The organism is Curtobacterium sp. MCLR17_040, from assembly GCF_003234735.1.
Lineage (GTDB): Bacteria > Actinomycetota > Actinomycetes > Actinomycetales > Microbacteriaceae > Curtobacterium > Curtobacterium flaccumfaciens.
The window spans coordinates 1-44,008 of record NZ_QKTE01000027.1; the positions used below are offsets into that span (position 1 = coordinate 1).

Below are 44,008 nucleotides of genomic sequence, written 5' to 3' on the forward strand. Positions count from 1 at the left end.
GAGACAGACCCGGGCGCTCCCCGAACGGCCGGTCGCGTCGCCGCACCCCTGATCCGCGCGACGGCGCGGCCGGTCCCCCCCGCAACAAGCACCACCCCACGACCCAGCACCACCGCACCCGCACCCGCACCACCGAAGGGAACCCCCATGCGCATCGGCATCGACGTCGGCGGCACCAACACGGACGCCGTCCTGATGGACGGCAGCACCGTCCGTGCGGCGGTCAAGCGGTCCACCACCCCCGACGTCACCTCGGGCATCGTCGCCGCGCTCGACGGCCTGCGCGAGCAGCACGCCTTCGGCCCCACGGACATCGACGGCGTGATGATCGGCACCACCCACTTCATCAACGCCCTGGTCGAGGCACGCGGCCTCGCCCCCACCGCCGCGGTCCGCCTGGGCCTGCCGGCGACGGCGTCGCTGCCCCCGTTCACGGACTGGCCCGGGCACCTGGTGTCGGCCGTGCACGCGCAGCCGTTCCTGGCCCACGGCGGCCACGAGTTCGACGGCCGCGTCATCTCGGAGCTCGACCCCGAGGAACTCAAGCGGCACGCCGGTGCCATCGCCGCCGCGGGCATCCGCTCCGTCGCGATCTCGTCGGTGTTCTCGCCGATCAACGACGAGTTCGAGCAGCGCGCGCAGGAGATCATGGCCGCCGAGCTCGGGCCGGACGTGGCGTTCTCGCTGTCGTCCGAGATCGGTCGGATCGGCCTGCTCGAGCGCGAGAACGCGACGATCATCAACGCGGCGCTCCGCGAGCTCGCCGACCGCATCGTCGACGGCCTGTCCGGGTCGGTCACGGGCAGCGGCATCGACGCACCGCTCTTCCTGAGCCAGAACGACGGCACGCTGATGGACGTCGAGTACGCCCGCCGCTACCCGGTCGCGACGTTCGCCTCCGGCCCGACCAACTCGATGCGTGGCGCAGCGGTGCTGTCCGGCTTCGACACCTGCGCGGTCGTCGACGTCGGCGGCACGACGAGCGACGTCGGCGTCCTGACCGCGGGCTTCCCGCGTGAGGCCACCGGCGAGGTCGCCGTCGCCGGCATCCGCACGAACTTCCGGATGCCCGACGTCCTGTCCGTCGGCATCGGCGGCGGCTCCCGCATCCGCGAGGACGGCAGCGTCGTCGGGCCAGACTCCGTCGGGTACCGCCTGACCGAGGAGGGCCTGGTCTTCGGCGGCACCACCCTGACCGCCACCGACGTGGCCGTCCGCGGTGGCCGTGGCGCGATCGGGGACCCGTCGCTCGTCGCCGGGGTGCCGGCCGAGGTCGCCGCCCGCGCGCTCGACGTCATCGCGGAGCGCGTCGCCGACATCGTGGAGCGGATGCGCACCTCGTCCGACCCGCTGCCCGTCGTGGCGGTCGGTGGCGGCTCGGTGCTGCTGCCGGACACCCTGCCCGGACTCGGCACCGTGCACCGCCCGGAGCACTACTCGGTCGCGAACGCCATCGGTGCGGCGATCGCGCAGGTCAGCGGCGAGGTCGACAAGGTCTACGCGATCAGCGACGGCCGCCGGTCCGCCGTGGTCGACGAGGCCCGGCAAGAGGCCGTCGACCGTGCCATCGCGGCCGGCGCCGACCCCGGCTCGGTGGACATCGTCGACTTCGACGAGGTCCCGATCCCGTACCTGCCGGGCAACGCGACGCGGATCCGCGCCAAGGCCGTCGGCGACCTGGCACTCGGGGCGCTGGTCCGATGAGCGCCACGCAAGCCGCGCCCCGCGCCGCAGCCGCGCAAGCCGCAGCCGCGCACGCCGCCCCCGCAGCACCCCTCCTCACCGCCATCGGCGCCGACTGCTCCGCCCTCGCCCGTGGCGCCGCGATCCTCGGCACCGGCGGCGGCGGTGACCCCTACATCGGCCGCCTGCTCGCCGAGGCCGCCGTCCGCGCCCACGGCCCGGTCGAGATCGTCCAGGTCGAGGACCTTCCCGACGACGCCGTGGTGCTCTCGGTCGCGATGATCGGCGCTCCCACGGTGATGGTCGAGAAGCTGCCGTCCGCCGGCCAGTTCGCCGAGGCCATCCGCAGCCTGTCGGCGTTCCTCAACGTGACCCCGACCCACCTGGCCTGCATCGAGGTCGGCGGCGTGAACTCGACGACCCCGATCGTCGCCGCGGCCGAGCTCGGCCTGCCCCTGGTCGACGGCGACGGCATGGGCCGCGCCTTCCCCGAGGTGCAGATGGTGCTGCCGACCCTGTCCGGGGTCAGCGCGACACCGATGGCTCTGGCCGACGAGAAGGGCAACACCGTGGTCTTCGACACGGTGGACAACCGGTGGGCGGAACGGCTCGCCCGCACGGCGACGGTCGAGATGGGCTGCTCCGCGATCACGGCGCAGTACGCCATGTCCGGCGCACAGGTGAAGGAGTCGTTCGTCCGCGGCAGCCTGTCGCTGAGCGTCCGGCTCGGCGAGACGCTGGTCCGCGCACGCAGCGAGAACGCGGACCCCGTCGCGGCGGTCACCGAGGTGCTCGGCGGCACGGTCGTGTTCGAGGGCAAGGTCGCCGACATCGAGCGCAAGACCGTCACCGGGTTCGCCCGTGGCACGGCCCGCATCGCCGGTTCCGGCAGCGACGCCGGCCTGGAGGCGGTGCTCCGGTTCCAGAACGAGCACCTGCTGGTCGAGGTGGCCGGCCAGGTCCGCACCACGGCTCCCGACCTCATCATCACGTTGGACGCCGAGACCGGCGAGCCGATCACCACCGAGGCCCTGCGCTTCGGCGCCCGCATCCGGATCGTCACGGCACCGGCCGACGAGCGCTGGCACTCCCCGGACGGCCTGCGCCTGGCCGGCCCGCGGTACTTCGGCTACGACACCCCCGCGGTCCGCCACGACGGCACCACGAGCGCGGGCGAGACGAACACGGGAGCGCACCGATGAGCTGGATCCTCGACGTCGACGACCTGCCCGACCTGGCCCGCGGCGCCGCGCTGCTCGGCACCGGCGGCGGGGGCGACCCCACCATCGGGATGCTCCTGGTCCGTGCTGCGATCGAACAGCACGGCCCCGTCACGATCCTCGACCCGTCCGAGGTGCCCGACGACGCCCTCGTCATCCCCACCGCGCAGATGGGCGCCCCGACCGTGGTGCTCGAACGCATCCCGGCCGGACCGGAACCCCTCGGCGCCCTCCGTCGGCTCGAAGCCCACCTGGGCCGGACGGCGACCGCGACGATGCCCATCGAGTGCGGCGGCATCAACTCGATGATCCCGCTGCTCGTCGGTGCCACCGGTGGCCTGCCCGTGGTCGACGCGGACGGCATGGGCCGCGCGTTCCCCGAGCTGCAGATGGAGACGTTCTCGGTCTACGGCGTCCCCGGCAGTCCGCTGGCGATCAGCGACGAGAACGGCCACGGCGTCATCATCGAGACCGGCACGGACAACAAGAAGATGGAATGGCTCGCCCGCGGGGTCACCATCCGGCTCGGCGGCGTCGCCTACATCGCCGAGTACGCGATGTCCGGCCGCCAGGTGCGGGAGACCGCCGTCCCACGCACGCTCTCCCTGGCACTCGCCGTCGGTCGGGCCATCCGAGTCGCCCGCGAAGCCCACCGCGACCCCATCGACGCGCTCGCCGAAGCCCTCGGCACGACGATCTACACGCACCTGCGCGAGCTGTTCGACGGCAAGGTCGTCGACGTCGAGCGCCGCACGGTCGACGGGTTCGCCCGCGGTCGTGCCACCGTGCAGGGGACCGACGGCTCCGAGCTCGAGCTCCGGTTCCAGAACGAGAACCTGGTCGCCCGGCGTGACGGGCAGCTCGTCGCCGTCGTGCCCGACCTGATCTGCGTCCTCGACGCCGAGACCGCCGAGCCGATCACCACCGAACGCCTGCGGTTCGGGCAGCGCGTCCGGGTGATCGGCATCTCGACCCCCGACCTGATGCGGACCCCGGAGGCGCTCGCCGTGTTCGGGCCGTCGTGCTTCGGGCTCGACGAGCCGTTCGTCCCGGTCGAGGACCTGCACGAGCACGTCCGCCCGACCGCCCCGGCGGTCGGCTGACGAACGTCCGCGCGCCGACCCCGGCGCCCGGCCCAGGCACCCGACCCCGGGCCCGGCCCCGGGCTCCGGCCCCGGGACGCGACCACGGCAGCAGAATGGACCCATGGACCAGGGTGAGCGGCGGGGCGGCGGTGTGGCGGGCCTCCAGGCCGACGACGCGACCGTCTTCGGACGCGGCACCGCCCTGCTCGGCTGCGGCGGTGGCGGCCGCGTCGACCACATGGTCAGCGCGCTCCGCTTCGCGCTCGGCGACCGCAGCGTGCCGGTCGTCGACCTCGACGACCCCGCGCTCGGCTCGGTGGTGGCCGTCGGGCTGATCGGGTCGACGACCGTGCTCGAGGAGAAGATGCCGAGCGGCGAGGAGCTGCCGGCCGCGCTCGCGGCGGTCGAACGCTGGACGGGCACCCGTGCCGACGCCGTCGTCGCCGCGCAGATCGGCGGCGTGACCGGACCGGCCGCGGCCCTCACCGCGCACGCCGCCGGACTGCCGCTCGTCGACGCGGACCTGGTCGGCCGCGCGGTCCCGCGCATCGACCAGCTGTCGGTCTTCGTCGGCCCGACCACGACGGTCACGGCCGCCGCGGCCACCACGAGCGGGCTGCGGATCGTCGTCGACGCCCGGCACCCCCACGACGTCGAGACGGTCTGGCGCGAGGCCGTCTCGCACAGCGGCGGCTGGGCGGCCTTCGCGATCGGCCCGGTCCCGGTCGCGCTGCTGCGCGAGCGGGCCGTCGTCGGCAGCGTGCAGCGCGCCCTCCGGATCGGACGTGCCGCGGGCGGTGCACGCGACGCGGCGGAACTCGCCGCGCTCATCGGCGGCCGCGTCGTCGCGCAGGGCCGGGTCATCGACGTCCAACGCGAGGGGGACGCGCTCGCGTTCGTGCGCAGCAGCCTGGCCATCCGCGACGCCGGCACCGGTGCTGTCGCCCGTGTCGAGGCGGGCAGCGAGTACGTGCACTGCCTGGTCGACGGCCTGCCGGTCGCCAGCACCCCGAGCGTCATCACCGTCGTCGACGCGCGCTCGCTCGCGCCGGTGGCGACCGACCGCACGCGGGTCGGCAACGAGCTCGCGGTGCTCGTGCTGCCGTCGGCGCCGTGGTGGTGGACGGACCCCGACCGCACCGCGCGCATGGGACCGCGGGCGTTCGGGATCGACGCGGACGTCGTGCCCGAGGCCGTGGGCCAGGTGCTCGCGTGAACGCCGTCGGCGACCTGCTCCCGCTCCTGCCGCCCGGCACCCGCCTGCTCGTCGGCCCCGGCAGCACCGCGGTCCGGAGCGTCCGCGGGGTCGTGGGGACCCCCGACCAGGTCGGCCGGTCCCTGTCACAGGGCGACGACGTCGTCGTGCTGCTCACCCCCGTCGACCGCGCGGACTCACGCTTCGACGTCCTGCTGCGCCGGGCGTCCGCGGCCGGCACCACCCTGCTCGTCGTCGACGGGGCACTGGAACTCGGCCCCGGCACCACGACGCTCGCCGACCGGCTCGGCGTCGCCGTGCTCGCCACCCCGGACCCGTGGGCGACCTCGGTCCGCCTGCACGAACTCATCGGCACCGGGATGGGCCCGGCGGCCCGGGCCGCCCTCGACGCCTCCCGCGTCGCCCTCGACGCCGGCCCCGAACTCGACGACCTGTTCGCCCGGCTCGACCGGTCGCTCGGCCACCCGGTGCGGTTCCTCGACGCCTCGGGCCTGGCACTCCGCGGAGCCGCCGTCGACGACGCGGCCCGCGCCGTGCTCGTCCGCCGCGCCGGCACCAGCGACGTGCTGACCGCCGAGGGCGTTGACGAGACGCTCGTGGCGATCCCGGTCGGCACCGGCATCGGACCGCGCGCCTGGCTGGCCGTCGGCCTGCCCGTCCCGATCGCCGCCGAACAGCAGGTGGTCGCGAGTGCGCTGCAGGTGGCAGCCGTCGCCGTCGGGCACCGGCTGCTGCTCACCCGGCTCGACGACGAGCGCGACGCCCGCTACCGGATGGCGATGCTCGACGAACTCCGCGCGGCCGACGGGGCACCGGCCCCGCAGCTCGTGCAGCGGACCATCGCCGCCGGGTGGCGGCTGGACGCCTGGCACGTCGGAGCGCGCGTGGTCGCGCGGCAGGGCGTCGACCTGGTCGCGCTCCGCCAGCAGGTCGACGCCGCGGTGCGCGCCGAGGGACTCGACGCGGTCGTCGTCGAACAGGCGGACGGCTGGGTGCTGTGGCTGTCGGAACCCGACGAACCCGGACGGGAGGCAGTGGCCGACATCGCGGGTCGGCTGCGGCGCGCGCAGAACACGCTCCGCACCACCGTGGAGACCAACGTGGGCGTCGGCAGTCTGCAGGCGGGCCCTGCCGGGCTGGTCCGGACGCTCGGCGAGGCCGGCGACGCCGCCCGCCTGGCCGCCAGCCGTCCGGAGTCCGGGCACTTCGTGCACGTCGACCGGCTCGGGCTCGCGCAGCTGCTGCTCGCGTGGACGCAGACGGACACGTTCCTGCCGGCCTCACGGCAGTTGCTCGCACCGCTCGAACGCGGTGGCGGGGCGCTCCTGACGACGCTCGCCGCCTACCTGGACGCGGAGTCGTCGATCGCCGAGACCGCCGCGGTGCTCGGGGTGCACCGAAACACCGTGTCCGACCGCATCGCGCGGGTGGAGCGGCTGCTCGGGGTCGACCTGTCCGACCCGGAGACCCGGCTCGCCCTGCACCTGGCGACGCGGGCGCGGGCCGGCGACGGCGGCTGAGGGCTCGTTGCGTCAGCTGCGGTCGCTGGCTCGCTCGGTCTCGCTGGTCGCGGTGTCGTGCTCGTGCTCGGTCTCCCGCTTCGTGGTCCCGCTCGTCTTGTCGGTCCCGCGGGCGGGCCGGGCGGCGGCACCGGTCTCGCGCGCTGCACCCGAGGCCAGGCCGGCCGCGATGATGAACACGAAGACGATCAGCAGCGCGCCGAGCAGGCCGATCTCCTCACCGAGGAACCCGATGAGCGGCGGCCCGGCCAGGAACGCCACGTAGCCGATCGTCGCGACGGCGCTGACCTTGGCAGCGGCGGTGCGGGGGTCGTCGGCCGCGGCGGACATGCCCATCGGGAAGCCGAGGCTGGCACCGAGGCCCCAGAGCACGACGCCCACGATCGCGAGCGGCACGTTGTCGATGAAGATGAGCATGCCGAGGCCGACCACCGCGACGGCGGCGCTGATGCGCAGGATCGGCACGCGGCCGAACCTGTCGATCAGCGGGCTGCCGGCGACGCGGCCGGCGGTCATCGCGGCGAGGAACACCGTCAGCACGGCGGCACCGCCGGCGTTGTCGAGCCCGTGGCCGTCGATCATCGCGAGGGGCAGCCAGTCGTTCGCGGACCCCTCGGCCAGCGCCATGCCGAGCACGATCACGCCGATGAGCAGCGTGGAGGGCTGTGCCCAGACCTGCCAGCGGGTGAGCGGGGTCGCGACCGGGCTGGTGTCAGTCGACACCGGCTGCTCGACGAGGTGCTCGTCCTGGAACTTCGTGACGGCGACGAGCATGGCGGCGCTCGTGATGAGGACGAGCACGATGAAGTGCCACGACACCGGGATCTCGAGCTTCTCGGCCAGGGCGCCGAGGCCTGCGCCCGCGAGTGTGCCGAGGCTGAACGCGGCGTGGAACAGCGGCATGATCGTGCGCCCGCCGGCCTTCTCGGCGGCGGCGCCGGAGACGTTCATCGACACGTCGCACAGGCCGTTGCCGAAGCCGAACGCGATGAGCGCGATCCAGATGGCGGCGAAGCCCCACCCGAGCGTGACCGCCACGCCGGCGAAGATCATGCCGACCGCCAGGCACGCCGCAGCCACCTGCACGCCCCGTCTCGCACCGAGCTTCGCGACGATGTGTCCGGCGAAGGTCAGACCGCCGATGGAGCCGACGGCCATGCCGAGCACGAGCAGGCCCATCTCGAACGTGCTCGCCCCGAGGGAGTCGCGGACGCTCGGGATCCGTCCCAGCCACGTCGCGATGTCGAGCCCGGACAGGGTGAACACCACGAACACCGCGATGATCCAGGCCTTGGTGGTCGGGACGGTGCGGGTGGACGGCGTCGTCATGGTGGTTCCCATCGTGCTGCGGCGCGCGTGGTGCTGCGCGTTCTGGTGCGTGTCGGTGCTGGTCTTGCGGCTGTCGAATCGATTCGACTGCTCGTTCCGGCTACGCTAACGGGCGATGGACGAACCGGCAACAGGACCCGGCGCGTCGCCTTCCCGCGGCGGCGTCACCCGTTCGTCGCGCCCGACGCTGGCAGCGGTCGCCCGTGCTGCCGGTGTCGCGCCGTCGACGGCCTCGCTCGCCTTCAGTGGTCTCGGCCCGGTGTCCGAGGACGCCAAGGCCCGCGTCCTCGCCGCCGCCGCCGACCTCGGTTACGGCGGCCCCGATCCCCGTGCCCGTTCCCTGCGCCGCGGTCGTTCCGGCGTCATCGGTGTCGTGATGGACGAGCGCCTGAGCGATGCGTTCCGTGACCCGGTCAACGTCCTGACGCTCGACGGCATCGCCGAGGTCGCCGGTGCCGCCGGTGCCTCACTGCTGCTCGTCCGGAGTCCGCTCGACGACGAGCAGGGCGCCGGCCCGTTGGTCGACGCCCCGATGGATGCCGTGGTGCTCGTCGGGTGCAACGTCCGGATCGACCCGGCCGTCGCCGTCCTGCGCCGTCGGCAGATCCCCGTCGTCGCGATCGAGGCGGACGAGATCGAGGGAGCCGTCCCCGTCCAGCTCGACAACCGGGATGCCTCACGCCGTGCTGCAGAGTACCTGCAGGGGCTCGGTCACCAGGACGTGACCGTCGTGACGCTGCCGCTCGACGCCGCACGCCGCCGTGGCCCGATCGACACGGCCCGGCAGGACGAGGGCATCGCCTTCACCACACTCGAACGCCTGCGTGGTGTGCGCCAGGTCTACCCGGACGCCGTCGCGATCGAGACCGCCGGCAGCTCGGTGGAAGAGGGGCGTCTCGCCGGCACCGAGCTCTTCGCGCCGGACGGCCCCCGCCCCACCGCCGTCATCGCGCAGAGTGACCTGATCGCCGTCGGGGTGATCTCGGCCGCCCTCGATGCCGGACTCCGCGTGCCCGAGGACGTCAGCGTCGTCGGCTTCGACGGCATCACGGTGGACGACAGCCTGCTCCACCGCACCCCGATCCGGCACCTGACCACCCTGGTGCAGCCCTTCGTGCAGAAGGGCCAGGCCGCCGCTCGTGCCGCCCTGGCCATGCTCGAGGGTGCGGAACCCCAGCCGGCGTCGTTCACGTCGGAGTTGCGGGTGGGGGACACGACTGGGCAGCCGCCCGAGCCGCGCAACCCTTGAGGTCAGCGTCGGCATAACCGAGAGCTGCTAGTTGGCATGTCGGGCCTATCGTTCACCGAAACGGATCAGGCCTATACCTGCGGCACGACTCAGTATTTGCATGCCCTGGCCAATTTTTGTCTACCACTACCGACTGAGGTAGTCAGGAACTAGGATCCGTTTCGACGACATCAGCATCAGCGCCGCTGTGGAGCCGTTGGGCGGGCGCGAGACTTGGGGGAAGTTTGACCAGACTACGAGTGCACGAAGTAGCACAACGAGCCAACGTGTCCTCGCGCGATGTGCTCGAGTGGCTAAAGGCCCAGGGCGAATTTGTACGAGGTGCGTCGAGCGGCTTGGAACCACCCGTTGCCCGGAAAGCGCTTCGCGCCTTCGGGGTAGAGGATACTGACGCGCCCGCGATGGAGGCTCCGAGCAACGAAAGGTCCGCTCTAGCCACGCGGCCGGCACAAATGACTCCATCGTCGCGAGAAGTCGGATGGCGGGCGGGTTCCGTTAAACAGCCGATCCACCCCGATCTGTTGGCGAAGATGGATGAACTGGGCCGGCGGTTTCCAGAGTTCGAGAAGCACCGTACGGCGTTACGCGAACTCGGCTCGCAGATCGTATTCGCCCGCCCATCGAAGAATCCGAAATTCGCCGATTGCGCCGTCGCTCTTGTCCGTTTCAGCGGTGCGATCGAGGCTGGGTTTGGGCTCACGCGAGAACTCCTGATCTTCTATGCACCTCACCATGACTTGCAAGTGCGCACCTATGAGGCGGCTCTCGCTGAGATTCAGACGATGGACCGTAAGATTACACCCGACATAATCTTCGTCAGCGCCCCCGACCCACGGCTCCGAACAAAACTTGACGACTGGTCGTCCTCTACCCCGTCTTTGAGGGCAATTCCTTTGTCTCAGGACATGGATTCCAATGCGATGACTTTCATCGGACTGATTCGTGACTATGTCTATAGCCGCGATCTGTTCTACGAGACCACGCCCGTGAGGGGTGCACGCTTCTTCGGGCGGAAGACGTTGTTGCAGTCGCTTCGTGACGATATTCTCAGCCAACGAGTCGCGGGAGTTTTTGGCCTACGCAAGGCTGGCAAAACCAGCGTGCTTTTTGAGCTGGCTGATCAAATGCGTCAAGAGAATGTTATTCCCATCCTCCTTGACCTTGAGGCCTTCCCGTCTCCCCCGGAGGACCCGACGTCAGAAATACTTTCTGATCTGAGACGCCGGTGCCTCGAAGAACTGCGTGAGCGGAAACTTCGCACCAAAGAACTCGCCGAGCTGTCGACTTCGCCGTCAATTGTCGAGTTCAAGACGGCGCTCCAGGCCCTCTTGCGCAGGCTCGCCCCCGACGGCGTTCAACTACTCATCATGCTTGATGAAATTGAGTACCTCACTCCCGCGGATAAAGTAGATATCGCCGAAGGCGATATGCCACGCATTGCCCAACTGTTAGCGTCCCTGCGCAGCCTGGTGCAAGAAGCATCAAATTTCACGTTCATGCTTTCCGGGCTCACAAGTGCAATCATCGAGAGCGGACGTTTGTACGGGAGGCCAAATCCGCTCTTCTCGTGGGCTAAAGCCTACTATGTCGGCCCGTTCGCGCGTGATGAAGCGGATGATCTCGCACTTGCGACTGGCGCGAAAATGGGAATCGAAATAGAAGAGAAGGCGCTCGAGGCGTTGTTCGAAGCTTCGGGTGGTCACGCCTTCCTCTATCGGAACTTCGCCTCCGAAGTGGTCGGAGCGCTGCCCACCGAAGTTTTCCGCCGAATCATCACGCGTCCGCTTGTGCTCTCGCGTCTGATGGATTGGAAGACGCAGGTCGGCGGTCACATATCGGAAATGGTTCAACATGTGACGAGGTACTATTCTACGGAATCAGTTCTTCTGGATGTGCTTCGTGAATACCCAGAGGAGTTCCTCCAGCTTGCGGAGGAGGAACCTCAGGCTTTGCGGCACCTGTTAGATCTTGGCTTGGTGCGCAAAGTTGAACATCACTACGAACTGAACTCCTTGCTGGATCTGCTCTAATGGTAGAGGAGGATTACAAGACGAGGTGGGTACAAAAAGTTCTGCAGCAGGCGCGACGGTTCGGTTTGATATTCGTTCAACTGGGCGCTACGCAGACTCCGTTGATGGACGCGGTGCGAAAGCAAGAAAATTGCTTTAGTATGGATGACTACATTGCACTCCCCGCGGGGTCTCGGGGCGAAACGCCTACCTTTGTAACAGGCCTACAGCCTAGAGAGTTGGGAGATGCTGGATCGCCGACTCTAGGACTGCTGAGGGAGCGAGTAATGAGCGACATGGAGGCTGGCGGACGCATCGTGTTGGTGTCGGCTGCGCCTCGCGTGGCGTATCCGCCCGTCCCTGGAAGTTCCCTCTTCGAAGACGCCAAGTTCGTCTCGGGCCCGCTTGCTCCAGTGCTCGAAATGACTGCCTCCGCTCCGGAACTCGTACTGCCTGCATGTAACGATGGACACGCGCCTTTGCGGACCGTGCTTGAGGCTGCGTTGCGGGAGCTGGGACTCGAACTCTGTGCGTCGCTAGACCACGCGTTGTTCGAGGCGGTGCTCGATCCCGCGGATATGTTCGCTACGCTCACTTCTCGAGAGGTCGAGGCGTTGCGTGGGGCATCCCTTATTCGCATGACGAGCTCCGGTCCAGAATGGACAATGCCGCTACGGATAGGTGAGCTGCGCGACGCGCTGAGTGAAGTGTTGTCGGAGCAGACTGACACGCAAGATGCAATGGCTGCAGTGTTTGCGGGTCTTTGGAGCATCGAGAGATCGGTAAGGCGTGCGCTTCGTATCAGAGCGATGGAGCTTTGGGGTCCAGGATGGCGTCGACAAGTGCTGGCGGGCGATCTGAAAGAGAAGGTGGAGGGGCGGGCAAAGGCGTCTGCTTACGCCGCGGCTTCCAGCGTCTCGCAGATCCGTGATCCCCTCGAGTGGCTCACAATGGGCGAGTTGCTTGAAACTCGTGGTCGCGGCGAGATTGGCGACTTGGGCCTTGAGGGGCCACTTTGGAAGACGCTCGCAAACGAGGTGTTGCCTGTGCGCAATCAGATATCGCATATGCGGCTATTGCGCCCGTCCGACCTCGCTACGGTTCTGAAATGGGCAAAGGTCGTGCAGGTCAAGCTGCGGTGATGAAGGTACGCGGCCGAGCTCGGTCGTTATAGTCTCCGCGCCAGTGAGGGCGGCGCAGAAGAGTGGTCGCAAGGTTGGTGCATATCTGGGGTGCCTTTCCAGCGGAACCGACGCCCTTGTAATCTTGCCCGCGAAGGCAGTACCGAGCGGGCACGATGTATGTGTCTGGTGAACGGCTGTGGCTGAGTTGCAACGCACGCGGGGACTGCCGTTTTGCCAAATGTGCAGCTGCGGTTCCGGCCGATGTACTTGTAATGACTCAGCGCCGCCGCACTCCGAGCACCACCACCGCAACCAGGTTCACCGCACTTCCCACCAAGAACCCCGTGGTGCCACCCGCGACACCTGCGATGGGTCCGAGCACCGCCATGAGCCCAGCCCCGACGACGAACCCGGCGACCGAAGCAAGGGCGACCTGCCGTGAGCGTCCCGCGGCGAGCAGCAATGCCGCCGGCACGAGCCCGACGGTGAACACCCACACCGCGACCATCAGGTAGCGCAGGTCGGCGACGGCAGCGGCACCCTCGGCGGGGTAGACGATCGGCAGGAACCATCCTGCGAGCAGGGCGACCAGGCCGAAGACGACGGCGGAAGCGGCAGCGAACCCGACGACGAGCAGCAGGGCGCCGCGGGAGCGCAACGATCCACCATCGGTCCGGTGCGCGAACGCCGGGACGAGCACCTGCCCCAACGCCTGCCCGAGCATCGACGCTGGCGTCGCCAGGGTGAAGGCGGCGGCGTAGACGCCGGCGTCGTGCGCCGACGACGTCACCTGCGCCGAGATCATCGTCAACTGCAGCAACCCGTTCGAGGTCACCACCGCCAGCACGTTCCACGCTGCGAACCCGAGTACCCCGGTGGCGGGTTCGCGTGAAGCAGACGTGAAGCCGTTGCCCCGCGGCCAGCACGCGATCGCGAACACCGTGTACCCGATGGCCAGGGGCAGCAGCACGAAGGGCTCGAGCCGCGCGACACACGCCACCACGAGCAACCCGAGCGCCAGCACGCTCGACAAGGAGTCCCAGAGCGCGACCCGCGGCGCCCGGTCGTAGCCGAGCTGCGCGCCGCGGGCGTAGCAGTAGAGGCCGTAGCCGACGACGACCGCGGCACCGCCGAGCACCATCCCGGGGCCGTTGCCCCAGGCCAGCGCGATCGGCACGGTGACCGCCGCGAGCACCACGCTCGACACCAGCATGGACACCCCGAGCAGCCGGTTCACCGCGGCGTCCGAGCGTCGACCCCGCAGCGCGATCGCCAGGAACCGCGACGCTGTGTTGCCTGCGGCGTTCGGCCAGAGCAGGGCGACGAACACCGAGAGCGACAGCAGCGCGGTGGTCTGCCCGAGGGTCTCGGTGCCGAACACCCGCCCGACGACGACGGTCACGAGCAGCTTCGCGATGCCCTGCACCCCGATGCCGACCGTGGCGAGCACGGCGGACGAAGCCACCGAAGACGACGGGCCCGCAGGCTCAGCAGACGAGGCAGAAGAACGAGGCCCAGAAGGAGACGCCCCGCTCACCGCGCCAACGCCTGTTCCACCCAGCCGCGCCGGTGCGCCCGCACCCCGAGCGTCACCGCCCGGACCCCGATGTACCCGAGGGCGAAGGCCGCCCACAGCCCCGCGAGCGTCCCGCCGGCCCACCAGAGCAGCGGCAGGTACACGACGAGGTTCAGGCCTCCGGCGATGGCCAGGTACCGCGCGTCCCCGGCACCGATCAGCACCCCGTCGAGCACGAAGACGTACCCGGCGACGGGCATCCCGACCGCGATGAGCACCAGCACGACGGGCAGCGCGTCCCGCACCGCCTGCGAGTCCGAGAACACCGGCCCGAGCACGCCGCTCACGGCCAGGGTCAGCACCCCGAGCAGCACACCGCCGGCGATCCCGAGCAGCACGAGCCGTCGCGTCACCAGTCGCACCCGCTCCGCGTCACGTCCGCCGAGCCCGTGCCCGACGAGCGCCTGCCCGGCGATCGCCAGGGCGTCGAGCGCGAACGCCAGCGTCGAGAAGACGGTCAGCCCGACCTGCGTCGTCGCCAGCCCGGTGGTCCCCAGCCCGGCAGCGGCCCCGACGGTCGCGAGCATCGCGATCCGCAGCGACGCGGTCCGCAGGAACAGCCATGCCCCCGACCGCAGGGCCCGGGCGACGCCGGAGGCGCCGGGTCGCAGCGGCGCCCCCGACGACCGGGCAGCCCGCACCGCGATGCGCACGTAGACGACGGCCATCGCCCACTGCACGATGACGGTGCCGGCGGCGGATCCCTCGACGCCCCAGCCCGCGCCGTAGATCAGGACGGCGTTGAGCAGCCCGTTCGCGACGAACCCGATGGTCGCGACGACGAGCGGGGTCTTCGTGTCCTGCAGCCCACGCAGCAGTCCGGTCGAGGCGGTCACCACCAGGATGCCGGGCAGCCCGATGAGCGAGATGGTCAGGTACGCGGTCGCCGCCGCCGACACCTCGGCGGAGGCGCCGAACAGGTCGACGAGCGGTCCGGCGAGCGGCCACCCGACCAGCGCCAGCACCACTCCCAGCACGAGCGCGAGCCACATGCCGTCGATGCCCGCGTGCACGGCTCCGCGACGGTCGCCACCGCCGAGCGCCCGTGCCACGGCCGGGGTCGTCGAGTACGCCAGGAACACCAGCAGCCCGGTCACCGTCGACAGCACGGCACTCGCGAGCCCGACGGCCGCCAGCGGCGTCGCCCCGAGGTGCCCGACGAGCGCGGTGTCGGTCAGCAGGAACAGCGGCTCGACCACGAGTGCGCCGAGCGCCGGCACCGCCAGCCGCACGATGTCGCGGTCGACCGCGCGCCGTTCGGCAATCACTGCGGCTGTCATCGTTCGGGGCACCGGGCCATTCTCGCGGGGATGCGGTACGGGCGTCGTCCGCACACCCGGTGATGGTCGCCATCGTCGACTTGGCCGGTCTTTCTGGATGGCTCGGTGTCCCGGCCCTTACGCTCTTCGGATGCGTTCTCTCGTCAGGCTCGATGACTGGTCTGCATCTGACGTCGATGCGGTCTTCGACCTGGCTGACGCATTCCGTGCGGGCCGGGGGCCCGTGACGGAGGGCGCGGCGGTCATGTTCTTCCCGCCGACGAGTCTGCGCACCAGGGCCACGTTCGAGCGGGGCGCTTCGCTCATGGGGCTCGAACCGATCGTGTTCCCGGACACGACACTCGACAAGCCGGAGGCGCTGTCAGATGTCGCTCGCTACCTCGAGAACTGGGTCGACATCGTCGTGGTGCGCCACCAGGACCTCGCCGTGGTCGACGCCTTGGCTGCGGCTCACGCGCTGCCAGTCGTGAACGCGATGACGGACGACAACCATCCGTGCGAGGTGCTGTCCGACCTCCACGCCTTGCAGCAGCGGGGCGACATCACCGCGATGCGCTTCCTCTTCGTGGGCGCGGACAGCAACATCGCCAGGGCGTGGCAGGAAGCCGCTCGCGTCTTGCAGCTCGACCTGATCCAGTGCTGCCCGGCCGAACTCGCAACCCCGGGGGTTGCGTGGACCGACGACCTCGAGGCAGCTGTTCGATCAGCGGACGTGGTCCTCACCGACGGTCCCGGTGCGCACACTGACGCTCTCGAGCAGTACCGGATCACGGCGGCTCTCCTCGACCTCGCGCCACCGGGAGTCCGCTTCAACCCGTGCCCGCCGTTCCTGCGCGGCCGTGAGGTCAGTGTCGACGCCGTCGAACACGCCGCATTCGTCGGACACGACTTCAAGGCCGGACTCCTGCCGGTGCAGCAAGCCGTCATGGCGTTCTGCCTCGGCCTCGGCTGAGCAGGCGTCCCGACCACTGGCCTGAGTGTGTCGGACGATGCGCGCCTCGCTGGCGATCAGGTTCAGGTGAGGTGGCGTTCGTGGGCGTAGATCGCTGCGGCGATGCGGTTGCGGAGGCCGAGCTTGGTGAGGACTCCGGCGACGTGGGTCTTGACAGTGACCTCGCCGATGCCGAGCGCTGCGGCGATCTCGGCATTCGACTGGCCCTTCGCGACGAGGAGGAGCACCTCGTTCTCCCGCTGGGTGAGGTTCGGGAGTGCGCGCCCGTCGGGTGCCTGCAGCGGCCCGGTGGGGAGTTGCGGTGCGAAGCGGTCGAGCAAGAGCCTCGTGATGCGGGGCGTGGTCACGGCATGGCCGGCAGCGACGGCGCGGACGCCCGCGAGGAGCTCGGCGACCGGCGCGTCCTTCAACAGGAATCCGCTGGCACCGGCACGGAGCGCCCGGTAGGCGTACTCGTCGAGGTCGAAGGTTGTGAGGATCAGGATCTTCGCGTCGGGGTCATCGGTGAGGAGTCGTCCGGTGGCTTCGAGGCCGTCCATGCCGGGCATCCGGATGTCGAGGAGGATCACGTCGGGGCGAAGTGCGTTCGCCTGACGGATGGCGCTCCGCCCGTCCGGGGCCTCGCCGACGACCGTGATGTCCTCTATGTCGTCGAGGATGAGCCGGAACCCCATCCGGATGAGGGCCTGGTCGTCGACCAAGAGCACGCGGATGGTCATGCTCGTGCTCTTCCTGGCTGGACGGCGAGGGGGATCGAAGCAGCGATCCGCCATCCCCGGGTGCCATCGGGTCCCGCATCGAGGATGCCGCCGAGCTGGGTGATGCGTTCTTCCATCCCGACCAGCCCGAAGCCTCCGGCTCGGGTCTCGTGCGTGCCTCCGGTGCCGTCGTCCTCGATGCTGAGGACGAGCTCGTCTCGCGAGGCCGTGATGTTCACGGTGAACGTGGTCGCACTCGCGTGCTTGAGGGTGTTCGTGATGGCCTCTTGGGTCACCCGGTACACGGCGACCCCGATCGCTGCCGGAATTCGGTCGACGGCGCCGTCGGTCTGCAGTGTGGCGCGCAGGCCGGCCGCGGTGACGAGTTCGAGCAGCGCCGGTAGCCCGTCGATGCTCGGCGTGGGCAACAGCCCATCGTTCGCTCGGATCGTCCCCACCGCGTGACGGGTGTCGGCGAGAGCCGTGCGGGCAGTGCGTTCGATCAACTCGACGGCCTCGTCCACGCGCTCCGGTTGCCGAGTCGCCCTGCCGGTGCTGGCCGCCGCGAGGGTGACGATCACGGCGAGGCCGTGGGCGATGACGTCGTGCATGTCCCGCGCGATCCGGTTGCGCTCGTCGGCGACCGCGAGCAGCGTCTGCTGTTCACGTTCACGCTGCGCCCGAGCGCTCTGCTCCTGCAGGACCGCGACCACGCGGCGGTGGTTGCGGACCGAGGCACCGCTCGCGGTCGCCGCGAGGACGAACACGGTGAGGACGGTCAGCATCTCGGTGACGTGGAGCCCGTGCGGCCACGTGACGGACGCGGCCACCGCACCCACCTCGGCGATCGCGACCGCGACCGCGGTGTCCCGCACCGGGCGGTGGGCGGCGAGCGTCGCCAGCGCTACTAGCACGCTCACGTCCGCAGCGAGCTGCACCCCGATCGACCACTGCACGGCAGCGACGACGCTGATGCCGAAGAAGACAGCCATCGGCCATCGTCGACGCACACTCAGTGGCGCGATCATCGCCAGCGACAGCGTGACGTACGCCACGAGCAGCGGGTCACCGGCCCGGGCGTGGAAGACCAGCTGCGGTGTCACCGCGACGGCGAGGGCACCGGCGGCGACGGCATCCGCGACGATCGGGTGCGCCCGCCACCACCGCCGCACCGTGCGGTCGTGACCGAGGACCATCACATCCCGCTGCCGTCGAAGAACGCGGCCAGGGCGGGTGCCGTGTCCGCGACGGTCGACAGGTTCGCCAGGAGCACGATCCCGAGGAACAGCAGCATCCCGGGGAGCAGGATCCCACCGCCTGCGAGCACCCGGCGGAGACGCCGATCGGCCTTCGGGGTCCGGGCCCGCTGCACCCAGATCGCCGCTGTCCCGGCGACGACCACGATGATCGCGGCAACCGCGGTCACGACGAGCGCTGCGTGGTAGCGGCGGAAGTCATCGATGAGCGCGGCCAACGGCGGGGTCATCGTCCCGGACGCGAGCTCACCGCGGACCTGGAGCACCGAGGCGCCGTCCATCGGCAGGAAGTTCAGCACCGATGACAGCGGCGCCACCGCACCCTGCACGTTCGCCATCACGACGAGCAGCACGAGCGGGGCGATCGGAGCCCCCAGGACGCCGACCAGGAACAGAATGATGCGACGCCCCCGCGATCGTGCCCGTGCGTACGCCGTCCAGACGCGTTGCCCGACCGGGACCAAGACGACCAGCAGGGCGACCGCGACGATCGCCTTCACGATGTGGAACACGGCCCAGTACGACACCGCCGCGGCCAACGGCGAGCTCGACGTCCGCCCGGACCCCACCCACTGCGCGAACCCCGAGGCCACGGCTCCGGGAAGCGCCGCGACGGACAGGTGCGTCCCCGAGGCCCAACCGGCGATCGCCGCCGGCCAGACGACCACTGCGATCGTCAGCGCTCCCGCCACCGTGAACCACACCACCCCACGGCGATCCACAGTTGCCGGCGTGTTCGTCATCGTCATCATCACCCTCCACCACGTCGGGTGCATCCCGACGAGACAACGGTAGGGAGCGTGACCACACCGCCGCGTCCTCCCCGATCACGAGGTGTGACGTCGGCGAACCTCCTCCTCGAGGAGGACCCGGCGGACGGAACCTGCGCTTCCAGACGCCCGGCACCGGTTCCGGGGTTCAGTCGCGGACGACCTCGTTGAGCGCGGCCCAGCCGAGCGTCGGCGGTACCGAGACGACAGCACCCGGCGCACCGAACATCTGTGCAGCCCAGTCGCCGGCGACGCTGTACGCGGCTTCGGCGATGGCCGATCCCGCGCTGACCCGGCTCGCCCCCGCCCGTGCGAGGTCACCGACCGACAGGGTCCCGGGCCCGAACGCGACGTTGAGGGGCAGCTCGATCGCGTCCACGAGCATCGAGATCGTGGCGGCCGACAGCGCTCCGAGCACGAAGACGCCACTGGCGCCGGCCCTGGCGTAGGCGGTAGCACGGGTGAGCGTCTCCTCCGCCCAGGCGTCGCTGCCGGGCGCGCCCAGCAGGTGCGTGTCGATCCGAGCGTTGACGAAGAGTGGGATGCCGGCGGCATCCGCAGCCTGGCGGGCTGCGCGGATGCGGTCCTCCTGTTCCGCCACCGGACGGAGAGAATCCTCGATGTTCACGCCGGAGACGCCGAGCCCGAGGAACGCGGACACGGTCGAGGCGACGTCGCCCGGTGTCTCGCCGTACCCGCGCTCGATGTCGGCGGTGAACGGGACGTCGACTGCCGCCGCGATCGGCCGCACGGCGTCCAGCGCGCCGTCCCGGGTCACATCGTTGCCGTCCCGGTGACCGCGTTACCAGGCGACGCCGGCGCTCGTCGTCGCGGTCGCACGCGCTCCGGCCGAGAGGACGATGCGTGCGGACGCGACATCCCACACGTTCGGCAGGACGACCGGTGCGCCGGGGACGTGCATCGCGGTGAAGGTGCGCGTGCGCTCGAGGTGCGTGCTCATCGTGCGATTTCAGCACATCGGCCCACGTCGTCGACGTGCGCCGTGACGGACTGGAGGCCCGTGGCCGTGCCCGCCACGGGCCTCCAGTCCGGTGGTCCCACGTCGTCAGGCCGGACGCGCGTTCCGGCCGACCACTCGCGTCAGTCGGCGCGCGGTTCCGCGGGGACGGCACCGGTGGCGGCGTGTGCGGGGTCGGCGGCCTCGGTCGAGGGCTCGTCGGTGCCGCGGGCCCGGCCGATGACGTCCATCACGTGGTAGACGACGATCGCGGCGATCGTGCCGACGATGATGCCGCCGAAGCTCGCCTGGCCGAACGTGAACGTGAAGTTCGCGATGCCGATGATCAGGGCGATGCCGGCGGTCAGCTGGTTCTTCGGCTTCGAGAAGTCGACGCGGTTCTCGACCCAGATCCGGATGCCGATGATGCCGATCAGGCCGTAGAGCGCGGTGGTCGCGCCGCCGAGCACGCCCGCGGGCACCGAGGAGATGACGGCGCCGATCCTCGGCGACAGGCCGAGCAGGACGGCCGCGATCGCGGCGACCCAGTAGGCGGCGGTCGAGAAGACGCGGGTGGCGGCCATGACGCCGATGTTCTCGCCGTAGGTGGTCGTGGCGGAGCCGCCACCGACGCCGGCCAGGACGGTCGAGATGCCGTCGGCGAAGAGCGCGCGACCGGTGAGCGGCGTGAGGTCACGGCCGGTCAGCTGCCCGACGCCCTTGACGTGGCCGACGTTCTCGGCGACCAGCGCCAGGACGACCGGCACGAACGCCAGGTAGATCGGGAGCTGCGACGGGTCGAACGCGGGAGCGGTGAAGTCCGGCAGACCGATCCACGGCTTGTCGCCGACCTTCGAGAAGTCGACCTGACCGCCGATGAGCGCGGCGACGTACCCGACGAGCACGCCGATGACGATCGACAGGCGGCCGATCAGGCCCCTGAACAGGACCGTGACCAGGATGATCGTCGCGAGGGTGATGACCGCGATGACCGGGGCTTCCGTGAAGTTGTCCCGGGCCGACGGCGCCAGGTTGAAGCCGATCAGGGCGACGATCGCGCCGGAGACCACCGGGGGCATCAGCCGGTCGATCCACCCGGCGCCGGCCAGGTGCACGACGAGCCCGACGATCGCGAGCAGCGCACCGACGACGATGATGCCGGACAGGGCGAGCGGGATGCCGCCGATCTTGGTCGCCGCACCGATCGGGGCGATGAAGGCGAACGACGAGCCGAGGTAGCTCGGCAGGCGGTTGCCCGTGATGAGCAGGAACAGGATCGTGCCGATGCCGCTGAACAGCAGCGTCGTCGACGGCGGGAACCCGGTGATCAGGGGCACCAGGAACGTGGCGCCGAACATCGCGACGACGTGCTGCACGCCGAGGCCGATCGTCCGGGGCCAGGTGAGCCGTTCGTCGGGTGCCACGATCGTCGTCGCGGAGACGGTCTTGCCGTCGCCGTGCAGCTTCCACGGAAGTCCCATGCGATGACCGTACCGGCAGCCGTGTGCCGGTGACGACCCGGATCGACCTGCCCCATGGGGTCGGTGGCTATCGTGGACCGCATGACCGACGTCGCACGTGCCTCCGGCATCCACACTGACGAACTCGACCCCGCGGTGCGCCCCCAGGACGACCTGTACCGCCACGTGAACGGGACCTGGATCGAGGCGACGCCGATCCCCGACGACAAGGCCCGGTACGGCTCCTTCACGGTGCTGGCCGAAGCCGCCGAGATCGCCGTGCGCGACATCATCGAGCGCTCGCAGCAGGCCGCCCCTGGCACCGAGGAGCGCAAGGTCGGTGACCTCTTCACCTCGTTCACCGACGAAGCCCGGCTCGAGGAGCTCGGCACCGCACCGATCGAGCACCTGCTCGCCGAGATCACCGCCATCGAGTCCGTGCCCGAGGTCATCGCCGCCGTCGGCCGCTTCGAGCGCATCGGCCTGCCGAGCTTCCTGCAGCTCTTCGTCGACAACGACCCGGGCGACCCCGAGTCCTACGTCGTGTTCCTGGAGCAGTCCGGCCTCGGGCTGCCCGACGAGTCGTACTACCGCGAAGAGCGTTTCGCCGACATCCGCGAGAAGTACCGCGAGTTCGTCGCGGCGATGTTCCCGCTCGCCGGCCTCGACGACGGCGGCGCCCGCACCGAGCACGTCATCGCGCTCGAGACGGCGCTCGCCGCCCAGCACTGGGACAACGTCACGACCCGCGACAGCCAGAAGACCTACAACAAGCTGCCCTGGGCCGAGGTCGCCGCGCTCGCGAAGGGCGTCGACCTGCAGACCTGGTGGCAGGCCATCGACGCCCCCGCCGGTGCGTTCGAGACCGTCGTGGTCCGTGAGCCCTCGTTCATCACCGGCCTGGCCGACCTGCTGAACGACCAGCCGCTCGAGGTCTGGAAGGACTGGCTGCGCTGGCAGGTCATCCGTGGCTCCGCCGCCTACCTGACGAGCGCGTTCTCGGCCACGAACTTCTCGTTCTACGGCACCGCACTGACCGGTGCGCCCAAGCAGCGCGAGCGCTGGAAGCGTGGCGTCTCGCTGGTCGAGGGCGCGATGGGCGAGGCCGTCGGCCGCATCTACGTGCAGGAGCACTTCGACGAGACCTCGAAGGCCAAGATGGACGACCTCGTCGCCAACCTGGTCGAGGCGTACCGGCAGAGCATCACCGCGCTCGACTGGATGACCGACGAGACCCGTGCCCGTGCGCTCGACAAGCTCGACAAGTTCACGCCGAAGATCGGCTACCCGGTGAAGTGGCGCGACTACTCGGCGCTGCCCGTCCTGTCCGACGACCTGGTCGCGAACGTCCGCGCCGTCGCCTCGTTCCAGGTCGACCGCGAGCTCGGCAAGATCGGCAAGCCGATCGACCGCGACGAGTGGTTCATGACCCCGCAGACGATCAACGCGTACTACAACCCCGGGTTCAACGAGATCGTGTTCCCGGCCGCGATCCTGCAGTTCCCGTTCTTCGACGCAGACCGCGACGCCGCCGCGAACTACGGCGCGATCGGTGCCGTCATCGGGCACGAGATCGGCCACGGCTTCGACGACCAGGGGTCGCAGTACGACGGCGACGGCAAGCTCGAGAACTGGTGGACCGAGGCCGACCGCGCGGCGTTCGAGGAGCGCACGAAGGCCCTCATCGCCCAGTACGACGCCCTGGTGCCGACCGAGGTGCCCGACAGCCACGTGAACGGTGCCCTGACGATCGGCGAGAACATCGGTGACCTCGGTGGCCTGTCGATCGCGTGGAAGGCGTACCTGCTGTCGCTCGACGGCCAGGAGCCCCCGGTCGTCGACGGACTCACCGGTGCCGAGCGCTTCTTCCTGAGCTGGGCCCAGGCCTGGCGCATGGCGATCCGCCCGGAAGAGGCGGCTCGTCTGCTGAGCATCGACCCGCACTCGCCCAACGAGTTCCGCTGCAACCAGGTCGTGCGGAACATCGACGTCTGGTACGACACCTTCGGCGTGACCGAGCAGGACGCGATGTACCTCGACCCCGCCGAGCGCGTCGCGATCTGGTGATGACGGAGCCGGACGCGGCCCGGTCGTCGCGCCGCCGGCGACCGGACGACCGCCCAGCAGGTGGCGGCCGCGGTCGTGGGCGGCACAGCGGCCGGGCCGACGACCGCTTCACCGCCACCACCGAGGCCCTCGGTGCCCTCGCGCTCGAGGGCGCCGGGGTCAGCGCCTCGGTGATCGACACCTCCAGCGGCAAGGCCCTGCTCGCGATCGACGACACCCTGGTGCAGCCGGTCGCGAGCCTGGGCCGTGTCCTGCTGCTCATCGAGGTCGCCGCCCAGCTCGAGGACGGCCGCCTGCACGGTGACCGCCTGCAGCGCATGGCCCGCGACACCGCGACCGGTGCCGGCCTGTGGCAGTTCCTGCAGGAGCCGACCATGCAGGTGCCCGACCTGGCGACCCTGGTCGGGGCCACCGCAGACGCCTGGGCCATGAACGCACTGCTGTCGACCGTGGGCATCGACGCCGTCCGGGAGCGTGCGGAGTCCCTGGGCATCGAGCGCACGGCGTTGATCGACCGCGTGCGGGACCGCCGCGGCCCGGACGACGCCCCCGACGCCTCCGTCGCACCGACCGGAGAGCTGTCGTGGGTGATGCGTGGACTGGCGCTCGGCGAGGTCGTCGACGAGGCGGTGTCGAACCGGGTGCTCGGCTGGTTGTCCCTGGCGAGCGACCTGAACCTGGTCGCCGGGTCCTTCGGGCTCGACCCCCTGGCGCACCGGGCGCTCGACCACGGGTTGCAGGTCGTCGCGGTCACCGGGTCGAGCACCGGTGTGCGGGCCGAGGCGGGGATCCTGCGGGGGCCCGGGTCGTCGGTCAGCTACGCCGTGACCGTCACGTTCGACGACGCTTCGTTGCAGCGGCGGTTGGCCGTGGTGGAGGCGCTGCGGACCATGGGGACCGAGGTGCTCGAGGCCGTGCACGCGCCCGCGCGGCGCTGACGGCGCTGACGGCGCTGGCCGGTCGCTGCCGGCTGGTCGCCGCTCGCCGCCGTCGCTCAGCGCAGGAGCACGAAGGAGCGCAGCGGCTGGGGTTCGACGTCGTGGACCTCGACGAGGCCACGTGACTCGTAGAATGCCCGCTGCCCCGGCTCGTCGTCGGTGAGCAGGACCGTCTGGCGAACGTCGGCGTACCGCTGCAGGACGGCGTCGAGCAGTGCGCCGCCGATGCCGGACCGGTGCGCGGACGGCAGGACGAGGACGTCCTGCACGTACACGATCGTCACCCCGTCGGAGACCGTGCGGAGCAGGCCGAGCAGGTGGCCGTCGTCGTCGCGGGCCGTCAGCACGGTGTGGGAGCCGGCGATCGCCGCGGTCAGGGCTGCGGGGTCCTGCGTGTACGCGGTCCACCCGACGGCGTCGTACAGCGCCACCAGCTCATCGGTGCACGGTCGTTCGTCGCTGATCGTGGTGGTCACGGTGCTCATCGTGCCCGACTCCTACGAGGTCGCCTGCCCCTCCGGCACGAACGCCTGCACGGACAACAGTGAGGCATCGGCCGACGCACACGCCTGGTAGTCCGTGTCCTTCACGAACAGGGACTGCTTCGACCCGGGCGGGTACACCCGGAAGCCGTCGGGGGTCTGCGGCGAGCAGTCGCCCGCCGAGTAGTTCTCGGCACGGACGATCTTCAGCGGCGCCACGGCGGTCTTCCCGGGCGCCAGCGTCACGGTGGGGTGCGGCGAGCTCTTCTCCGCCACGGCCGGCGCACCGATCTGCTTGCCGTTCCCGCCCCCGACGAACGAGACGCCGGGCCACCCCTGCACCGTGCAGGTCGTCGACCCGGTGTTCTCGAGCACCAGGTGCACGATGACGCTGCCGGCGGCACCACCGCTGCCGGCCTCGATGCGTCCGGCGAGCGACGACACCGCGCACCGGTCGCCGGCAGACGAACCGGTGGCACCGGATCCGGCGGACGAGCCGGACCCGGACGACGGTGCCGCCGAGGCGGACTCCTCGGACGACTGCGGCGTGGACGCCGACGCGGACGGCGACGGTGCGGGCGCCGTGACGGTCTCGGTGGCGGCGGGCTGCCCGTCCGAGGCGCACCCCGCCAGGGTCCCGACGGCGACGAGCCCGGTCACGACGAGCAGGAACTTCGATCGGCTGCTGCGTTGCATGGTGCACAGGCAACCACCGAACGCCGCATCCGGTTCGGTCGGCGTCCAGGGACCACGGGCACACTCCGAGGCAAGCAACCCGAGCAGCGGAGGTCGGACATGACGGGCAAGCACGAACAGGCACGAGGCGACGAGGGTCGCGCGGACGGGGTCGAGCCCCGGGCCGGAGCCTTCACGGACAGCGAGATCCCGGGCGAGGAGCACGTCGAGTCGACGGAGCCCGTCGGCGAGTTCGTCTCGAGCGACATCCCCGGCGAGACGCGTCCGACCGGAACCGGACCCGACGGCGAGTACGTCGACTCGGACATCCCCGGCGAGGCCGAGCCGGCCCAGAACGGCGAGGTCGGGGAGTACACCGACACCGACAAGGCCTGACGAACCCGAGTGGAACGCATCCCATGATCAAGGATAGGCAGTCATCCTTGATCATGGGATGATCCATGTATGGCTTCGTACGAGACGATCCGCCGCACGGGCGACCCGGCAGCCGCGACACGCGCCTTCCGGATGCCGATGGTCTTCGACGCCTACGTGCCGGATCCATTGCAGGGCCGAACGGTCGATCTCGGACCGACCGAACAAGCGGCCGTGCTCGAGGCCACCGCTGCGGTGACGGAAGCCGAGACGAGATCCACGCTGCTCGGCAGCGGAGACGCACTTGGCCGGATGCTCCTCCGCGCCGAGGCTGTCGGGTCGTCGATGATCGAGGGCCTCGAGGTCTCCCCGCGGAAGCTGCTCGAAGAAGAGGCGCGCGGACGGAGCCCGCTCGGGCAGTGGAGCACCGCAACCGAGGTCCTCGGCAACATCGACGCCATGACCTTCCTCACCGAGTCGGTCGGTCCGGGTTCTCCGGTGACCCTCGACCTGCTCCTCGAGGCGCACCGGCGTCTGATGGAGGCTTCGACGACACCCGAGGTCGGGGGCACGGTCCGAGCGGTCCAGAACTGGATCGGCGGACCGACGCCTGCCGCAGCGGCGTTCGTTCCGCCCGTGCCGGAGCGGGTGCCAGGGCTCCTCGACGACCTGCTGGAGTTCGTGAACTCGAGCACGCTGCCGACGATCGCCATCGCCGCCGTCGCACACGCGCAGTTCGAGACGATCCACCCGTTCGCCGACGGCAACGGTCGCATCGGACGCGCACTGATCCACGCTGTCCTGCGGTCACGGGGGCTGACCATCGAGTCGTCTCCACCGGTGTCCCTGGTCCTGGCGACCCGTGCTGTCGACTACGAAGCGGGGCTCCAGCGGTTCCGGTCCACCGATCCGCCGGCATCGGAGCCAGCGCAGCGGGCCGTCGGGCAGTTCGTCCGGCTCTTCGCCGAGGCGATGGCCGAGGTCGTGGACCGGATGACGCAGTTCGAGCACGAGCTCGTCCGGATCAAGGAGTCCTGGCGATCTGCGCTCGCCGGAGTCCGCTCTGACTCCGCTGCATGGTCGGCGCTCGAACTCGCGCCCCGCATGCCCGTGCTCACCGCGCAGACGTTCGCGGCCGCGACGGGCCGGAGCGAGCAGGCCGCGAACACGGCCTTGGGGGTCCTCGTCGAGCGTGGAGTCCTGACACAACGATCGGCGGGACGGCGGAACCGTGTCTTCGAGGCAGACGCCGTGATCGGCGCGCTGGCACTGCTGGAACGCCCTCTCGCCTCTCCGGCTGGTGACACCGGCGTCGTGCCGCCGACCAGACACGTGCCGGCAGCTCCGCCCAGGGCCTGACGGTCAGTCGATGAGCTCCGCCGCCACCAGGCGGCGGAGCGTCTCCACGCCCGCAGGCGGGCAGCGGTCCGCGTCGGCGGAGGTGACCCACTCGACCTCGTCCACCTCGGCCGAGGCGACGGGCGTGGCGGAGTCCAGCGGGCCTCCCGGCCGGACCAGGAACAGCGTCATCGCGACCATCGTCCCCGGAGCCTGCCCGTGGGCGGGCTCGAGCACGACGCCGAACGGGTCGACGTCGTCGGCGGTGAGCCGTAGGCCGGTCTCCTCGTACGCCTCGCGCACGGCGGCCTCGACGGCGGTCTCGTGCGGCTCGGCCTTGCCGCCGGGCAGGTAGAGCACGTCGCGCGCCCGGGCGCGCACCATCAGGACACGTCGGTCACGCACCAGCAGCAGCGCACTCACGCGCAGCGTGGGTGGTTGCGAGCCTGTCTGGAGGCTCAGCTCGCGTCCGCCTGGTCGTCGCGATCCGAGGCGGTCGGGTCCAGTGCCGTGCGGTCGGCCAGCGGGACGACGGGGGACGGCAGCTCCGGCTCGGCCTCCGGCCGGACGCCGTACAGGGAGTCGATCGCCCCGACGAACTCCTCGCCGCGACCGGCGCGACCGAGCTCACGAGCGCGGACCGAGGGACGGTGCAGCAGGACGCCGACCAGGTGCCGGAGCGCCCGCTCGGTGTGCTCGACGGACTCGCCGTCGGCGTCCGCGCGGCGCTTGGCCCGCTCGATCTCGTCGTCGAGGATGTCGAACACGTGCTTGCGGAACGCCACGAGCGCCGGGGTCGTCGACTGCTCCATCGCCTGGGCGCGGAACCGGGACACGGCGTCGTCGACCATCGCGCGGGCCTCGGACTCGGCGTTCAGCTCGGAGATCGGGGCGTGGATGCTGATCGTCTCGAGGTCGAGCAGTTCGACGCCGTCGACACCGGCGGCCGCGGGGTCGACGTTGCGGGGGAGTCCGAGGTCGATGACGATGCGGCGGACCCCGTCGTCGAGGTCGGCCGGTGCGACGACCGGGACCTCGCTCGAGGTGCAGGTGATCAGGACGTCGCTCTCGCCGATGGCCTGGCGCAGGTCACGGGCGGCGACGAGGTCGTGCTTCGCGGCGAACCAGGGCGCCCGGCCCGAGGGCGAGAACACCTGGATGTTCGTGGCGCCGCGGCCACGCAGGGCGGCGATGGTGGTGGCCGCGTAGCTGCCGGTGCCGACGAGCAGCACGCGGGTGCGGGCCCAGTCGGTGACCCGCGACGAGGCGAGTTCGAGGCCGAGGCGCACGAGGGACCGGCCGGCGGCACCGATGCGGGTGCGGGTCTTGACGCCGCGGGAGGTGTGCGCGGCCTCTTGGAACAGGCGCTCGAGGTCCGAGGTGGTGGTGCCGTTCGACCGGGCGTCCTCGAGCGAGCGACGGACCTGGCCGGAGATCTCGGTCTCGCCGACGACGACGGACTCGAGTCCGCTCGACACGGCGAACAGGTGCTGCACGACGTCCTTGCCGTCCAGCACGTTGACGGAGTCCAGGACCTCGGTGGCGTCCAGGTCGCTCGCGGCGGCCACGGCCTGCACGGTGGCGGAGACGGCGGAGTCGCTCTCGTCGCCCGCGATGTCGAGGTACGCCTCGAAACGGTTGCAGGTGGCGAGCACCACGGCACCGTCCAGGACGCCGGCATCCGTGACGAGTCGGCTGGCTGCCGCGGGTGCACCGATGCTCAGTCGCTCCAGGAGGTCGAAGCTGGCGTTGCGATGCGACGCCGTGAGACAGATGAGCACGTAGTCAATGGTAACGCGCTCGATGGGAGAATCATCCGGTGACCGAAGCGACGACCACATCCCTCCCCGACTCCCACCCCCTGGCATCAGGGCGGACGAGTGGTTCCCGCCTGGTACGGGCCCTGCGGGGTGACCGTCCGGAGACGCTCCCGGTGTGGTTCATGCGGCAGGCCGGACGGTCCCTTCCGGAGTACCGGGAGCTTCGGATCGGCACAGCCATGCTCGACGCGTGCCTCGACCCGGAGATGGCGTCGGAGATCACCCTGCAGCCGGTCCGCCGGCACGGGGTCGACGCAGGCATCTTCTTCAGCGACATCGTCGTGCCGATCAAGCTCGCCGGCGTGGACGTCGAGATCGTCCCCGGCCGTGGCCCGGTGCTCTCGTCGCCGATCCGCACCCCCGCCGACGTCGACGCCCTCGAGCAGCTCGACCCCGCGGCCCTCGCCCCGATCGAGCAGGCCGTCCGACGCACGGTCGAGCAGCTCGGCGACACCCCGCTGATCGGCTTCGCGGGGGCGCCGTTCACCCTCGCGGCCTACCTGGTCGAGGGTGGCCCGTCCAAGGACCACATCCGCGCCCGCACGCTCATGCACGCCGACCCCGAGACCTGGTCGCGGCTGCTCGCCTGGGCCGCCGAGGTGTCCGGGATGTTCCTCCGGGCGCAGGTGCTCGCCGGGGCCTCGGCCGCGCAGCTCTTCGACTCGTGGGTCGGGTCGCTGTCCCGCGCCGACTACGTCCGGTCCGTCGCACCGCACTCCGCCCAGGCGATGTCGCACGTCGCCGAGCTCGGGGTGCCGCGCATCCACTTCGGCGTGGGCAGCGGCGAGGTCCTGGCCGACATGACGACCTTCGGCACGGACACCGTCGGCGTCGACGCGGTCGGGGTCGACTGGCGCCTGCCGCTCGACCAGGCGGTCCAGCGCGTCGGCACCGGCGTCAGCGTGCAGGGCAACATCGACCCTGCGATGCTCTCGGCACCGTGGGATGTCCTCGAAGCGCACGTCCGCGACGTCGTCCGTCGGGGTGGCGCCGCACGGGCCCACGTCGTGAACCTCGGCCACGGGGTCCCGCCGGAGACCGACCCGGACGTCCTGACCCGCGTGGTCGAGCTGGTCCACTCGCTCGGCGACGGCCGCTCGGACGACGGTGCAGCGCAGGACGGAGCCGGCGCGTGACCGACGTCGTCGTGGTCGGCGGCGGGATCGCCGGGCTCGTCACCGCCCGTGACCTCGCCAAGGGCGGCGCCCACGTGGTGCTCGTCGAGTCCTCGGGTGCGCTCGGGGGCATGATCCGTCGGCACACCGTCGGCGGGATCGACCTCGACATGGCGGCGGACTCCTTCGCCACCCGCACGGACGCCGTCGGCCGCCTGGCGATCGAGCTCGGGCTCGGCAACGACGTCGTCGCCCCCGACCCGCGCGGCGCCTGGCTGATGACCCGCGACGGCCGGACCTCCCCGATCCCGGCGACCGGGCTCCTCGGCATCCCGAGCACCCCGATGGCCGCCGACGTGCTGGCCGTGGTCGGGCAGAAGGGCGGCCTGCGCGCCCAGATGGACTCGCTGCTGCCGGCACCGGTGGGCGCCAAGGCCTCCTCGCTCGGCGAACTCGTCCGCCGGCGCATGGGGGAGCGGGTGCTCGACGACCTCGTGGTGCCGATCGCCGGTGGCGTGCACTCCACCCACCCCGACCAGCTCGACCCCGACCGGGTGGCCCCGGGCCTGCGGTCCGCACTGCTGCGCGAGGGCTCACTCGCCCGGGCCGTCCTGTCGCTGCGGGCACGCGCGGCCGCCGGCACCCCGGTGCAGGGGATCGGCGGTGGGACGGTGCGCCTGGTGGACGAGCTCGTCGCCGACATGGCGACCTACGGGGTCGATGTCCGGCTGCACACCCGGGCGACCCGCATCGAGGCGCACGCGGTCGAGATCGTCAGCGCCGACGGCACGACCGAACGGCTGCCGGCCCAGCACACCCTGTCCTCCGTCGCCGACCCGGAGCGCACCGCCGCCCCCGACCGGACCGGTATCCAGCTCGTCACGCTCGTCGTCGACCAACCGGAGCTCGATGCCGCCCCGCGCGGAACCGGGATGCTCGTGCACCCGGACGCCCAGGCGGTGTCGGCGAAGGCCCTCACGCACGCGACGGTGAAGTGGCCGTGGCTGGCCGACGTGGCGGACGGACGCCACGTCCTGCGGCTCAGCTACGCGACCACCGCGACGGACCCTGCGGGCGTCGCCACGAGCCTCCCGGTCGCCCCGACCGACCCCGTCGGCAGCCGTGCGCTGCAGGACGCGTCCACGCTGCTCGGTGTGCCGATCACGGCCGACCGCGTCAGCGGCGCCGCACGCGTCGGCTGGTACGGACCGGACCTCACCGCGGCCGGGCTGGCCGAGGGCGTCGTCGGGATCGGCGAGGCCTCGACCGGACGCGGCCTGGCGGGGATCATCGCCGCCGCTCGGAAGGCAGCCGACGAGATCCTCGGTTCCTGAGCGGACCGCGCAGCCCCTGAGGGCTACTGTTGGTGAGACCGCCGGACGTATTCCGTTCGGTGCATGACCACCGCACAACCAATGCACGGAGGAATCGCACATGCGCGGAAAGCTCCTGTTCGTCGCCGGCGCCGCACTCGGGTACGTCCTGGGATCGCGAGCCGGACGGGCGCGGTACGAGCAGATCAAGACCGTCAGCGGCAAGGTCTGGAACAGCAACGGCGTCCAGAAGGGCGTGCACGTCGCCGAGGACTTCATCGCCGACAAGACCCCGGACGTCGCCGAGTTCATCGGTGAGACGACCAAGAAGGCCGTCCGCAAGGTCGGCCAGAAGAAGGACACCACCACCTCATGACCGACACCCGCGATCGCAAGTCGCGTTCGCTGTTCGGCCTGGTCGGCGACGTCCCGAAGCTCGTCAAGGGCCTGGTCAAGGGCGAGATCGACCTGCTCAAGGCCGAGATGCTCGCGAAGGCGAAGATCTTCGGCCTCGCAGCCGGTCTGCTGGTCGGTGCGCTCGTCGTCGTGCTCTACGCGATCGGCGTCCTGCTGACCGCAGCCGTGATGGGCCTCGCGACCGTGATGCCGGCGTGGCTGGCCGCACTGGTGGTGGCCGTGGTGATGCTGATCATCGCCGCGATCCTCGGCCTGATCGGCTGGAAGCGCCTGAAGAAGGGCCTGCCGATCACGCCGAAGCGCACGATCGCCAGCGTCAAGGACGACATCAACGCGGTCAAGGGCCTCGGCAAGAAGCCGACCCCGCCGACGCAGTACGGCAGCCGCAAGCCGGACGTCGACGGCCGCTCCTGAGCGCCGACAGCCCCGACAGCCGCACCACCGACGGAGGAACCGTGACCGACCCGCACGACGATCTCGCTGCTCGCGTCGCCGCGACCCGCGCCCAGCTGTTCGACACCCTCGACGCGATCGAGGACAAGCTCAACGTCCCGAAGCAGATCGGGATCGCGGCGTCGAAGTTCAAGCGCGGCCTCGACGAGAAGCCGGTGCCCTACCTGGCCGGTCTCGCAGCCGGCGTAGCGGTGGTCGGGGGTATCGTCGTGATGGTGCTCCGACGGCGGTAGACCGCCCGAGCGCGGTCCACCGGATGCGGGGCGGCCAACACCCTGGCAACCGATAGGACAATGGATCCATGAGCTCCGACGCGCCCACGAACACCGGGCCCGTGCCCGCGCACGACCACCCCCACACGGAACCCGCCGAGACCGGTCAGCCGGACTCCGGGATCGACCCGAACCTGCTGACGGCCTACGCCCTCTGGGCAGTGTTCCGCCGGCCCCTCGGTCCGGTCCACCGCGTCGGCGACGACGCCGTGGCCGAACTCGACACCGTGATCGCCAGTGCCGCCGAGCGCAGGGTCACGATCCGTGGCTTCTACGACGTCTCGGCCTTCCGTGCCGACGCCGACGTCATGGTCTGGCTGCACGGCGACGACGCGCAGGCCATCCAGGCCGTGCTGCGCGAGATCCGTCGCACCGGCCTGTTCCAGGACGCCGAGCCGGTCTGGCACGTCATGGCCATGCACCGCGAGGCCGAGTTCAACAAGCGGCACACCCCCGCGTTCCTGCGCGGCAAGGACCCCGAGGCGTGGATCACGGTGTACCCGTTCGTCCGCTCCTACGAGTGGTACCTGCTGCCGGAAGAGGAGCGCTCGAAGATGCTCCGCGACCACGGCATCGCCGGCGCGAAGTACCGCCGCGTGCTCACGAACACCATCGCGACCTTCGCCCTGAGCGACTACGAGTGGATCCTGCCGCTCGAGAGCCCGGACCTCGTCGACCTGGTCGACCTGATGCGCGATCTCCGCTACACCGAAGCGCGCATGCACGTGCGCGAAGAGGTCCCCTTCTTCACGGGTCGTCGCGTGACGACCGCCGAACTCCCGGAGGTGCTGTCATGACCGACACCAGCATGATCACGAACGGCCAGGTCCTCGCCGCCACCCCCGCGGCGGCGTCCGGTCCCGAGCACGTCGAGACCCCGACCGCCTACGACGCGATCCTGCTCGCCGGATTCGGTGGCCCCGAGGGCCAGGACGACGTCATCCCCTTCCTGCGCAACGTCACCCGCGGCCGCGGGATCCCGGACGAGCGTCTCGAAGAAGTGGCGCACCACTACCGCCACTTCGGCGGCGTGAGCCCGATCAACGCGCAGAACCGTGCGCTCAAGGCCGCGCTCGAGGCCGAGCTGGCGTCGCGCGGCATCGACATGCCGGTCCTCTGGGGCAACCGCAACTGGGAGCCCTACCTGGAAGAAGCGTTCACCGAGGCGGCGGACAAGGGCTACACGAAGCTCGTCGCCATCGCCACGAGCGCGTACTCGTCGTTCTCGAGCTGCCGGCAGTACCGCGAGGACTACGCCCGCGTGCTCAACGAGACCGGTCTGATCGACACCATCCAGATCGACAAGGTCCGCCAGTTCTTCGACCACCCGGGCTTCGTCCGCCCGTTCATCGACGGCGTCCGCGACGGCATGGCCCGCGCGATCGCCGAGAACGAGGGCCTCGACGTCGCGACCGAGCTGCAGGTGCTCTTCTCGACGCACTCCATCCCCTCGACCGACGCCGCCCGCTCGGGCCCCGACTACCGCGGGTTCGACGAGCACGGCGCGTACGAGGCGCAGCACCTGGCCGTCGGCGAGGTCGTGCTCGACCAGGCCTGGGCCGAGCTCCTCGAGCAGCCCGAGCACGCCCACCTGCAGGGCACGTCGAAGCCCGCCTGGAAGCTCGTCTACCAGTCGCGCTCCGGCCCCCCGACGCAGCCGTGGCTCGAGCCCGACATCAACGACTACATGAACGAGGACCTCAAGGGCGGCCCGACGCGTGCCGTGCTGATCGTCCCGCTCGGCTTCGTCAGCGACCACATGGAGGTCATGTGGGACCTCGACGAGGAAGCCACCGAGACCGCCGGTGAGCTCGGCTTCTGGTCGCTCCGCACGCAGACCCCCGGCATCGACCCGGCCTACGTGTCCGGTCTCGTCGACCTGGTGCTCGAGCGGGTCAACGGCACGCCGAAGGCCGAGCGTCCGCACATGACCGACATCGGCCCCTGGTACGACGTGTGCCGTCCGGGGTGCTGCGAGAACGTGCGAGCGGGGTTCAAGCCCGCCGCCGCGGGCGTCGCTCCGTGACCGACACGACCGTGAACGACCCCAGCGCCACAGCGCCCGACGGCCCGACCCCGATCCGGCTCGGCACCCGTGCCAGCCGGCTCGCGGTCGCGCAGTCGCAGGACGTCGCCGACCGCCTGGCGAAGGCGGCCGGTCGCCCCGTCGAGCTCGTCACCGTCACGAGCGAGGGCGACACGAACCGTGCCTCCCTGGCGTCGCTCGGCGGCACCGGTGTCTTCGCCAGCGCCCTGCGTGAAGCCCTGGTCGCCGGCGAGGTCGACGTCCTCGTGCACTCGCTCAAGGACCTGCCGACCGCGCCGTACCCGGGCCTGACGATCGGTGCCGTGCCGAAGCGTGCGGACGCCCGTGACGTCCTCGTCGGCCGGAACGGCGCCACCGTCGACACCCTCCCCGAGGGCGCGAAGGTCGGCACCGGTTCGCCCCGTCGTGCCGCGCAGCTCCGTGCGCAGCGCCCCGACCTCGACGTGGTCGACATCCGCGGCAACATCGACACCCGCCTCGGCCGGGTGGACGACGACCTCGACGCCGTGGTGCTCGCCGCCGCGGGCCTCGGCCGCATCGACCGCCTGTCGGCCGCCACGGAACTGCTCGACCTCGGCTTCTGGCCGAGTGCTCCCGGACAGGGTGCGCTCGCGGTGGAGATCCGCTCGGACGAGACCGACCGTGGGCTGCTCGCCGCACTCCGCAAGATCGAGCACGCCCCCACCCGCCTGACGGTGACGGCCGAGCGCGAGGTCCTCGCCAAGCTCGAGGCCGGCTGCTCCGCCCCGATCGGCGCGACGGCCGTCGTGGACGCCGAGCTGCTGCTCGTGTCCGCGACCGTCTACCGCCCCGACGGCACCGAGTACCGCACCGCGTCGCACGCGGCCGTACTCGACGGTTCGGCGCAGGACCGCCTCGACGAGGCACTCGCGGTCGGTGGCCGGGTGGCGACCGAGCTGCTCGAGAACGGCGCTGCCGACCTTGCCGACCTGGCGACCACCGTCGCCGAGGACACCACGGACGGGCCGTACACCGCGGGCCCCGGCCTCGCGACGCCGGCCGAGTAGGCGGTCACCACGGAACCCTCCACCACCGCGACGGACGAGGCGCGACCCCCGGTCGTCCTCGTCCCGCGTGGCGGTGCGTGGGGGGACCGGGTCGCCGAAGCGGCGCGGGCACGAGGGCTCGCCCCCGTCGTCGTCCCCCTCATCACGGACGCTCCGCCGTCCGACCCCGCCGCGCTCGATGCTGCGGTCCGCCGCCTGGTCGCCTCCGGAGCGGCCGGGAGGCCCGGATCACCGGATACCGTCGGTGACCGGACCCCTGTGGCTGGTTACGCATGGGTGGTGGTGACCAGTGCGACGGCCGTGACGGTCCTGTCGGAACGCATGGCGGGCCTCCCGGCCGGGGTGCGCGTCGCCGCGGTCGGCGAGCCGACCGCCCGTGCCGCGCGCGCTGCCGGCTGGGTCGTCGACCTGGTGCCGGACGAGACGTCCGCAGCCGGCCTGGTGCAGGAGTTGCCGGACACCGACGGCACCGTGCTGTTCCCCCGCTCCGAGATCGCGGCACCCACGCTCGTCGACGGCCTCCGTGCCCGCGGCATCGACGTGGACGACGTGGTCGCGTACCGTACCGTGGGGACCGGCGACGAGCCGATCACCCTCGAGACGGCGCCCGCTGCGGTGCTCGTGACGAGCGGCAGCGTCGCCCGCGAGATCGCCCGCCGGATGACCCCGCTCGACCCCCGCACCATCGTGGCCTGCATCGGCCCCGGGACCGCGACCGACGCCCGTGCGGCCGGACTCCCCGTGCACGCGGTCGGACGCACCCGGTCCGCAGAAGCCCTGCTCGACGCCGTCGTCGAGGCACTGAACCCAACCACCCCCCACCAGGAAGGTCACCCGTGACTGGACGCTTCCCCCAGGTCCGCCCCCGTCGGCTCCGCGCCACCCCCGCGATGCGACGACTCGTGGCCGAGACCCGGCTCCACCCCGCCGAGCTCGTGCTGCCGATGTTCATCCGCGAAGGCGCGACCGACGCCGTCGACATCTCGAGCATGCCGGGTGTGCAGCAGCACTCCCTCGACTCGTTCCGCCGCGCGCTGGTCGACGCCGCGTCGGTCGGTGTGGGTGGCGTGAACCTGTTCGGCGTGCCGACCACGAAGGACGCCACCGGCTCCGGTGCGACCGACCCGGACGGGATCCTCAACGTGGCGATCCGCGTCGCTCGGCAGGAGGTGGGGGATGCCCTCGTGGTGCAGTCCGACCTGTGCCTCGACGAGTTCACCGACCACGGACACTGCGGTGTGCTCGCCGCCGACGGCTCCGTCGACAACGACGCCACCCTGCTGCGCTACCGCGACATGGCGGTCGCACAGGCCGAAGCCGGTGCCGAGCTGGTCTGCATGAGCGGCATGATGGACGGCCAGATCGCCGCCGCACGTGACGCCCTCGACGGCGCCGGGCACAGCGGCACCGCGCTGCTCGCCTACGCCGCCAAGTACGCCTCGGCGTTCTACGGTCCCTTCCGCGAGGCCGTGTCGTCGTCACTCGTCGGCGACCGCCGGACGTACCAGATCGACGCCGCGAACGGTCGGCAGGGGCTCCGCGAGGTCGAGCTCGACGTCGACGAGGGCGCCGACATCGTGATGGTGAAGCCGGCGATGAGCTACCTCGACGTGCTCGCCGAGACCGCTGCGACCTCGCCTGTGCCGGTCTGGGCGTACCAGATCTCCGGCGAGTACGCGATGATCACCGCAGCAGCGCAGAACGGGTGGATCGACCGCGACGCCGCCGCGATGGAGTCGCTCGTCGGCATCAAGCGCGCCGGTGCCGACGCGATCCTGACCTACTTCGCCGTCGACATCGCGCGGAAGCTCAACGAGGAAGCGGGCCTCCGCACCTCGGGCAGCACCGCGGACATCGCCGGCATCGCCTCGACCGGGAAGGCCCCCGAATGACCACGAACGACCAGCTCTTCGGCCGTGCCAAGAACGCGATCCCGGGTGGCGTGAACTCCCCGGTCCGCGCCTACGGGTCGGTCGGCGGCACCCCGAGGTTCCTCGTGTCCGCGAAGGGCGCCTACGTCACCGACGCCGAGGGTCGCGAGTACGTCGACCTCGTCGCGTCGTGGGGTCCCGCGATCCTCGGGCACGCCCACCCCGGCACGGTCGAGGCCGTGCAGCAGGCCGCCGCGCGCGGACTGTCGTTCGGGGCGTCGACCCCGGGGGAGACCGAGCTGGCCGAACTCGTGAAGCAGCGGGTGTCGGTGGACGGCGACGGTCCCATCGAGAAGCTCCGCATGGTGTCGACCGGCACCGAGGCCACGATGACCGCGATCCGGCTGGCCCGTGGCTACACCGGTCGCGACCTGCTCGTGAAGTTCGCCGGCCACTACCACGGGCACTCGGACTCCCTGCTGGCCGAGGCCGGCTCGGGCGTCGCGACCCTCGCCATGCCGGGCAGTGCGGGCATCACCGCCGAGACCGCCGCGCAGACCCTCGTGCTGCCGTACAACGACCTCGACGCCGTCCGCCGGGCCTTCGACGAGCACTCCGAGCGCATCGCCGCAGTCATCGTCGAGTCGGCCGCCGCGAACATGGGCGTCCTGGCACCGGAGCGCGGCTTCAACCGTGCACTGGCGCAGATCACCCGCTCGCACGGGGCGCTGCTCATCGTCGACGAGGTCCTGACCGGGTTCCGCGTCGGTGCTGCCGGCTGGTGGGGCCTCGAGGCGTCCAAGGTCGTGCCGGACGGCGCCGGGTGGAAGCCCGACCTCATCACGTTCGGCAAGGTCATCGGCGGTGGCATGCCCCTCGCCGCACTCGGTGGACGGCGCGAGGTCATGGACTTCCTCGCCCCGCTCGGGCCGGTGTACCAGGCGGGCACCCTGTCGGGGAACCCGTTGGCCGTCGCCGCCGGCATCGCCACGCTGCGGGCCGCGACGCCGTCCGTGTACGAGTCGCTCAACCGCACCGCTGCGGTCATCTCCGCGGCCACGTCGGAGGCCCTGTCGGCCGAGGGCGTCGCCCACACCGTGCAGCGCGCCGGCAACCTGTTCTCGTTCGCGTTCACCGAGCAGGCACCGCGGAACTACGACGACGTGCGGGCGCAGGACGTGTTCCGCTACGCGCCGTTCTTCCACGCGATGCTCGACGCCGGGGTGACCCTGCCGCCGAGCGTCTTCGAGGCGTGGTTCGTCACGGCCGCGCACGACGACCGCGCCGTCGGACGGATCCTCGACGCCCTGCCCGCGGCCGCGAAGGCTGCTGCCGCCGCGACCGCGTGACGGGCGCGGAGGCGCAGTAGCCGCCGCGCCCGCGTGACGGGCGTCGGGGCTCAGGAGCAGTCGGCCTTCGTGAAGGTCGTGTCGACGGTCTTCGACGAGCCCTCGAACTTGTACGTGTACCGCATGTCGACGTCCTCGTCGAGGAGCTTCTTCGTCTCGCTGTTCGAGCAGAGGTTCGGCCCGACGGCGTCGCGGATGGCCCCCTCGGTGATCGAGGCCGGATCGACGTTCGACGACACCGTGTAGTCGTAGTGGATCGCGGCGCCCTCGGCCTCGATCCCGGTCCACGTCGTGACGGAGTCGACCTGCTTGGGCAGGTCGCTCTGCTCGCGGATCTGCTCGACGGCCTTCGAGACCTTCTCTTCCGTGGAATCGCTGAAGGCCGCGTTGAGGCCCTGGCGGACGAGGAAGGCCACCACCACGGCCACGACGACGCCGAGCACCGAGATCAGGACGCGCTTGCCGCGGGACGACGACGACGTGGGCGGGGGTGCGTAGGGTGCGGCTCCGGCCGGGGCCTGGTAGGGCTGGCCGGCGGGCTGCTGCTGCTGCGCGTAGGGCTGGCCGGCGGGCTGCTGCGGGTACTGCTGGCCGTTCGGCTGGCCGGCGTTGGGCTGCCCGTCGTTCGGCTGCGGCTCGGACCCCGGGTAGGGCGGCGGCGTGTTCGTCATGGTTCCCCCTGGTGACGGTCCGCGGCGTGACACCGTGGTGCGGTGCCGGGTCCCTCCCCGACACGGGCCGCGGACACTGAACGGCCATTCAAGCACGCGTCAGGCGGATCGGCGTGCCGCCCAGCGCCCTTCCGACCGCAGGATCGCGAGCGGGAAGTCGAACGCGTGCGACACCGCCGACGACGTGATGACCTCGTCCGAGGTGCCCTGGGCCACGACGGCACCGTCGCGGAGCAGCATCGCGTGCGACGTCGAGGCCGGCAGGTCCTCCAGGTGGTGGGTCACCATGACGCTGCCCAGCTCGGGGTGCCGGTGCCGCAGCGCGTCGACGGTCTCGAGCAGGTGCTCCCGAGCGGCGACGTCGAGGCCGGTCGCCGGCTCGTCGAGCAGCAGCAGCTGGGGTTCGGACATCAGGGCACGGGCGATGAGGGCGCGTCCCCGCTCACCCTGCGACAGCACCGGCCAGCGGGCGTCCCGTCGAGCGGTGAGTCCGACGTCGGCGATGTGCTGCTCGGCCAGCGCGACCTGCTCGGCCGAAGGCTCCCACCGCATCATGAGGTCCGTCGTGCCGGTCAGCCCGGTCAGGACCGTCTCGAGCACCGTGAGCGGCGAGAGCATCCGGTGCCGGGGGTCGACGTGGCCGATGTGCTCCCGGAGTTCGCGGACGTCGACGCGTCCGAGCCGGCGACCGAGGACCTCGACCGTGCCGGCGGTGGGGTGTCCGGTCGCGCCGAGGACGGCCAGCAGCGTCGACTTGCCGGCGCCGTTCGGTCCGAGCAACGCCCAGTGCTCCCCGCGCCGGACGGTCAGGTCGACGTCGTGCAGCAGGTCGCGGCCGGAGCGCGTGACGCGGACCCCGGTGGCGTGGATCAGGACGTCGTCGTGCGGGTCGGTCATGACCCCATCGTGCCCCACCGGGCCGTGACGTCGTCCACGTGCGCCCGTGCGACGTCGACGAAGAGCTCGGCGGCCGTCCGGGCGGCCACCGGTTCGCCGCTGCCCGCAGCTGCGTCGAGGGCGGACCAGAGCGCTCCGGCGTCCCACTGCCGGAACGCGGGGGCCTCGGGCAGCGCGTACACGAGCCGGCCGATCGCGAGGCGAAGGGCGCCTCGTTCCCACCGGTTGCCCGAGTGCTCGGCGAAGAACCGGCTCACGGCGAAGGCGCTGTCCGTGTAGCGGTGGTCACGGACCTCGCCGTCGGTGCGGGCACGCTCGACGAGGTCGTGGAAGTCCTCGAGCGCGTCACCGTCGAGCGCCGGGAGCAGACGACGAGCAGCTGCCGTGAACAGTCCCCCGAGCAACTCCATCGCGTCCCGCCAGGCGGTGAGCGACGGCTCGGCGATCCGCACCAGCCCGTGGTCGTCCTCGACCAGGGCGAGGTCGGCGAGGCTCCTCAAGGCGTCGGTGACCTCGGCCGGAGGCGAGCCGGTCCGCGCGACCAGGCTCGGGAACGCGTGCGTCGAGCCGACGGGGAGTGCACCGGTGCGGATGTCCCGCAGGAGCGACCGCTCCGTCGTCGACCGACGGTGCCGGGAGGTGGACACGGCGAGGCCGGAGGGCCGCGGGATCCCGGCGTTGCGGCGTTGCACCTCGAAGAGTGCGGACAGCTCGTCGACGGCCGTGTCCACGGCGTCGGGCCCGCGGTCTTCGGCGACACGTTCGACCGCGGCCAGCCAGGCGTCGAGCTGCGGGACGGTCCAGGGTTGGTTCGGGAACCTCGCCCACCGGAGCCGTTCGAACGCCTGGACGCCCAACGATCGAACGAGGCCGTTCGGGCAGTGCTCGAACCAGAACTGGGCCGTGGTCGCGAACGCCGCGCGGTACTCGGGCTGCCGGAGCGCCGCGAGCGACCGTGTGCTGGCGACGGCGGCGTCCAGACGCCGCACGAGGTCGTCCGACAGCACCGGCAGCGTCGCCCGCATCGCCGGGCCCATCAGGGCGACCCAGAGGTCGTAGCCGTCCGCGATGTCCTGGTCGGAGAGCCCGTCGTACTCCCAGGACCCGTCGTTCCGGATCGTGAACAGTCCGAGGTCCTGCAGGCGGGCCGCCGCGGCGCGCAGCCGTGCTCGGGGTACCCCCTGTGTGGCGGCGAGGTGGTCGACGTCGACGACGACGGCGTCCCCTGGACCGGATCGGACGTGGGCGAGCAGGGCAGCGTAGGCGTCGTCGTTCACCGACGCCCACGGGTCACTCCACTCGCCGGCGACCACGGGTCAGCCGCGGTCGGCGCGGACCGCCTCGATGTGCTGTTCGAAGTTGCGAGTGAGGGCGCGGCCGGCCTCGGCAGCGCCTTCGCCGTCGCGCTCGCTGAGTGCTTCGCGCAGGATCGAGAAGAACGCCTCGGACCCGTACTGCTCGAACGCCGGCGTGGGGTTGAGCGTGAAGCGGACCCGCTCCATGGCACCGACCGCAGCGTTCTGCACCAGGGGGTTGCCGGAGTGCTCGACCGCGAACTCGATGATCTCGTTGAGGGCGCCGCTGAAGCCGTAGTCCCGCACCTTGCGCATGCGGTCGGCCTTGTCGAGCAGAACGGTGAGGGCTTCGACGTCCTCGTCGCTGTACTCGGGGACACCCCAGCGCAGGCTGAGCTCGAAGAACCCGGCGGTCGCGCGGGTCGCGGTGACCCAGTCCTCGAAGGTCGGGGTGGCGACGCGGGTGTACCGGTTCGCCTCCATCTCGACCAGGCCGATGTCGACGAGCTTCGCGATCGCCTCGCGGATCGGGGTGCGACTCACACCCAGCCACTGGACCAGCTCGTCGTCGTTCAGGCGCTCGCCGTGCTGCAGTGTGCCGTCGCGGAGGGCCGCGAGCATCTTGTCGTACACGACGTCGCGCAGGAGCTTCCGGGGAGAGCTCTCCACGGTGGACTTGGGGACCGGCATGTCATCTCCTCGAGGACGAAATCGACACTCGAAATCCTAGCGTGCCAATATGCAAACGTTTGCTAAATGAATCGCCCGGAAAGCACGCCGGATCAGCCCGTGACGGCGACGACCGTCCGTCCGTGCACCCGTCCCGCGACGACCTCGGCCCCCACCGCGATGGCCTGCTCGGGCGTCACCGTGCGGGTGACGTCCGCCAGGAGCGCCGCGTCGAGGTCGGTCGCCAGTCGGTCCCACGCCCGACGACGGAGCTCCAGCGGGGCGTCGACGGAGTTGATCCCGAGCAGCGACACCGACCGCAGGATGAACGGCAGCACGGTCGTCGGCAGTGCGGAGTCCTGCGCCAGCCCGCACGCTGTCACGGCACCACCCCACCGGGTCGAGGCCAGGACGTTCGCCAGCGTGGCCCCGCCGACGCTGTCCACCGCTCCGGCCCAGGTGGCGCGCTGCACCGGCTTGCCCGGCTCGGACAGGGTGCCGCGGTCGATCACCTCGGTCGCCCCGAGCCGGCGGAGGGAGTCCGTGTTTGCCGCGCGACCGGTCGACGCCGTGACCCGGTACCCGCGGGCCGCCAGCAGTGCGATCGCCACGGTGCCGACCCCGCCGGACGCCCCGGTCACCAGCACCGACCCGTCATCCGGCGCGACGAAGCGCTCCAACGCCAGCACACTGAGCATCGCCGTGAACCCCGCGGTGCCGATGGCCGCCGCGAACGAGTCGTCGATCGCCTCGGGCAGCACGACGAGCGACCCGGACGGCACCACGGCCTGCGTTGCCCAGCCCCCGTGCCGGGTCTCACCCAGGCCGGCGCCGTTCAGCACCACCCGGTCACCGATCGCGACCTCGTGCACCCCCGGTCCGAGGCCCGACACCGTGCCGACGACGTCGATCCCCGGCACCAGTGGGTCGAGCCGGGCGACACCGGGATTCCGCGCGAGGGCCAGGCCGTCCTTGTAGTTGACGCTCGAGTACGTGACGTCGACGAGGGCCTCGCCCTCGGCCGGATCCGGCAGGTCGACATCGGTGACGGTGGGCGGGGCGGCACTGGACACGAGGACGGCGCGGGTCATGCGCCGGACGCTACCCCGGGCCTCCCGGCCTTCGGTCCGTTCTTTCCCAGAACGCGCGCGATGCCTGGTGGATTCGGGCGTACTGGGTCAGAACAACCGACCAGGTATGCCCGATCTGACCAGGTACGCCCGATTCGACCGGGCGCAGAGTCGGCGGACCCGTCGGGCTGCCCGTTCTTTCCCAGAACGCGCGCGGTGGCTGGTGGATTCGGGCGTACCGGGTCCGAAGAACCGACGAGGTATGCCCGATTCGACCAGGTACGCCCGATCTAACCCGACGCAGACTCGGCGGGCTCGTCGGCGTGCCCGTTCTTTCCCAGAACGCGTGCGATGCCTGGTGGATTCGGGCGTACTGGGTCAGAACAACCGACCAGGTATGCCCGATTCGACGAGGGACGCCCGAAACAGCCCACCCGCCCCAGCCCAGCCCAGCCCAGCCC

40 protein-coding genes and 1 pseudogene are annotated in these 44,008 nt (G+C 71.0%); 24 read left to right on the forward strand and 17 right to left on the reverse strand.

Features of this window, described 5'->3' with window-relative positions; translation table 11 throughout:
- Window positions 1-147: 147 nt before the first annotated feature.
- The 5 genes from DEJ01_RS16565 to DEJ01_RS16585 all read left to right on the forward strand — a co-directional run bounded on the left by DEJ01_RS16565 (window position 148) and on the right by DEJ01_RS16585 (window position 6,724).
- Window positions 148-1,704 (forward strand): hydantoinase/oxoprolinase N-terminal domain-containing protein, encoded by a 1,557-nt coding sequence (locus tag DEJ01_RS16565; RefSeq protein ID WP_111028775.1) that lies wholly within the window; start codon window positions 148-150, stop codon window positions 1,702-1,704.
- A complete protein-coding gene (locus DEJ01_RS16570) occupies window positions 1,701-2,885 on the forward strand; it encodes a DUF917 domain-containing protein (protein ID WP_258375744.1) in 1,185 nt (394 codons plus the stop codon). Before DEJ01_RS16565 ends, DEJ01_RS16570 begins: the two co-directional genes overlap by 4 nt.
- Window positions 2,882-4,006, forward strand: a complete 1,125-nt coding sequence (locus DEJ01_RS16575; protein ID WP_111093625.1) for a DUF917 domain-containing protein — start codon at window positions 2,882-2,884, stop codon at window positions 4,004-4,006. The genes DEJ01_RS16570 and DEJ01_RS16575 overlap by 4 nt, the downstream gene beginning before the upstream one ends.
- Before the next feature lie 103 nt (window positions 4,007-4,109).
- Window positions 4,110-5,204: a DUF917 domain-containing protein gene (locus tag DEJ01_RS16580; RefSeq protein ID WP_111093626.1), complete on the forward strand. Its 1,095-nt coding sequence runs from the start codon at window positions 4,110-4,112 to the stop codon at window positions 5,202-5,204.
- The gene (locus DEJ01_RS16585; protein ID WP_111093627.1) at window positions 5,201-6,724 is read left to right on the forward strand and encodes a helix-turn-helix domain-containing protein; all 1,524 of its coding nucleotides are present in this window, start codon (window positions 5,201-5,203) and stop codon (window positions 6,722-6,724) included. Before DEJ01_RS16580 ends, DEJ01_RS16585 begins: the two co-directional genes overlap by 4 nt.
- A 12-nt stretch (window positions 6,725-6,736) precedes the next feature.
- Here the strand turns inward: DEJ01_RS16585 and DEJ01_RS16590 are convergent, their stop codons facing one another.
- Window positions 6,737-8,053 carry an MFS transporter gene (locus DEJ01_RS16590; RefSeq protein WP_111093628.1) on the reverse strand — a complete coding sequence of 439 codons (1,317 nt, stop codon included), beginning with the start codon at window positions 8,051-8,053 and terminating at the stop codon, window positions 6,737-6,739.
- A 115-nt stretch (window positions 8,054-8,168) separates the two neighbouring features.
- Between DEJ01_RS16590 and DEJ01_RS16595 the strand changes: the two genes are divergently transcribed.
- The 3 genes from DEJ01_RS16595 (at window position 8,169) to DEJ01_RS17975 (ending at window position 12,453) form a co-directional block, all read left to right on the forward strand.
- On the forward strand, window positions 8,169-9,302 hold the full coding sequence (locus DEJ01_RS16595) for a substrate-binding domain-containing protein (protein WP_111093629.1): 1,134 nt from the start codon (window positions 8,169-8,171) through the stop codon (window positions 9,300-9,302).
- Window positions 9,303-9,541: 239 nt separating this feature from the next.
- Window positions 9,542-11,332, forward strand: coding sequence for an ATP-binding protein (locus tag DEJ01_RS16600; protein WP_258375745.1), 1,791 nt, complete (start codon window positions 9,542-9,544; stop codon window positions 11,330-11,332).
- Between the two features lie 266 nt (window positions 11,333-11,598).
- On the forward strand, window positions 11,599-12,453 hold the full coding sequence (locus DEJ01_RS17975) for a hypothetical protein (protein WP_146247654.1): 855 nt from the start codon (window positions 11,599-11,601) through the stop codon (window positions 12,451-12,453).
- Window positions 12,454-12,712: 259 nt separating this feature from the next.
- On the opposite strand, the gene DEJ01_RS16610 is transcribed toward DEJ01_RS17975, so the two are convergent.
- Window positions 12,713-13,900 carry a lipopolysaccharide biosynthesis protein gene (locus tag DEJ01_RS16610; protein WP_111093632.1) on the reverse strand — a complete coding sequence of 396 codons (1,188 nt, stop codon included), beginning with the start codon at window positions 13,898-13,900 and terminating at the stop codon, window positions 12,713-12,715.
- A gap of 68 nt (window positions 13,901-13,968) precedes the next feature.
- Window positions 13,969-15,291 carry an MATE family efflux transporter gene (locus tag DEJ01_RS16615; protein WP_181438487.1) on the reverse strand — a complete coding sequence of 441 codons (1,323 nt, stop codon included), beginning with the start codon at window positions 15,289-15,291 and terminating at the stop codon, window positions 13,969-13,971.
- A gap of 97 nt (window positions 15,292-15,388) precedes the next feature.
- Between DEJ01_RS16615 and DEJ01_RS16620 the strand changes: the two genes are divergently transcribed.
- Complete coding sequence (locus DEJ01_RS16620) at window positions 15,389-16,243, forward strand: ornithine carbamoyltransferase (protein ID WP_111093634.1); 855 nt, start codon at window positions 15,389-15,391, stop codon at window positions 16,241-16,243.
- Window positions 16,244-16,305: 62 nt separating this feature from the next.
- On the opposite strand, the gene DEJ01_RS16625 is transcribed toward DEJ01_RS16620, so the two are convergent.
- The 5 genes and pseudogenes from DEJ01_RS16625 to DEJ01_RS16645 all read right to left on the reverse strand — a co-directional run bounded on the left by DEJ01_RS16625 (window position 16,306) and on the right by DEJ01_RS16645 (window position 21,406).
- The gene (locus DEJ01_RS16625) at window positions 16,306-16,962 is read right to left on the reverse strand and encodes a response regulator transcription factor (protein WP_111093635.1); all 657 of its coding nucleotides are present in this window, start codon (window positions 16,960-16,962) and stop codon (window positions 16,306-16,308) included.
- Window positions 16,959-18,137: a sensor histidine kinase gene (locus tag DEJ01_RS16630; RefSeq protein WP_111093636.1), complete on the reverse strand. Its 1,179-nt coding sequence runs from the start codon at window positions 18,135-18,137 to the stop codon at window positions 16,959-16,961. Before DEJ01_RS16630 ends, DEJ01_RS16625 begins: the two co-directional genes overlap by 4 nt.
- Window positions 18,137-18,946: a hypothetical protein gene (locus DEJ01_RS16635; RefSeq protein ID WP_146247655.1), complete on the reverse strand. Its 810-nt coding sequence runs from the start codon at window positions 18,944-18,946 to the stop codon at window positions 18,137-18,139. Before DEJ01_RS16635 ends, DEJ01_RS16630 begins: the two co-directional genes overlap by 1 nt.
- Window positions 18,947-19,115: 169 nt before the next feature.
- Window positions 19,116-19,928 (reverse strand): annotated as a pseudogene (locus tag DEJ01_RS16640) (isocitrate lyase/phosphoenolpyruvate mutase family protein).
- Window positions 19,929-20,068: 140 nt separating this feature from the next.
- Window positions 20,069-21,406, reverse strand: a complete 1,338-nt coding sequence (locus tag DEJ01_RS16645; protein WP_111093638.1) for a uracil-xanthine permease family protein — start codon at window positions 21,404-21,406, stop codon at window positions 20,069-20,071.
- Window positions 21,407-21,487: 81 nt separating this feature from the next.
- Here DEJ01_RS16645 and DEJ01_RS16650 point away from each other — a divergent pair, with 81 nt between their 5' ends.
- Both DEJ01_RS16650 and DEJ01_RS16655 read left to right on the forward strand, forming a co-directional pair.
- Entirely contained in the window at window positions 21,488-23,452 is a 1,965-nt protein-coding gene (locus DEJ01_RS16650) for a M13 family metallopeptidase (protein WP_111040049.1), read from the forward strand.
- A complete protein-coding gene (locus DEJ01_RS16655) occupies window positions 23,452-24,390 on the forward strand; it encodes a serine hydrolase (RefSeq protein ID WP_071404465.1) in 939 nt (312 codons plus the stop codon). Before DEJ01_RS16650 ends, DEJ01_RS16655 begins: the two co-directional genes overlap by 1 nt.
- A gap of 56 nt (window positions 24,391-24,446) precedes the next feature.
- Here DEJ01_RS16655 and DEJ01_RS16660 read toward each other — a convergent pair whose 3' ends face one another.
- Window positions 24,447-24,875, reverse strand: a complete 429-nt coding sequence (locus tag DEJ01_RS16660) for a GNAT family N-acetyltransferase (RefSeq protein ID WP_181438485.1) — start codon at window positions 24,873-24,875, stop codon at window positions 24,447-24,449.
- A 12-nt stretch (window positions 24,876-24,887) separates the two neighbouring features.
- Window positions 24,888-25,568: a DUF4232 domain-containing protein gene (locus tag DEJ01_RS16665; protein WP_111093639.1), complete on the reverse strand. Its 681-nt coding sequence runs from the start codon at window positions 25,566-25,568 to the stop codon at window positions 24,888-24,890.
- A 99-nt stretch (window positions 25,569-25,667) separates the two neighbouring features.
- Between DEJ01_RS16665 and DEJ01_RS16670 the strand changes: the two genes are divergently transcribed.
- Both DEJ01_RS16670 and DEJ01_RS16675 read left to right on the forward strand, forming a co-directional pair.
- Window positions 25,668-25,943 (forward strand): hypothetical protein, encoded by a 276-nt coding sequence (locus tag DEJ01_RS16670; RefSeq protein WP_071404469.1) that lies wholly within the window; start codon window positions 25,668-25,670, stop codon window positions 25,941-25,943.
- 69 nt (window positions 25,944-26,012) lie between these two features.
- Window positions 26,013-27,281: a Fic family protein gene (locus DEJ01_RS16675; RefSeq protein ID WP_220038702.1), complete on the forward strand. Its 1,269-nt coding sequence runs from the start codon at window positions 26,013-26,015 to the stop codon at window positions 27,279-27,281.
- Between the two features lie 3 nt (window positions 27,282-27,284).
- Here the strand turns inward: DEJ01_RS16675 and DEJ01_RS16680 are convergent, their stop codons facing one another.
- Together DEJ01_RS16680 and DEJ01_RS16685 are read right to left on the reverse strand one after the other, a co-directional pair.
- On the reverse strand, window positions 27,285-27,683 hold the full coding sequence (locus DEJ01_RS16680; protein ID WP_111093640.1) for an NUDIX domain-containing protein: 399 nt from the start codon (window positions 27,681-27,683) through the stop codon (window positions 27,285-27,287).
- Window positions 27,684-27,718: 35 nt separating this feature from the next.
- Window positions 27,719-29,041, reverse strand: a complete 1,323-nt coding sequence (locus DEJ01_RS16685; protein ID WP_111093641.1) for a glutamyl-tRNA reductase — start codon at window positions 29,039-29,041, stop codon at window positions 27,719-27,721.
- A gap of 38 nt (window positions 29,042-29,079) precedes the next feature.
- Between DEJ01_RS16685 and hemE the strand changes: the two genes are divergently transcribed.
- The 11 genes from hemE to hemL all read left to right on the forward strand — a co-directional run bounded on the left by hemE (window position 29,080) and on the right by hemL (window position 38,945).
- Window positions 29,080-30,216: a uroporphyrinogen decarboxylase gene (gene hemE, locus DEJ01_RS16690; protein WP_111022399.1), complete on the forward strand. Its 1,137-nt coding sequence runs from the start codon at window positions 29,080-29,082 to the stop codon at window positions 30,214-30,216.
- Window positions 30,213-31,529 carry an NAD(P)/FAD-dependent oxidoreductase gene (locus DEJ01_RS16695; protein ID WP_111093642.1) on the forward strand — a complete coding sequence of 439 codons (1,317 nt, stop codon included), beginning with the start codon at window positions 30,213-30,215 and terminating at the stop codon, window positions 31,527-31,529. Before hemE ends, DEJ01_RS16695 begins: the two co-directional genes overlap by 4 nt.
- A 100-nt stretch (window positions 31,530-31,629) precedes the next feature.
- A complete protein-coding gene (locus DEJ01_RS16700) occupies window positions 31,630-31,884 on the forward strand; it encodes a hypothetical protein (protein WP_017887727.1) in 255 nt (84 codons plus the stop codon).
- The gene (locus DEJ01_RS16705; RefSeq protein ID WP_071404474.1) at window positions 31,881-32,339 is read left to right on the forward strand and encodes a phage holin family protein; all 459 of its coding nucleotides are present in this window, start codon (window positions 31,881-31,883) and stop codon (window positions 32,337-32,339) included. The genes DEJ01_RS16700 and DEJ01_RS16705 overlap by 4 nt, the downstream gene beginning before the upstream one ends.
- Window positions 32,340-32,380: 41 nt before the next feature.
- Window positions 32,381-32,611: a DUF3618 domain-containing protein gene (locus DEJ01_RS16710; protein WP_027467026.1), complete on the forward strand. Its 231-nt coding sequence runs from the start codon at window positions 32,381-32,383 to the stop codon at window positions 32,609-32,611.
- Between the two features lie 68 nt (window positions 32,612-32,679).
- A complete protein-coding gene (gene hemQ, locus DEJ01_RS16715) occupies window positions 32,680-33,447 on the forward strand; it encodes a hydrogen peroxide-dependent heme synthase (protein WP_181438486.1) in 768 nt (255 codons plus the stop codon).
- Window positions 33,444-34,676, forward strand: a complete 1,233-nt coding sequence (locus DEJ01_RS16720; protein ID WP_111022397.1) for a ferrochelatase — start codon at window positions 33,444-33,446, stop codon at window positions 34,674-34,676. Before hemQ ends, DEJ01_RS16720 begins: the two co-directional genes overlap by 4 nt.
- Entirely contained in the window at window positions 34,673-35,725 is a 1,053-nt protein-coding gene (gene hemC, locus DEJ01_RS16725; RefSeq protein WP_258375746.1) for a hydroxymethylbilane synthase, read from the forward strand. Before DEJ01_RS16720 ends, hemC begins: the two co-directional genes overlap by 4 nt.
- Before the next feature lie 258 nt (window positions 35,726-35,983).
- Window positions 35,984-36,565: a uroporphyrinogen-III synthase gene (locus DEJ01_RS16730; protein WP_258375747.1), complete on the forward strand. Its 582-nt coding sequence runs from the start codon at window positions 35,984-35,986 to the stop codon at window positions 36,563-36,565.
- Window positions 36,562-37,617: a porphobilinogen synthase gene (gene hemB, locus DEJ01_RS16735; RefSeq protein WP_258375748.1), complete on the forward strand. Its 1,056-nt coding sequence runs from the start codon at window positions 36,562-36,564 to the stop codon at window positions 37,615-37,617. The genes DEJ01_RS16730 and hemB overlap by 4 nt, the downstream gene beginning before the upstream one ends.
- The gene (gene hemL / locus DEJ01_RS16740; RefSeq protein ID WP_111089266.1) at window positions 37,614-38,945 is read left to right on the forward strand and encodes a glutamate-1-semialdehyde 2,1-aminomutase; all 1,332 of its coding nucleotides are present in this window, start codon (window positions 37,614-37,616) and stop codon (window positions 38,943-38,945) included. The genes hemB and hemL overlap by 4 nt, the downstream gene beginning before the upstream one ends.
- 50 nt (window positions 38,946-38,995) lie before the next feature.
- Here the strand turns inward: hemL and DEJ01_RS16745 are convergent, their stop codons facing one another.
- The 5 genes from DEJ01_RS16745 to DEJ01_RS16765 form a co-directional block, all read right to left on the reverse strand.
- Window positions 38,996-39,616, reverse strand: a complete 621-nt coding sequence (locus DEJ01_RS16745) for a hypothetical protein (RefSeq protein WP_111093645.1) — start codon at window positions 39,614-39,616, stop codon at window positions 38,996-38,998.
- A 99-nt stretch (window positions 39,617-39,715) separates the two neighbouring features.
- Window positions 39,716-40,513, reverse strand: a complete 798-nt coding sequence (locus DEJ01_RS16750; RefSeq protein WP_111093646.1) for an ABC transporter ATP-binding protein — start codon at window positions 40,511-40,513, stop codon at window positions 39,716-39,718.
- Entirely contained in the window at window positions 40,510-41,826 is a 1,317-nt protein-coding gene (locus DEJ01_RS16755; RefSeq protein ID WP_111093647.1) for a hypothetical protein, read from the reverse strand. Before DEJ01_RS16755 ends, DEJ01_RS16750 begins: the two co-directional genes overlap by 4 nt.
- A gap of 3 nt (window positions 41,827-41,829) precedes the next feature.
- The gene (locus tag DEJ01_RS16760) at window positions 41,830-42,498 is read right to left on the reverse strand and encodes a GntR family transcriptional regulator (RefSeq protein WP_111093648.1); all 669 of its coding nucleotides are present in this window, start codon (window positions 42,496-42,498) and stop codon (window positions 41,830-41,832) included.
- A gap of 92 nt (window positions 42,499-42,590) precedes the next feature.
- Entirely contained in the window at window positions 42,591-43,568 is a 978-nt protein-coding gene (locus DEJ01_RS16765) for an acryloyl-CoA reductase (RefSeq protein WP_111093649.1), read from the reverse strand.
- Between the last annotated feature and the right edge of the window lie 440 nt (window positions 43,569-44,008).

Bases quoted from the DNA above. Each gene is read 5' to 3' on its own strand.
- DEJ01_RS16665 (WP_111093639.1), bottom strand. From the start codon at position 25,568: ATGCAACGCAGCAGCCGATCGAAGTTCCTGCTCGTCGTGACCGGGCTC.
- DEJ01_RS16670 (WP_071404469.1), top strand. From the start codon at position 25,668: ATGACGGGCAAGCACGAACAGGCACGAGGCGACGAGGGTCGCGCGGAC.
- DEJ01_RS16570 (WP_258375744.1), top strand. From the start codon at position 1,701: ATGAGCGCCACGCAAGCCGCGCCCCGCGCCGCAGCCGCGCAAGCCGCA.
- DEJ01_RS16625 (WP_111093635.1), bottom strand. From the start codon at position 16,962: ATGACCATCCGCGTGCTCTTGGTCGACGACCAGGCCCTCATCCGGATG.
- DEJ01_RS16745 (WP_111093645.1), bottom strand. From the start codon at position 39,616: ATGACGAACACGCCGCCGCCCTACCCGGGGTCCGAGCCGCAGCCGAAC.
- DEJ01_RS16705 (WP_071404474.1), top strand. From the start codon at position 31,881: ATGACCGACACCCGCGATCGCAAGTCGCGTTCGCTGTTCGGCCTGGTC.
- DEJ01_RS16655 (WP_071404465.1), top strand. From the start codon at position 23,452: ATGACGGAGCCGGACGCGGCCCGGTCGTCGCGCCGCCGGCGACCGGAC.
- DEJ01_RS16750 (WP_111093646.1), bottom strand. From the start codon at position 40,513: ATGACCGACCCGCACGACGACGTCCTGATCCACGCCACCGGGGTCCGC.
- DEJ01_RS16660 (WP_181438485.1), bottom strand. From the start codon at position 24,875: ATGAGCACCGTGACCACCACGATCAGCGACGAACGACCGTGCACCGAT.
- DEJ01_RS16650 (WP_111040049.1), top strand. From the start codon at position 21,488: ATGACCGACGTCGCACGTGCCTCCGGCATCCACACTGACGAACTCGAC.
- DEJ01_RS16765 (WP_111093649.1), bottom strand. From the start codon at position 43,568: ATGACCCGCGCCGTCCTCGTGTCCAGTGCCGCCCCGCCCACCGTCACC.
- DEJ01_RS16700 (WP_017887727.1), top strand. From the start codon at position 31,630: ATGCGCGGAAAGCTCCTGTTCGTCGCCGGCGCCGCACTCGGGTACGTC.
- DEJ01_RS16630 (WP_111093636.1), bottom strand. From the start codon at position 18,137: ATGGTCCTCGGTCACGACCGCACGGTGCGGCGGTGGTGGCGGGCGCAC.
- DEJ01_RS16645 (WP_111093638.1), bottom strand. From the start codon at position 21,406: ATGGGACTTCCGTGGAAGCTGCACGGCGACGGCAAGACCGTCTCCGCG.
- DEJ01_RS16760 (WP_111093648.1), bottom strand. From the start codon at position 42,498: ATGCCGGTCCCCAAGTCCACCGTGGAGAGCTCTCCCCGGAAGCTCCTG.
- hemQ (WP_181438486.1), top strand. From the start codon at position 32,680: ATGAGCTCCGACGCGCCCACGAACACCGGGCCCGTGCCCGCGCACGAC.
- DEJ01_RS16565 (WP_111028775.1), top strand. From the start codon at position 148: ATGCGCATCGGCATCGACGTCGGCGGCACCAACACGGACGCCGTCCTG.
- DEJ01_RS16595 (WP_111093629.1), top strand. From the start codon at position 8,169: ATGGACGAACCGGCAACAGGACCCGGCGCGTCGCCTTCCCGCGGCGGC.
- DEJ01_RS16615 (WP_181438487.1), bottom strand. From the start codon at position 15,291: ATGACAGCCGCAGTGATTGCCGAACGGCGCGCGGTCGACCGCGACATC.
- DEJ01_RS16620 (WP_111093634.1), top strand. From the start codon at position 15,389: ATGGCTCGGTGTCCCGGCCCTTACGCTCTTCGGATGCGTTCTCTCGTC.
- DEJ01_RS17975 (WP_146247654.1), top strand. From the start codon at position 11,599: ATGAGCGACATGGAGGCTGGCGGACGCATCGTGTTGGTGTCGGCTGCG.
- DEJ01_RS16580 (WP_111093626.1), top strand. From the start codon at position 4,110: ATGGACCAGGGTGAGCGGCGGGGCGGCGGTGTGGCGGGCCTCCAGGCC.
- DEJ01_RS16590 (WP_111093628.1), bottom strand. From the start codon at position 8,053: ATGACGACGCCGTCCACCCGCACCGTCCCGACCACCAAGGCCTGGATC.
- DEJ01_RS16575 (WP_111093625.1), top strand. From the start codon at position 2,882: ATGAGCTGGATCCTCGACGTCGACGACCTGCCCGACCTGGCCCGCGGC.
- hemL (WP_111089266.1), top strand. From the start codon at position 37,614: ATGACCACGAACGACCAGCTCTTCGGCCGTGCCAAGAACGCGATCCCG.
- DEJ01_RS16675 (WP_220038702.1), top strand. From the start codon at position 26,013: ATGGCTTCGTACGAGACGATCCGCCGCACGGGCGACCCGGCAGCCGCG.
- DEJ01_RS16720 (WP_111022397.1), top strand. From the start codon at position 33,444: ATGACCGACACCAGCATGATCACGAACGGCCAGGTCCTCGCCGCCACC.
- DEJ01_RS16635 (WP_146247655.1), bottom strand. From the start codon at position 18,946: ATGACGATGACGAACACGCCGGCAACTGTGGATCGCCGTGGGGTGGTG.